General features: G+C 66.6%; 51 protein-coding genes, 1 tRNA gene, 1 pseudogene and 1 riboswitch (1 of these 54 running past the window's edge). Of the genes and pseudogenes, 33 read left to right on the forward strand and 20 right to left on the reverse strand.

Annotated elements, in window-relative coordinates; all coding sequences use genetic code 11:
* The first annotated feature begins 17 nt into the window (after positions 1-17).
* The 8 genes from AB4Z27_RS17725 (at position 18) to AB4Z27_RS17760 (ending at position 11,937) form a co-directional block, all read left to right on the forward strand.
* Positions 18-2,327: a type VI secretion system Vgr family protein gene (locus AB4Z27_RS17725; RefSeq protein WP_441644962.1), complete on the forward strand. Its 2,310-nt coding sequence runs from the start codon at positions 18-20 to the stop codon at positions 2,325-2,327.
* 71 nt (positions 2,328-2,398) lie between these two features.
* Positions 2,399-3,286, forward strand: coding sequence for a DUF4123 domain-containing protein (locus AB4Z27_RS17730; protein WP_441644926.1), 888 nt, complete (start codon positions 2,399-2,401; stop codon positions 3,284-3,286).
* 2 nt (positions 3,287-3,288) lie between these two features.
* Positions 3,289-4,083, forward strand: a complete 795-nt coding sequence (locus tag AB4Z27_RS17735; protein WP_441644927.1) for a hypothetical protein — start codon at positions 3,289-3,291, stop codon at positions 4,081-4,083.
* On the forward strand, positions 4,076-4,891 hold the full coding sequence (locus tag AB4Z27_RS17740; protein ID WP_441644928.1) for a hypothetical protein: 816 nt from the start codon (positions 4,076-4,078) through the stop codon (positions 4,889-4,891). The genes AB4Z27_RS17735 and AB4Z27_RS17740 overlap by 8 nt, the downstream gene beginning before the upstream one ends.
* On the forward strand, positions 4,884-7,091 hold the full coding sequence (locus tag AB4Z27_RS17745) for a hypothetical protein (RefSeq protein ID WP_441644929.1): 2,208 nt from the start codon (positions 4,884-4,886) through the stop codon (positions 7,089-7,091). The genes AB4Z27_RS17740 and AB4Z27_RS17745 overlap by 8 nt, the downstream gene beginning before the upstream one ends.
* 83 nt (positions 7,092-7,174) lie before the next feature.
* Complete coding sequence (locus AB4Z27_RS17750; RefSeq protein WP_441644930.1) at positions 7,175-7,429, forward strand: PAAR domain-containing protein; 255 nt, start codon at positions 7,175-7,177, stop codon at positions 7,427-7,429.
* Positions 7,430-7,438: 9 nt separating this feature from the next.
* Positions 7,439-8,722 carry a hypothetical protein gene (locus AB4Z27_RS17755; protein WP_441644931.1) on the forward strand — a complete coding sequence of 428 codons (1,284 nt, stop codon included), beginning with the start codon at positions 7,439-7,441 and terminating at the stop codon, positions 8,720-8,722.
* Positions 8,723-9,993: 1,271 nt separating this feature from the next.
* Positions 9,994-11,937 (forward strand): ImcF-related family protein, encoded by a 1,944-nt coding sequence (locus tag AB4Z27_RS17760; protein ID WP_441644963.1) that lies wholly within the window; start codon positions 9,994-9,996, stop codon positions 11,935-11,937.
* A 31-nt stretch (positions 11,938-11,968) separates the two neighbouring features.
* Here the strand turns inward: AB4Z27_RS17760 and AB4Z27_RS17765 are convergent, their stop codons facing one another.
* The gene (locus AB4Z27_RS17765; protein ID WP_441591306.1) at positions 11,969-12,190 is read right to left on the reverse strand and encodes a DUF2188 domain-containing protein; all 222 of its coding nucleotides are present in this window, start codon (positions 12,188-12,190) and stop codon (positions 11,969-11,971) included.
* A gap of 224 nt (positions 12,191-12,414) precedes the next feature.
* On the opposite strand from AB4Z27_RS17765, the gene AB4Z27_RS17770 reads away from it, so the two are divergent.
* On the forward strand, positions 12,415-12,726 hold the full coding sequence (locus AB4Z27_RS17770) for a hypothetical protein (protein WP_092293674.1): 312 nt from the start codon (positions 12,415-12,417) through the stop codon (positions 12,724-12,726).
* Positions 12,727-12,784: 58 nt separating this feature from the next.
* Positions 12,785-13,459, forward strand: a complete 675-nt coding sequence (locus tag AB4Z27_RS17775; protein WP_441591307.1) for an alpha/beta hydrolase — start codon at positions 12,785-12,787, stop codon at positions 13,457-13,459.
* Positions 13,460-13,623: 164 nt separating this feature from the next.
* On the opposite strand, the gene AB4Z27_RS17780 is transcribed toward AB4Z27_RS17775, so the two are convergent.
* Together AB4Z27_RS17780 and AB4Z27_RS17785 are read right to left on the reverse strand one after the other, a co-directional pair.
* Complete coding sequence (locus AB4Z27_RS17780; protein ID WP_092293670.1) at positions 13,624-14,544, reverse strand: MipA/OmpV family protein; 921 nt, start codon at positions 14,542-14,544, stop codon at positions 13,624-13,626.
* Positions 14,545-14,658: 114 nt separating this feature from the next.
* A complete protein-coding gene (locus tag AB4Z27_RS17785; protein ID WP_441591373.1) occupies positions 14,659-15,120 on the reverse strand; it encodes an ion channel in 462 nt (153 codons plus the stop codon).
* A 131-nt stretch (positions 15,121-15,251) separates the two neighbouring features.
* Between AB4Z27_RS17785 and AB4Z27_RS17790 the strand changes: the two genes are divergently transcribed.
* Entirely contained in the window at positions 15,252-19,610 is a 4,359-nt protein-coding gene (locus AB4Z27_RS17790) for a response regulator (protein ID WP_441644932.1), read from the forward strand.
* Between the two features lie 251 nt (positions 19,611-19,861).
* Here AB4Z27_RS17790 and AB4Z27_RS17795 read toward each other — a convergent pair whose 3' ends face one another.
* Both AB4Z27_RS17795 and AB4Z27_RS17800 read right to left on the reverse strand, forming a co-directional pair.
* Positions 19,862-20,332, reverse strand: a complete 471-nt coding sequence (locus tag AB4Z27_RS17795; protein WP_441591309.1) for a copper resistance protein CopQ — start codon at positions 20,330-20,332, stop codon at positions 19,862-19,864.
* A 429-nt stretch (positions 20,333-20,761) separates the two neighbouring features.
* Positions 20,762-21,478, reverse strand: coding sequence for a CerR family C-terminal domain-containing protein (locus tag AB4Z27_RS17800; RefSeq protein WP_441591310.1), 717 nt, complete (start codon positions 21,476-21,478; stop codon positions 20,762-20,764).
* 113 nt (positions 21,479-21,591) lie between these two features.
* Between AB4Z27_RS17800 and AB4Z27_RS17805 the strand changes: the two genes are divergently transcribed.
* From AB4Z27_RS17805 to AB4Z27_RS17825, 5 genes are all read left to right on the forward strand, one after another.
* Positions 21,592-22,749, forward strand: a complete 1,158-nt coding sequence (locus tag AB4Z27_RS17805) for an HlyD family secretion protein (protein ID WP_092293662.1) — start codon at positions 21,592-21,594, stop codon at positions 22,747-22,749.
* Entirely contained in the window at positions 22,742-24,349 is a 1,608-nt protein-coding gene (locus AB4Z27_RS17810; protein WP_441644933.1) for an MDR family MFS transporter, read from the forward strand. The genes AB4Z27_RS17805 and AB4Z27_RS17810 overlap by 8 nt, the downstream gene beginning before the upstream one ends.
* A gap of 25 nt (positions 24,350-24,374) precedes the next feature.
* On the forward strand, positions 24,375-25,823 hold the full coding sequence (locus AB4Z27_RS17815) for an efflux transporter outer membrane subunit (protein WP_441644934.1): 1,449 nt from the start codon (positions 24,375-24,377) through the stop codon (positions 25,821-25,823).
* A 181-nt stretch (positions 25,824-26,004) separates the two neighbouring features.
* The gene (locus AB4Z27_RS17820) at positions 26,005-26,835 is read left to right on the forward strand and encodes a mechanosensitive ion channel domain-containing protein (protein ID WP_092293656.1); all 831 of its coding nucleotides are present in this window, start codon (positions 26,005-26,007) and stop codon (positions 26,833-26,835) included.
* A 99-nt stretch (positions 26,836-26,934) separates the two neighbouring features.
* Positions 26,935-28,563 carry a phospholipase D family protein gene (locus tag AB4Z27_RS17825; protein ID WP_441644964.1) on the forward strand — a complete coding sequence of 543 codons (1,629 nt, stop codon included), beginning with the start codon at positions 26,935-26,937 and terminating at the stop codon, positions 28,561-28,563.
* Here the strand turns inward: AB4Z27_RS17825 and AB4Z27_RS17830 are convergent.
* Positions 28,558-28,968 carry a hypothetical protein gene (locus AB4Z27_RS17830; protein WP_092293654.1) on the reverse strand — a complete coding sequence of 137 codons (411 nt, stop codon included), beginning with the start codon at positions 28,966-28,968 and terminating at the stop codon, positions 28,558-28,560. The genes AB4Z27_RS17825 and AB4Z27_RS17830 overlap by 6 nt on opposite strands.
* 186 nt (positions 28,969-29,154) lie before the next feature.
* On the opposite strand from AB4Z27_RS17830, the gene AB4Z27_RS17835 reads away from it, so the two are divergent.
* Entirely contained in the window at positions 29,155-29,445 is a 291-nt protein-coding gene (locus tag AB4Z27_RS17835) for a DUF2917 domain-containing protein (protein ID WP_255370774.1), read from the forward strand.
* On the opposite strand, the gene AB4Z27_RS17840 is transcribed toward AB4Z27_RS17835, so the two are convergent.
* Positions 29,404-30,354: a LysR substrate-binding domain-containing protein gene (locus AB4Z27_RS17840; RefSeq protein ID WP_441644935.1), complete on the reverse strand. Its 951-nt coding sequence runs from the start codon at positions 30,352-30,354 to the stop codon at positions 29,404-29,406. The two genes, AB4Z27_RS17835 and AB4Z27_RS17840, sit on opposite strands and share 42 nt — an antisense overlap.
* Positions 30,355-30,513: 159 nt before the next feature.
* Between AB4Z27_RS17840 and AB4Z27_RS17845 the strand changes: the two genes are divergently transcribed.
* From AB4Z27_RS17845 to AB4Z27_RS17860, 4 genes are all read left to right on the forward strand, one after another.
* The gene (locus tag AB4Z27_RS17845; protein ID WP_441644936.1) at positions 30,514-31,785 is read left to right on the forward strand and encodes an MFS transporter; all 1,272 of its coding nucleotides are present in this window, start codon (positions 30,514-30,516) and stop codon (positions 31,783-31,785) included.
* A 46-nt stretch (positions 31,786-31,831) separates the two neighbouring features.
* Positions 31,832-32,365 carry a hypothetical protein gene (locus AB4Z27_RS17850; protein WP_441644937.1) on the forward strand — a complete coding sequence of 178 codons (534 nt, stop codon included), beginning with the start codon at positions 31,832-31,834 and terminating at the stop codon, positions 32,363-32,365.
* 96 nt (positions 32,366-32,461) lie between these two features.
* Complete coding sequence (locus AB4Z27_RS17855) at positions 32,462-34,054, forward strand: diguanylate cyclase domain-containing protein (RefSeq protein ID WP_441644938.1); 1,593 nt, start codon at positions 32,462-32,464, stop codon at positions 34,052-34,054.
* Between the two features lie 58 nt (positions 34,055-34,112).
* A tRNA-Leu gene (locus AB4Z27_RS17860) sits at positions 34,113-34,199 on the forward strand.
* 102 nt (positions 34,200-34,301) lie between these two features.
* Here AB4Z27_RS17860 and AB4Z27_RS17865 read toward each other — a convergent pair.
* From AB4Z27_RS17865 to AB4Z27_RS17875, 3 genes are all read right to left on the reverse strand, one after another.
* Positions 34,302-35,603, reverse strand: a complete 1,302-nt coding sequence (locus tag AB4Z27_RS17865) for a D-amino acid dehydrogenase (RefSeq protein ID WP_441644939.1) — start codon at positions 35,601-35,603, stop codon at positions 34,302-34,304.
* Between the two features lie 163 nt (positions 35,604-35,766).
* Positions 35,767-35,865: riboswitch (glycine riboswitch) on the reverse strand.
* Positions 35,866-35,940: 75 nt separating this feature from the next.
* Positions 35,941-36,492 carry a cytochrome b/b6 domain-containing protein gene (locus AB4Z27_RS17870; protein WP_441644940.1) on the reverse strand — a complete coding sequence of 184 codons (552 nt, stop codon included), beginning with the start codon at positions 36,490-36,492 and terminating at the stop codon, positions 35,941-35,943.
* A gap of 2 nt (positions 36,493-36,494) precedes the next feature.
* Positions 36,495-36,761 (reverse strand): PepSY domain-containing protein, encoded by a 267-nt coding sequence (locus AB4Z27_RS17875; protein ID WP_092293641.1) that lies wholly within the window; start codon positions 36,759-36,761, stop codon positions 36,495-36,497.
* Positions 36,762-36,980: 219 nt separating this feature from the next.
* Between AB4Z27_RS17875 and AB4Z27_RS17880 the strand changes: the two genes are divergently transcribed.
* The gene (locus tag AB4Z27_RS17880; RefSeq protein WP_092293639.1) at positions 36,981-37,991 is read left to right on the forward strand and encodes a LysR family transcriptional regulator; all 1,011 of its coding nucleotides are present in this window, start codon (positions 36,981-36,983) and stop codon (positions 37,989-37,991) included.
* A gap of 21 nt (positions 37,992-38,012) precedes the next feature.
* Here the strand turns inward: AB4Z27_RS17880 and AB4Z27_RS17885 are convergent, their stop codons facing one another.
* Together AB4Z27_RS17885 and AB4Z27_RS17890 are read right to left on the reverse strand one after the other, a co-directional pair.
* Positions 38,013-38,519, reverse strand: coding sequence for a DUF6630 family protein (locus AB4Z27_RS17885; RefSeq protein WP_092293637.1), 507 nt, complete (start codon positions 38,517-38,519; stop codon positions 38,013-38,015).
* A gap of 33 nt (positions 38,520-38,552) precedes the next feature.
* Positions 38,553-39,242: an ArsR/SmtB family transcription factor gene (locus AB4Z27_RS17890; RefSeq protein WP_092293635.1), complete on the reverse strand. Its 690-nt coding sequence runs from the start codon at positions 39,240-39,242 to the stop codon at positions 38,553-38,555.
* A 125-nt stretch (positions 39,243-39,367) separates the two neighbouring features.
* On the opposite strand from AB4Z27_RS17890, the gene AB4Z27_RS17895 reads away from it, so the two are divergent.
* The 7 genes from AB4Z27_RS17895 to AB4Z27_RS17925 are packed head-to-tail and all read left to right on the forward strand — an operon-like array spanning position 39,368 to position 46,652.
* A complete protein-coding gene (locus AB4Z27_RS17895; RefSeq protein ID WP_092293633.1) occupies positions 39,368-40,336 on the forward strand; it encodes a Bug family tripartite tricarboxylate transporter substrate binding protein in 969 nt (322 codons plus the stop codon).
* Positions 40,337-40,360: 24 nt separating this feature from the next.
* Entirely contained in the window at positions 40,361-41,317 is a 957-nt protein-coding gene (locus tag AB4Z27_RS17900; protein WP_092293630.1) for an NAD(P)H-dependent flavin oxidoreductase, read from the forward strand.
* Between the two features lie 12 nt (positions 41,318-41,329).
* Positions 41,330-42,061: an enoyl-CoA hydratase/isomerase family protein gene (locus AB4Z27_RS17905; RefSeq protein ID WP_092293628.1), complete on the forward strand. Its 732-nt coding sequence runs from the start codon at positions 41,330-41,332 to the stop codon at positions 42,059-42,061.
* A gap of 6 nt (positions 42,062-42,067) precedes the next feature.
* Positions 42,068-43,267: a CaiB/BaiF CoA transferase family protein gene (locus AB4Z27_RS17910; protein ID WP_441644941.1), complete on the forward strand. Its 1,200-nt coding sequence runs from the start codon at positions 42,068-42,070 to the stop codon at positions 43,265-43,267.
* A gap of 33 nt (positions 43,268-43,300) precedes the next feature.
* Positions 43,301-44,071: an enoyl-CoA hydratase/isomerase family protein gene (locus AB4Z27_RS17915; protein WP_441591322.1), complete on the forward strand. Its 771-nt coding sequence runs from the start codon at positions 43,301-43,303 to the stop codon at positions 44,069-44,071.
* Positions 44,068-45,690 (forward strand): AMP-binding protein, encoded by a 1,623-nt coding sequence (locus AB4Z27_RS17920; protein WP_441644942.1) that lies wholly within the window; start codon positions 44,068-44,070, stop codon positions 45,688-45,690. Before AB4Z27_RS17915 ends, AB4Z27_RS17920 begins: the two co-directional genes overlap by 4 nt.
* Positions 45,691-45,710: 20 nt before the next feature.
* A complete protein-coding gene (locus AB4Z27_RS17925; RefSeq protein WP_441644943.1) occupies positions 45,711-46,652 on the forward strand; it encodes a hydroxymethylglutaryl-CoA lyase in 942 nt (313 codons plus the stop codon).
* Here AB4Z27_RS17925 and AB4Z27_RS17930 read toward each other — a convergent pair.
* The gene (locus AB4Z27_RS17930) at positions 46,638-47,273 is read right to left on the reverse strand and encodes a MarR family winged helix-turn-helix transcriptional regulator (protein ID WP_092293617.1); all 636 of its coding nucleotides are present in this window, start codon (positions 47,271-47,273) and stop codon (positions 46,638-46,640) included. The two genes, AB4Z27_RS17925 and AB4Z27_RS17930, sit on opposite strands and share 15 nt — an antisense overlap.
* Before the next feature lie 208 nt (positions 47,274-47,481).
* On the opposite strand from AB4Z27_RS17930, the gene AB4Z27_RS17935 reads away from it, so the two are divergent.
* Complete coding sequence (locus AB4Z27_RS17935) at positions 47,482-48,606, forward strand: porin (protein ID WP_441644944.1); 1,125 nt, start codon at positions 47,482-47,484, stop codon at positions 48,604-48,606.
* Between the two features lie 150 nt (positions 48,607-48,756).
* On the opposite strand, the gene AB4Z27_RS17940 is transcribed toward AB4Z27_RS17935, so the two are convergent.
* Positions 48,757-49,158, reverse strand: a complete 402-nt coding sequence (locus AB4Z27_RS17940) for a hypothetical protein (protein WP_441644945.1) — start codon at positions 49,156-49,158, stop codon at positions 48,757-48,759.
* A gap of 166 nt (positions 49,159-49,324) precedes the next feature.
* On the opposite strand from AB4Z27_RS17940, the gene AB4Z27_RS17945 reads away from it, so the two are divergent.
* Positions 49,325-49,744, forward strand: a complete 420-nt coding sequence (locus tag AB4Z27_RS17945) for a hypothetical protein (RefSeq protein ID WP_255370773.1) — start codon at positions 49,325-49,327, stop codon at positions 49,742-49,744.
* Positions 49,745-49,828: 84 nt separating this feature from the next.
* On the opposite strand, the gene AB4Z27_RS17950 is transcribed toward AB4Z27_RS17945, so the two are convergent.
* The gene (locus tag AB4Z27_RS17950) at positions 49,829-50,803 is read right to left on the reverse strand and encodes a Bug family tripartite tricarboxylate transporter substrate binding protein (RefSeq protein WP_441644946.1); all 975 of its coding nucleotides are present in this window, start codon (positions 50,801-50,803) and stop codon (positions 49,829-49,831) included.
* A gap of 26 nt (positions 50,804-50,829) precedes the next feature.
* Complete coding sequence (locus AB4Z27_RS17955) at positions 50,830-51,708, reverse strand: isocitrate lyase/PEP mutase family protein (protein WP_441591327.1); 879 nt, start codon at positions 51,706-51,708, stop codon at positions 50,830-50,832.
* 184 nt (positions 51,709-51,892) lie between these two features.
* On the opposite strand from AB4Z27_RS17955, the gene AB4Z27_RS17960 reads away from it, so the two are divergent.
* Entirely contained in the window at positions 51,893-52,876 is a 984-nt protein-coding gene (locus AB4Z27_RS17960) for a LacI family DNA-binding transcriptional regulator (protein WP_441644947.1), read from the forward strand.
* A 132-nt stretch (positions 52,877-53,008) separates the two neighbouring features.
* Positions 53,009-53,233 (forward strand): annotated as a pseudogene (locus tag AB4Z27_RS17965) (cupin domain-containing protein); the annotation flags it as partial.
* A gap of 55 nt (positions 53,234-53,288) precedes the next feature.
* Here AB4Z27_RS17965 and AB4Z27_RS17970 read toward each other — a convergent pair.
* The 4 genes in view from AB4Z27_RS17970 to metC are tightly spaced (at most 58 nt apart) and all read right to left on the reverse strand, a layout consistent with a single transcriptional unit that may run on beyond the window.
* Positions 53,289-55,535, reverse strand: a complete 2,247-nt coding sequence (locus AB4Z27_RS17970; RefSeq protein ID WP_441644948.1) for a molybdopterin-dependent oxidoreductase — start codon at positions 55,533-55,535, stop codon at positions 53,289-53,291.
* A 4-nt stretch (positions 55,536-55,539) separates the two neighbouring features.
* Positions 55,540-56,508: a Bug family tripartite tricarboxylate transporter substrate binding protein gene (locus tag AB4Z27_RS17975; protein WP_441591329.1), complete on the reverse strand. Its 969-nt coding sequence runs from the start codon at positions 56,506-56,508 to the stop codon at positions 55,540-55,542.
* A 58-nt stretch (positions 56,509-56,566) separates the two neighbouring features.
* Complete coding sequence (locus AB4Z27_RS17980; RefSeq protein ID WP_441591330.1) at positions 56,567-57,592, reverse strand: M14 family metallopeptidase; 1,026 nt, start codon at positions 57,590-57,592, stop codon at positions 56,567-56,569.
* A protein-coding gene (metC, locus tag AB4Z27_RS17985) for a cystathionine beta-lyase (RefSeq protein ID WP_092293601.1) crosses the window boundary here: on the reverse strand, positions 57,576-57,671 show its final stretch. The gene runs 1,128 nt beyond the window's last position; only the last 96 of its 1,224 coding nucleotides appear in the window; its start codon lies beyond the right edge, outside the window; the stop codon is at positions 57,576-57,578. Before metC ends, AB4Z27_RS17980 begins: the two co-directional genes overlap by 17 nt.

A 57,671-nucleotide genomic window follows, 5' to 3' on the forward strand; every position in this document is an offset into this window, starting at 1 on the left:
AGGCTTACGGCGGCGCGCTGGACGAGGGGCTGACCGGGCGTCAGGCCTATTTCCTGGCGGTGCCCGGCGCGGCAAGCGCGGCGGGGCTGTCCGTGGTCTCCTTCAAGGCCGTGGAACGCCTGGGCGAGCCCTACGCCGTCACCATCCAGCTCACGCACCCGCTCGAACTGAGTCAGGCCGACTACCTGGGCAAAGCGGCAACGTTTTCCATCGCGCCGGCCGACGGCGCGCTGCCACGCCAATTCGCCGGCTGCATCACGCAGTTCAGCAAGACCCGCCAGACGCACGATTTCTGTGGCTACGAGATCGTGGTAGAGCCCCTTGTTGCACGCCTGCGCCTCACGCAGGCCMGCCGCATCTACCAGCGGCAGACCTTCCCGGAGATCATCGAGGCGATCCTGCGCCGGCACGAACTCAAGGGTCACCAGTTCATCTTCCGGCTGCGGCGCAAGTATCCGCAGCTTGCGTTCCGCATGCAGTATCGGATGTCCGACTGGGACTACATCCGGCTGCTGATGGAGCAATCCGGCATCTATTCCTATTTCACCCCGGGCAAGTTTGGCGAGATGATCGTCTTCGGWGACGACATCGACCATTACCTCTACCAGCCGGAACTGCGGGTGCCGTACCGGGAGACGGCGGGGCTGGAGTCCGGGCAGGAAACGGTGTTCGCGCTCMAGACCCATGCGAAGACCATCCCRGCATCGTTCCGGGTGGCGGAYTTCAAYCCCGACAAGGCSTGGGARCGRCCTACCGGCGACGCCAACGTCGCACGCAAGGAGAAGACGACCTACGGCGAGTCCTATGTCTACGGTGCCCATCACCTCGACTTCGACGATGCCAAATGGGAGGCGCAGCTGCGCCATGAGGCAAAGGTCGCCGAACAACTGGTCTATGCCGGCGAGAGCAACGTGCTGGCGCTCTGCCCGGCGCGCATCCTGCGCATGGACATGGCCCTGCCCGACGCGCCCAATGGCCAGGTCATCACCGAGGTCATCCACACCGGCGCCCGCGACGCCGCCTATCGCAATACGTATCGGGCGATTCCTTCCGACCGGCGCTTCCGGCTGCCGATGGACGAGGCGAAATGGCCGCGCATTTCCGGCACGCTGAGCGCGCGTGTCACATCGCCGGGTGAATACAAATACGCCTACCTGACCCAGCACGGCCACTACATCGTGCGCTTCGATTTCGACTTCGACGCATGGCCCAAGGGCGGCGAAAGCGTGCCGCTGGCGCTGGCCAAGCCGTTCGCCGGCGCGCGGCAGACCGGCTTCCATTTCCCGCTGGTGGACGGCACCTACGTGGACGTCGCTTTCCGTGACGGCAATCCCAACAAGCCCTACATCGCACACGTGCAGCACAACAGCCAGCACRSGGACSTGATCACCAACCAGGACCGCTGGCTCTCGCGCAACGTGATTCGTACGCAGAGCAATAACAAGCTGCGCTTCGAGGACTGGGAGGGACAGGAAGGCATCAAGCTGTCGACCGAGTATGCGGGCAAGAGCCAGTTGAACCTTGGGTGTCTGGTGGATGGCAAGAGGAAGACGCGCGGGGAGGGTTTCGAGCTTCGCACGTCGGGTTGGGGCGCGATACGGGGTGGGAAGGGGCTGTTTCTCACCGCCGATGACCAGCCGCGGGCAGGTGGGAAGCAACTCGCGATGGAGGCGGCCAAGGCAGTGCTCGCCGATGCCCTCGCGCAAATGGAGCACCTCAACGCGTCCGCTGCGGCAGCCAAAGTCAGACTGGCCGACGTAGAGCGCCAGCGTGACCTCATGGAGCAGCGACTTGCCGAACTCAGCCAGGCAGTCTTGCTCGCCAGTGCGCCGGCTGGCATCGCGCTCGCTTCGGGCGAGAGTCTCCAGCTTGCGGCAAAGGGCAACATCGTAGCCACGACTCGCACCCATCTGGACATAGGGGCCGGCAAGTACGTCACCATTGCTGCTGGCGAGGGGGCATCCATCTTTGCGCAGAATCAGGGCATCAAACTCGTGGCCGCGAAAGCTGACCTTTCCGCTGCCGCCCACACCGGCCAAATGCGGTTGCTGTCCGCTCAGGACATGACGCTCGCAAGCGTCGACGGTAAATTCGTTGCGATGTCAGGCGGCGCCCTGACCCTCTCAAGCCAGGGCGCCTATATCAAGTTGGACGGCGGCAATATTGAGCTCGGCTGTCCGGGCAGCATCACGCTGAAGACCGCAAACTTCACGTGGCAAGGTCCCGCAAGCCTGAACCCATCCATGCCAGCCCTTCCCGTCGGGGCTTGCAAGGAATGCCTCCTCAGCGCCCATGCGGGTGTCGAGGCCATGACCGACAAGGGCTGAGGACAATGTCAATCCTCCAGACACCCGGCCTTCCCGCCCCTGGCCTTCATCCGAATGAATTCCTGACTCGCTTGAGCCAGAGCTACGAGGCGTATTCCAGCCTGAATCCGGCGACCCGTCTTTATGCAATCGTGGATGCGCGGAGCCTGCCCGATTTGCGCAGCGCGCTCGCACGCCTGGATGCAGTCGCTTTTGAAGCGCTTTGGGACGGCACCGCGCTTGCCGCGCACAAGGATCTATCGCCGCTGCTTGTTGCAGTGGACATGCCTGGGCCAGCTTCGGGAGATGCGCCACACCCGCTGGTGGCGCGCCTGAGACGCCTCTCTGTGGAGGCGTTCGCGGTGACCTGGGTGTGGTCGCCCTATTCACTGGAAGATCTGACGAGTCACTTCCGAAGCTTCTGCGAGTACACGTTACCGGACCGGCGGGCGTTCTACCTGCACTTCTACGACAACCGCATTCTCGAGCGCCTACGACAAGTCTGGACCGAGGGCGCGCAGGAGCGGTTCGCAGGTCTTGCGTTAGATCTCTGGTATCGAAGCCGGGACGGTGCGGATCGCACCTGGCCTCGCGAGGTGCTGGCGCCCTTTCCTATGGAAGAGACAGCGCTGCACATGACAGAAGCGCAGCATCTGAGTTTGCTCGCCTTGGGATACGCCGACAAGCTCGCGCTCCAACTCAGGCGGTTGCTCGGCGGTGACCTTGATCACTTGTCACAAGACGGCTTGTACCGGGCTGTCAGCGTCCAGTTGGAGCGAGCCGCAGCCTATCGAATCCAGAGCGACGACGACATGCTCAAGTACATCGCACGAGCCTTGCTCACTTCGCCGCGCTTCGATGAGCATCCTTCGGTCCAGCCACTTTTGATGGCGGCGACACGCGGCGATATTTCGTTCTCCGGCGCCCTGGTGCAAGCAGATGAGGTACTCCCGGCTCGTACAGATATGGACGCTCAATGAACATGGGACGACTGCTGCTTCTGCGTTGGCTATTACCCCTGCTGGTTGTCACGGGCTGCGACGCGTTTTCTTCGACACCAACCTACGGCGGCTTGAGCGTGGCCGGGTTTAACTACACGCCATACAACCTCACTCGGTTTGTCATTCGGGACGAGTTTGGAAACACGGCCGGTGGCGGGGGCGACCTCCAGCCGGGATCTGGCGAAGGTCGCTTGAGTTGCTGCTACCAACTGAAGGGAACGGAGTTCACGGTGGAGTGGGATCTCGTGGACCAAAATGAATTCTTGAAGGATATCTATGCGCCTATCAAAGAAATTCGTAAGGTCGCCCGGGTGCATCTTGCACCAACTAAGCTTGCCGGCGGCGTCGGCGAACGCGTGCTTGGCCTGCACTTTTACCCGGACGACCATGTCGAGTTCGAGTTCCGGAACGATCTGAGAGGGACCCGGTTCTTTTACGCGAAGATCGATGACTGGCTCTACAAGAAGCAAGGCAAGGTCTACGATCCGGAGTCGTCCGAGGACGCCGCTGCGTTCATTCAAACGGCGCGGATAGCTTCAGAGGGATGGTTGAAGTATCGGCTTACCAATACCGACGATCTAAAACAGTACGTGTACTTCACCTTGCTGATCAATCCGCGATTCGACACACATCCTGCTATTGAGAAGATCCTGGCCGAAACCCGCGGCAAGCCGGGAGCCTTCGGCGCGGCGATGGAGCAATTGCCAAGCGCGGTGCTTCAGGACTTGAAGCGCATGAAGGAACAACACGCCAATAAAGGACCTTCCCATGGCTAGACGAACCCACAACCTGAGACGACTGCTAATTCTGCGTTGGGTCTTGCCTCTGCTTCTTGTCACGGGCTGCGACGCGTTCTCTTCGACACCGACCTACGGCGGCTTGAGCGTGGCCGGGTTTAACTACACGCCATACAACCTCACTCGGTTTGTCATTCGGGACGAGTTTGGAAACACGGCCGGTGGCGGGGGCGACCTCCAGCCGGGGTCCGGAGAGGGCTCTTTGAGTTGCTGCTACCAACTGAAGGGAACGGAGTTCACGGTGGAGTGGGATCTCGTGGACCAAGATGAATTCTTGAAGGACATCTATGCGCCTATCAAAGAAATTCGTAAGGTCGCCCGGGTGCATCTCGCGCCAACTAAGCTTGCCGGCGGCGTCGGCGAACGCGTGCTTGGCCTGCACTTTTACCCGGACGACCATGTCGAGTTCGAGTTCCGGAACGATCTGAGAGGAACCCGGTTCTTTTACGCGGAGATCGATGACTGGCTCTACAAGAAGCAAGGCAAGGTCTACGATCCGGAGTCGTCCGAGGACGCCGCTGCGTTCATTCAAACTGCTCGGATAGCTTCAGAGGGATGGTTGAAGTATCGGCTTACCAATACCGACGATCTAAAACAGTACGTGTACTTCACCTTGCTGATTAATCCGCGATTCGACACACACCCTGCTATTGAGAAAATCCTGACCGAGAGCCGCGGCAAGCCGGGAGCCTTCGCCGCGGCCATGGAGCAACTTCCAAGTGCCGTAATCGAGGACCTGAAACGAACGAAAGCACGAGACTCACGGAAAGGAGCCGCCCATGGCTGACGTGATCGATCCGGTGGACCGCACGCCAATGGCCGTGCTGGATGGCATCATCGATGCTCACAAGGCATACAAGAAGGACGAATGCATACCTTGTGGCGCAGTCATCAAGATGGGCTTCTTCTTCGACGCCTTCGGCCGTCACCGGGACCAGGATGACCCGAAGACATCGCGCTACTCGAATATCTGCCGTCTGTGGGAGGCGCATCGGGAAAACCGTGACCGCCGGCGAGAGGCAATGTCCAATCACTTCTGGTATCGCTTCTACTATTCCGGCCTCGGCACTCCCCTGAACAAAGACGCCGAACACAGCGAGATTGTCTCGGCAGCCGTCAAGGTCGCCTCAGCCGCAGGCTCTTCTGCCGCAGACGCGGCCAAGGCCACCGTGCAGAAAATCACCGGCGTGGACAAGCTGATGGACCTCAAGAAGGCCCCCGCCAAGGCGACGAAGAAAGCGCTGTCCGAGGCGTTCGATGAAATGTCGTTGCGGCCGGTATCGAGAGCGTATGCCGATCTGGTGGTCCAGGCCGGAACAGTAAGAGGCAAGGCGGGGCGCGTGCTGACCATGGCAAGCGACGACCGGTGGGTCAGGCGTGGCAAGGCCGCTGTGCGCGGGACGTTGTATGAGGTCAGGAAGAATCCGCTAAAGGCTGCATGGTCGGTTGCAAAGGCCATTGTTGTCGATGCCGGCATGGATTCAATCCCGATGCTTCGGGACAACGCCGCAATCGCGCTGGTGTTCGGCACAGGCGTCGAGGACCGGCTTCGCGCCGCCCTCAGGCAATTCGAGTTGGCCTACCGCGACGCCACGCAACAGATGGAGAAGGTGCAGCGCATCGAGGTGTCCGTGTTCGGCGCAGACCGGGGCGGGGTCCTCGCGCGCGCATTCGTCAATGAACTCGTGCGCAAATACAAGCGCCGCCACGACGATGATCTGGCCATCGAGGGCAATACCATCGAAATCAGGTTTCTGGGCCTGCTCGATGCGGTGTCCTCGGTGATGGCGGAGAACAAGCTGCTCGATTTTCTTCCGCTGACCAACATGATCAAGCAGAACTACGGTGACCGGCCGCTGGGCGCGCCGCATGCGGTCAAGCGGTGCGTGCATTTCGCCGCTGCGCATGAACTGCGCTACTACCAACGATTGGACAGCCTGGGGAAGACCCGTGGGGATCAGTATCTCTATCCGGGCACTAGTGAGGACATCACGGGTGGCGCGCCGGCGGGATCGCTGGGGTTCCGCGCAGAGCTTCAGCGCGTGGCGCTGCGTGACATGCTGCACGAAGCGTTGATGGCTGGGGCGGCGCTAGACAGGATGGAAGATTTGATGAAACGTAAGGGTCCCACGTTCGAAAAATTCACCCTCGCCCACGCAATTCCAGTCGGCAACACAACCTACAAGATCCCGGACCTCATCAAGGCCTACCGCACCCTTGTGCCGCGCGCCAAGGGCCTGGATTTCAAGTCCCACATGGAGGTCTTCCTGCGTTGGCTGGCCATCCGGTATCAGTCACCGGCATTCCGGGAGTCCGTGACAAGTCACGCCGATGAGCTCAAGCGCGCCCACATCCAGCGAAGCCAGGAGGTGCGGGACGCGGAGGCGGCCTATCAGCAGGAGCGTCGTAAGTCTCCGGTGGATCATGTGGCACTGGCCAAAATCCTGACCCGCATGAATGCAGCGCGGGAAGCGCAGGCATTGAGGCTTCCCGAGCTGACCCAGGCGTTGCGCCACCCGGTCGCCAGCGTCTGGGACCGGCTCTCGGAAGAAGCGGAGAAGCAAACCAGACGCCTGCCACTGCAAGATGGACTACGGCGATCCGCGGAGCGTATCCGTGAAATGCAGCCGGTGTTGGAACGGATCGACGCGATGGACGCCGAAACAAGTGCGACGATGGTAGAGGCCGCGATGATGAGCCCGGAAGCAGAGGCGCTGGCGCGGGCATGGATGGACGGCGCCAGCGGGGCCAAACCGCCGCCGCCCGAGGTCATGGCGCTGTTCGATCTGCTGGTTCACGACACCATGCTGACCAGCTGGCACGACCACATTCTCTCGTCGACGTTGTACTTCCAGACCCGGGCGACCGATGGCTTCGGCAAGTCAGACGTCGAGAAGGAGGCGCGACAGCGCGAGGCGGATGAGCGCGCCGCGCAGCGGGTGGATCGGCTTCCAAAGATGAGCGGCGTGCCGACTGCACGGCCTTGAGCGTTAACCCCAAGCGCCCTCCCCATAGTCGGCGGCGGACTGACTTGTCGACAGTTTCCACCCATTACATGAAAGGAGATGGCATGCCAGGCATCATTCGAGAAGGCGATCGGCTTGTACAGGGCGGCGAGGTGCTACGCGGGGGCTCGCGTATGTTCATGGGCCGCGCGCTGGCGCGCCGCACGGATCCTGTGGAATGCAACGTCCACGGCAGGAATCGCATTGCACAGGGAAATCCGGACGTGCGCGATGGCGACCTGGAAGTCGCCGAGGATGGGCACCTGTGCGAGTGCGGGTGCGCCTTGATCTCGTCACTGCCTAACAGCGGCTCACGCTAGGTCAGTCCGATGGCCGTGGATTTTTCCTTGTTGCCACCGAGACAGCCCGTTCCGGAGAACGGGCCGTCGCCCGTGTTCTGGTCCTTTGTCTTCGTTGCGCTGGCGGTGGCCGGCGCCATGCTCGCGCTTTGGTCTTGGTCCGCGAAAGAACCGGCCCAGACGCTCTGGTTTTGGGCTTGCGTGATCGTAATCCCAGCATGTGGCGCTGGAGCTCTGGTTTTGCAGCGTTTCTCTCATTTCCAACGATGCCGCAACCGGGCAATTGCCGGCAATGTGGTCAGAGAGCGCTATCTCAACAGACTGTTCGATGCGGCCAGCGCGCCGCTCGCGGTGTTGGCAACGGACTATCGTGTGCATGCGGATGATGACGAGCAGACCTTCGAGGCGATGCTTGCCCGGAGCGCGACGCCGCTCACACGGCCCGCCAGGCATTCGCGCGAGCGTATCGTCGCCAGCTGCCTCGAGCCCGGCGTGGCGGCGCTCACGTTCGATGACGTCGAGCGGCATTCGGCGCTGCTCCAATGGATCCTAGAGGGATTTGCGCCGGCGATCATGCAGGCACTGGAGGCGGTTCCCGCGAGAATACCTGTGGCCATGCGTCTTGAGGTCGCGAGCGCCGCGCTCGACCCGGAAGCCATCTGGTCGGTCTGGAACGGCCTTCCAGATGGAACCTTTCCGGCCCGCCTGGGCCAGCCGGTGCTCGGGCCGGAAGGTGACTTGTGGGTAATCGATGCGATGCTGGACCAGACCGATCCGGTCCAGCGGGATGTCATCACCGTAATGGTCAGCGTCAACCTCAACGCAGTGCATGCCGCCGACCCGCCGCAAGGCAGCGCCGAGGCCGCATGTATGTTCGTATTGTGTCCCATCGCGCTCGCACGCCAGGAGCGTCTCGCGGTACGTGGCTGGATGCATCGGCCGCAGTCGCAGTCCAAGACGCCCGAAGGCAACGCCTTGCACTACGCCTTGAAATGGGGCCGCACGAGCGCGCCGGCTATCGGCGGACTGATTCACACGGGATGGGATGAGCAGGCCATCGGGCTGTATGGGGCCGCACTACGCGCAGAAGCACCCGCAGGCGGCGCGCTATCCCGCGTGAACCATGCACTGGAGACCCTCGTCGGGAACGCCGGAACCACCTCGCCATGGCTTGCCGCCGCGTTGGCGCTGCGCCGGGCGATGGAGGCTGGGGTGCCCTATCTGGTTGGCGGCCAGCAGGAGGAGCAAGCGCTGCTGGCTGTTGTGGCACCCGAGCAGCAAGATACCTTGAACAATGAAGAAATTCCGGATTGATCTCCTGTCCTGTGTGCTCGCGTCGATCGTCGCCGGGTGCCTGATCTGGTTCAAGGGTGACCTGTTCTGGCTTGATTCGGCAACCAGCAGGGCCCTCGCGATTGCCGCCCTGTTCGCCCTGCTCGTCCTTCTCATGCTGGTACTCGGCTTTGAACCGAGACGCGACGAGGCTGCTGCCGCGCGCCGCCTGTCGAACCAGCTCGCTCAGGATCCCGCGCGGCTCGCCGGCAGTACGCAGGCTCTGGTGGCGCGCCAGGGCGCAAGCGCGGCAGATTCGGCAACGACATTTGATCTGACTGATCTGCGCGACCGTCTTCGGGCGCAGCACGGTCGAGGTTGGCGCTACCGGCAGCCCTGGCTGCTTCTGACGGGCGACGACACCACCATTGGCAGGCTGCTGCCCCAACTGGGCGAGCGCGGATGGCTGGCTACGCCGGACGCGGTGCTGTTGTGGCGCAAGCCGGCAAGCGAGAACGGCCAGCCTGATACCGCCTGGCTCAGACAAATCCACAAGCTGCGGCGGCAGGTTCCGATTGATGCGGTCATCCTTACCACCGATGGCGAGACGAATCTGCCCGTGCGACGCACAGGCGTTGACGCTTACGTCACCGGCTTGTCCCGCATCGCCGAGGGCCTCTGCTGGTCCGCGCCGATCTATCTTCTCGATGTCGCGGGGACGCACGCAGTGCGCCTTGGCAACACTCCGCCGATCGGCTGCGAACTGGCCGAACCCGCAGACGCCGCCACCATCGACAAGGCGTTGCAATCCCTGCGTAATCAGCTCTCGGATCGCAGTATCGACCAGCTGGTCCGTGACCCCCGTGACCGCTATCTTGGCGAGTTGTCCGCGCGCCTCGACACCCGCGTCCGGATGCTCGCCGACTGGCTGGGCGGATTGGCGAAGAGCCCGCGGCGACGCATCCCGCTGCGGGGCATCATGTTCGCGTCCTATCCGATTGACGATGCAGCCAACGGTCCCGCCATCGACCTGCCGCTCTGGCAGCACCTCGGCCAGGCCGCAAGGCGCCATGCCGGCCGGCGCATCGGCTGGCATCCGGTCACGGTTGGCGCCGTCGCCGCCCTGACGGCCACCGGCCTGTGGAGCGCCGGCATGCTGGTGTCCGGGGTGCAAAACGGGCGGGACATTCACGCCGCACAGCAGGCCATCGACGGCCTCCGGTCGGCGCCTGACTCGGCCGCCCGCCTGCACGCGCTGCTCGCCCTGCAGCAGCAGATCGAGCCGGGCCGAGCCGGAGTTTCTGGCGCCGCAGCTGGCGCGCCACTGGTCTACCGACGCGCGGCTGACGCCCGGCGCGCAGCAGGATCTTGCCGAACGGCTGTTCCGCTTTCACGCGCAGTACCTGCCGGCCCATCCGGGGTGGCGCATCCTCCCGCAGCCCGAGTTGGTGGCGGGCGCGCGCCAGACGCTGCTGGCGGTCATCGGCGAGCGCAATGCCGAAGGCGCGATCTATCAGGGCATGCTCAGAGCCTTCGACGGCAAGTACGCAGACCAGACCCTGGCCTCGCTCACCGCCGGTACCGACGCGCGCGGACTGCTCCGGACAGCGGGCATCGTGCCCGGCGTCTTCACCCGCCAGGCCTACGAGGGCTATGTCGCCGCCGCAATCGAGTCTGCCGCCAGGCGCACGGCGGTCGCCAGCGACTGGGTGTTGACCGACGGCAGGCCGGAGGACGCGCCACAGCCCGCGGGCCGCTCGCCCGAGGCCCTGCAGGCCGCGCTGACCGAACAGTATTTTGCGGACTATGCGGACCACTGGCGCGGCTTCATGAACAGCATGCAGTGGGCGCAGGCGCCGACGCTTCCCGCCGCCATCGACCAACTCAAGCTGATGGCCGATGCACGTCAGTCGCCGGTGATCGCGTTGATGAAATCACTCGCCTACCAGGGTGGTGCTGGCGCGCGCAAGGATTCGCTGTCCGATACGCTCGTGGCCAGGGCTCAGGATCTGCTCGGCAGGAAGGCGGCGGGGGCCGAGGCCGCACAGCCAGATCCGGCAGGGCCGCTTGGCGCCGCCTTCGGCCCGGTGCTGCGGCTGACGGCTCAGGCTCCGGGCACTAACGACGACCTGAGCCTCCAACGTTTCCTCGACCGCGCCACCGCGCTGCGGCTACGGTTGCAACAGATCAGCCACAGCGCCGATGCCGATGCACAGGCGCGGCAGATGGCGCAGGCGCTGTTCCAGGGCAAGGCGTCGGCGCTGGCCGATACCCAGTCCTATGCGCAGTTGGTGGCTGCCAGCCTTGGCAGCGAATGGGCCGGGATGGGCGAGGCGCTGTTCGTACGCCCCATCGCCCAGGCCATGCAAACCGTGCTGCAACCCGCGAAGGCGAGCCTGAACGCTGCCTGGCGGCAGGGCATCGCCACGGCGTGGGGCCGATCGTTCGCTGGGCGCTACCCCTTTGCGGACACGGCCAATGATGCCTCGCTGACGGAGCTGGCGCGCTTCCTGCATCCGGAGACCGGGTTGCTCGCGGCGTTCCTCGGCACCCATCTGGCCGGCGCGCTGGAATTGCAGGGCGACCAATGGGTACCGGTGACGCCCGGCGGGCAGACGGGGGGCGAGGTACTCGCCTTCGACCCGGCCTTCCTCAGGGCAGTGAACGCTCTGCAGCGTGTGGCGGCCCACATGATGGCGCAGAGCGAGCTCCAGTATCGCTTCGAGGTCAAGCCGATCCCGTCTCCGGGTCTGACCGAAACGGTGCTGACCCTGGATGGTCAAAAGCTCCACTACTACAACCAGCGCGAGCGCTGGCAGGCCATGCGCTGGCCGGCCAATACGGTGGAGGAACCGGGTGCTCGCCTGCAATGGCAGAGCGAGGGCGCCGGCACGAACCGACACTACGAGTTTGGCGGCTACTGGGGATGGGTGCGAATGCTGGAGCGGGCAAGTATCGAGCCGCTGGACAGCGCGACCTACCAGTTGACCTGGCRCGGCATGCCGGAGACGCGCGCGGCGGCCACCGGGCCGGATAGCGCCGATGCCGATGCGGAAAGCCTGATGGCACGCGCCGCCAAACGCCCACCGCCGGCGGATATGGTCTACCCGCTGAAGTACCTGATGCGCACAGATGTCGGCCAGGGACCGCTGGAGTTGCTGGCGCTACGCGGGTTCATCCTGCCGTCGCGGATCTTTTTGGGACGGGCCCCGCATGGCTTGGGGCGCAGCGTTCCTGCGACGGTGCCGAAGGGATAGTCGAAGCCTGCGGATGTGGGTCCGACCCCACCTAGCCAGCCACCTCCCTCGGATCATGGCCGTAGCTGTCGCGTTCGCGGATCTTGCCGTCGACGCCATGGATCAGCAACTCCACTTTCTGGCGCCGGGCCAGTCCGGTGCCGGCCTGGATGGCCTCATCCTGCGTGGCATGGTGCGACTCGGCGTAGCGGGCGCCCTCATGGATCACGTCCCAACCGGTGCCGTGCGGCACGACATGGAGGTTGGTCTGCATGATGGTTCTCCTGGATCGTATGATCCTTCCATTATGGATGCCATGGCGCAGGGCACAATCCGGCGCCGTCTGACACGCCACCTGAGAGGCGCCGGGAAGGCGCCGGGCACCCGCCGGGGGGCGGCGTCCGCATCGCTTATGTCCGGCGCGGGACGGTTTACCGTGCCTTTTCGGGACACGCCTATATATTCTTGTAGGGAAAACAACGCGCAGGAGAGACAGCCATGCAAGCGAGGTTTGCGCGCGGCATTGCGCAGATGCCACTGACGGTGGCGGCCCGGGAATCCCTGCTGGCGGAGAAGGCCGCCATGCCCGAGGTCGGCGACCTGGTGACGGTTTGCAGCCAGGATATGGAAACCGAGTTCAGCGTCCGCCTGACGGCGGTGGCCGGACCGGAGCTGTGGTACGGCGTGATTCATGCCATCACGCGCGGTGCCGAAATGCTGGTCGTGGCCGAAGGCCTGGAGCTGGACGACGTGGTCAGCGTGCGGCGCCAGGAGATCGCGTCGGTGGTCAAGGCCAGTCAGCACCATTGATCGTTCCCGGCGGGAMCGGGTATGCTGCGGATGCACATCCATCCGTCGCCCCCGCTTTATGTCTTCCGCCTACACCACGTCCGCTTCCACCTCCCTATTCATTGCCGGCCCCGCCGGCCAGATCGAAACCCTGCTGGACACTCCCGCCGGCCCGCCCGTTGGCATTGCCGTGGTCGCGCACCCCCACCCGGGGCAGGGCGGCACCGCCGAGCACAAGATTCCCCAACTGCTGGCGCGCACGCTCCAGGCCCATGGTTTCGTGACGATGCGGCCGAACTACCGGGGCGTGGGGCGGAGCGAAGGGGCCTACGATGGCGGCCCCGGCGAGTCCACCGATGTGGAAGCCGTGCTGCGCCATCTGCAGGCCGAATATCCGGGCCTGCCAGTGGCGCTGGCCGGGTTCTCGTTCGGCGCTTTCGTGCAGACGCTGATGGTGGCGCGCCTGACCGAGGCGGGAGATTCGGCCGTGGAATCGATCCAGCATCTGATCCTGACCGGCATGCCGGCTGGCGCGCTGTCCGAGACGCTCCGCTACGACACCCCGCCCGTGCCGGCCCACACGCTGGTGGTGCATGGCGAGCGCGACGAGCGCGTGCCGCTGATCAATGTCTTCGACTGGGCCCGGCCGCAGGAACTGCCGGTGGTGGTCCTGCCGGCCGCCGGGCATTTCTTCACCGGCAAGCTGCCGGGCCTGCGCAGTGTGGTGGAGGGCTACCTGCGCCGGGCGGGCTGACTTCGTCTGACGCGCTGCCCCTCTCCCCCGGCCCCTCTCCCGCAGGCGGGAGAGGGGAGCAAACCCACGTATCCAGCAGGCGGGAGTGGGGAGCAAACCGAGGGTGTTCCTCCCCTCTCCCCCCGGGAGAGGGGCCGGGGGAGAGGGCAGGCGCCTCCCCTCGCTCAGAACTGATAAACCACCGAAATATCCCCGGTCAGGTTGGTCGTGCGCTGCACGATCGGGCTGTTCTTCGCATCGCCGACCAGCGCCGATACCCCGAAGTCCGCCGTGGCGAACCAGTGCTTGTTGATGAACCAGATGGCCGAGACGCCGCCGCCATAGGACTTGATCCCGCCGCTGGCACGGTATTCCGGGTGGCCGGAGCGTGCCGCCTGCTCGGGCGTCACGCCGAACCAGCGGCCCATGTAGGCCGARTCGGCCACGGTCATGGTCGGGCCGGCGAACCAGAAGAATTTCTCGGAGCTGCCCGGCAGCGGCATATAGGCGCCCAGGTCGCCAATCCAGCCGTTGGCGCCGCCGAACTGGCGCCGCGCGTTGGCCCGGATCACCAGCGGGAACGACTTCGACACCACGTAGTCGACAAACATCTTGGTCTCCGCCGCCATGCCGATATTGCCCATGCCGGCCAGGTTGTCGTGGTCCTTCTTCTCGCGGCGGCCCAGGTCGTAGGTCAGGGCGATGCCCGCGCGCCAGTGGTCATTGGAGACGATGTTCCAGCCCAGCCCTTCGCCGGTGGAGGCGAAAAACTTGTCGGCGTAGCGGATGTCGATGGTCGGCCCGCCGAAGACGTAGTAGTCGTGCGCGCCGTCGTAGCGCGGCCGCACGGTCATGGCCGCGCCGAGCCGGAATTTCCAGCCCTCGGGCTGGCCCTGGAACATCTCCACCAGCGGCACCCCCACCGAGTACTGCCATTCGGCCAGCGGCGCGGGCGTCTGCGCCCGGGCGGCCGGCGCGTGCAGCAGGGCCAGCGCGAGCAGCAGCGCGGCGAGCCACCCGGCCAGCGGTGGTGTGTGGGCTTCCGGATGTCTGGACACGTCAGGGTCCTCCCGTTGATTGTTGTGGTTCGCATGACGGCAAATCATCTTTTCACCGGCGCGCCGCCCGCGCAACTTCCTCGAATCCCACAAGCGTGTAGGAAGGACGCCGATTTCACCGGCGGCCCCCGTTGCCTACCATCCAGTCACCGTGGCCGCATCTTAGTCGCGGTCAGCCAGTTCGTCCGTACGCCAGTCGCGCCGCATCACCAGGAACGTAAAGGAGGTGGACCAGCCGATCAGCATCAGCCCCACCAGCGGCTGCACCGACGCCAGCAGCCGCAACTGGCCCATCGGGATGACGTCGCCGATACTCTGCGTGGTGAAGGTTTCCAGCGAGAAATAGACATAGGCCGCTGCCCCATGATCGTGCAGGCCCTTGAGTTCGCCGATACCGAACACGTCCGCCCCGAGCCAGTAGCCGGTGCTGAACAGCACGGCTTCCAGCACGTGGGCCAGGATGATGAGCAGGATCATGACGCCGATGTTGACCTTGCCGCTCCAGTGGCGCGGGTGCATGGCCGAGATCAGGCGCAGGGCTTCGTAGTGCACGGCCACGCAGATAATGGTCAGCATGGCGGTGATCAGGATGGCGATCAGGTATGGGGAGGCCGTGGCTTCCATAGTCGGCAAGGGTGGTTTTCTGACGCAGTGTTTCCCGGCAGACTATAGAAGCGCCCGCACGCTGACAATGCACCATGCGGCGCATGCCGAGAAAGTGAAGAAAAAGATACATTCCGGAATCCGGAGGTTCCATGAAGAACACGGTGGGCAATGTGCCGCCGCTGCATGCCGAGGGCATCGCCCCTGCCTTCCTCGCGGGTGGCGGGGAGATGGGCGCACTGATCCGCGACTTCGACTGGTCGCGCACGCCGCTGGGCACGCCCGAGACGTGGCCGCAAAGCCTGAAGACGGCCATCCGCATCATGCTGACGTCCCGCCAGCCGATCTGGGTGGGCTGGGGCGCCGATCTGCGCTTCTTCTATAACGACCCGTACAAGGCGATCATCGGCGGCAAGCATCCGGCGTCGCTGGGCGAGCCGACCGAGCGCGTCTGGAGCGAGATCTGGCACGAGATCGGGCCGATGCTGACCACGGCCATGGAGGGCAGCGAGGGCAGCTTCGTCGAGCAGAAGCTGCTCATCATGGAGCGCAACGGCTACCCGGAGGAGACCTACTACACCTTCTCCTACAGCCCTGTGCCCGACGACCACGGCGGCACGGGCGGCATCATCTGCGCCAACAGCGACGACACCGAGCSCGTGGTGGCCGAGCGCCAGCTGAAGCTGCTGCGCGAACTGGCCTCGTCGGCCACCAATGCCCGTTCCTGGGACGAAGCCTGCGCGCTGAGCCTGCGCGCGCTGGGCGCCAATCCCTATGACATTCCCTTCGCGCTGCTCTATCTGGGCGAGCGCGGCGCCGGCACGGCCACGCTGTGCGGCCACCATGGCATCGAGGTGGGCCATCCGGCCGCGCCGGCCGAGATCCGCACCGGCGGCGGCCCCTGGCCGTTTGCCGAGGTGCTGGCGCAGGGCGAGGTGATGCTGGTGGAAGACCTGTCCACGCGCTTCGGGGGGGCGACGCTGCCCGGCGGCGCCTGGCAGTTCACGCCGCGCCACGCGGCCGTGGTGCCGGTCACGCCTTCGGGCGAGACCACGCGCAGCGGCGTGCTGGTGGTGGGCCTGAACCCGTGCCGGCTGTTTGGCGACCGCTACCGCGCCTTCCTCGACCTCGTGGCGGGCCAGATCGGCCAGGCCATCAGCTACGCGCACGCCTACGAGGAAGAGCGCCGCCGCGCCGAGGCGCTGGCCGAGATCGAYCGCGCCAAGACCACCTTCTTCTCGAATATCAGCCATGAGTTCCGCACGCCGCTGACGCTGATGCTCGGGCCGCTCGAGGAACTGCTGAACCGTGCGGACGAGACCGCCGGCCCTGACGACGCCGATCGCCAGTTGGTGGAGATCACCCACCGCAACGGCCTGCGGCTGCTGAAGCTGGTCAATGCRCTGCTCGATTTCTCGCGGATCGAGGCCGGCCGGGTGCAGAAGCATCCCCAGCCCACCGACCTGCCCGCGTTCACGGCCGAACTGGCCTCGCTGTTCCGCTCGGCCATCGAGGGCGCCGGCCTGCAGCTGGTGGTGGAATGCGCGCCGCTGGGCTTCCCGGTGGCGGTGGACCGCGACATGTGGGAGACCATCGTCCTGAACCTGCTCTCCAACGCGTTCAAGTTCACCTACACCGGGGCGATTGCGGTGGCGGTGCGCGAGGCGGAGGACGGCGGCGTGGAACTGAGCATCCGCGACACCGGCATCGGCATTGCGGGGGATGAACTGCCCCGGCTGTTCGAGCGTTTCCACCGGGTGTCCGGCGCSGTGGGCCGGTCGATCGAGGGCAGCGGCATCGGCCTGGCGCTGGTACTGGAACTGGTGCGCCTGCACGACGGCGTGATCCGCGTGGAAAGCGAGGTGGGCGAAGGCACGCGCTTCGTGGTCACCCTGCCGCGCACGGCCCGGGCGGCCGCGCCGCAGCCCGCCGCGCCCGGGGCTGCGTCAAACCTGTCGACCCACGCCAGCCAGCAGGCGCTGGCCTACGTGGAAGCCGCGCGGCGCTGGACCCCCGAGGCGGAGGTGATGCCGGCTGCGGCGCTCGCCATGCTCACCCCCCCGCAGGAAGCGGTGCCCGGCGCGGTGCGCGGACATGTGATGATCGTCGATGACAACGCCGACCTGCGCGAATACATGCGCCGCATCCTGGSCGGGGCCGGCCACACGGTGGAGGTGGCCGCCGATGGCCAGGAGGCGCTGGACATGGCCCGCACGCGCGCGCCGGACCTGATCGTCTCGGACGTGATGATGCCGCGCCTGGACGGCTTCGGCCTGGTGCAGGCCGTGCGCGCCGACGCGGCGCTGCGCGAGACCCCCGTGGTGCTGCTCTCCGCCCGCGCGGGCGAGGAAGCGCGCGTCAGCGGCCTGGCCACCGGCGCGGACGACTACCTGACCAAGCCGTTCACCTCGCGCGAGTTGCTGGCGCGTGTGGCCAGCAATCTCCAGTTGTCGCACCTGCGCCGCACCACCGAACGCCGCCTGCGCGAGGAAATCGCCATGCGCACCCGGGCGCAGGAGGCGCTGCGCGAGCTGAACGACTCGCTCGAACGCCGCGTAGCGGAGACCGTGGCAGACCGGGACCGCCTCTGGGAACTGAGCGAAGACCTGTTGATGGTGGCCAGCTTCGACGGCGTGCTGGAGCGCTTCAGCCCGTCCTGGCGGCGCACGCTCGGCTATGCGGACAGCGCGCTGCTGGGCCGCTCGTGCATGGCTTTCGTCCACCCGGACGACCTCGTGGCCGTGACCGAGCAGATGATCGCGCTGCGCCACGATGGCACGGCGGTGCGCTACGAATGCCGCATGGCGCGGGCCGATGGCGGGCTGCGCTGGGTGGCGTGGACGCTCACGGTGGACCCCGCCACGGGCCGCATCCACGGCGTGGGCCGCGACGTCACCAGCGACAAGGAAGCGGCCGAGGCGCTGCGCCATGCCGACGAGGCGCTGCGCATGGCGCAGAAGATGGAAGCCATCGGCAAGCTGACCGGCGGYGTGGCGCACGACTTCAACAACCTGCTCCAGGTGATTGGCGGCAACCTGCAACTGCTGGCGCGCGATGTGTCCGGCAACGAGCGCCCCGAGGCACGCGTGCGCAACGCGCTGGCCGGGGTGGCGCGCGGGGCCAAGCTGGCGTCCCAACTGCTGGCCTTCGGCCGGCGCCAGCCGCTGGCGCCGAAGGTGGTGAACCTGGGCCGCTTTATCCGCGGGCTGGACGACATGCTGCGGCGGGCGCTCGGCGATGGCATCGAGATCGAGACCGTGGTGGCGGGCGGCCTGTGGAATACGCTGGTGGACCCGTTCCAGGTGGAAAACGCGCTGCTGAACCTGGCGATCAACGCGCGGGACGCGATGAGCGGCCACGGCCGGCTGACCATCGAGGCCGGCAACGCGGTGCTTGACGATGACTACGCGCGCCGCAATGCCGACGTGGCGCGCGGCCAGTATGTGATGGTGGCGGTGACCGATACCGGCACGGGCATGTCGCCCGAGATCCAGGCGCAGGTGTTCGAGCCGTTCTTCACCACCAAGCCCGAGGGGCAGGGCACCGGGCTGGGCCTGAGCATGGTGTACGGCTTCGTCAGGCAGTCCGGCGGGCATGTGAAGATCTACAGCGAGTCGGGGCAGGGCACCACGGTGCGGCTTTACCTGCCGCGCGTGCGCGAGGAGGAAGACCTCGAGACCGATGTCGAGGCCGGCCCGGCGGGCGGCGGCACGGAGACCGTGCTGGTGGTGGAGGATGACGAGGACGTCCGCGCGACCGTGGTGGAGATGCTGGCCAGCCTGGGCTACCGCGTGCTGAAGGCGCGCGACGCGCTGAGCGCGCTGGCCATCGTCGAAAGCGGCGTGCCGGTGGACCTGCTGTTCAGCGACGTGGTCATGCCCGGCCCGCTGCGCAGCACGGAAATGGCGCGCAAGGTGCGCGARCGGCTGCCCGGCATCGCGGTGCTGTTCACCTCGGGCTATACGGACAACGCCATCGTCCACAGCGGGCGGCTCGACGAGGGCATCGAACTGCTCAGCAAGCCGTACACGCGCGAAGCGCTCGCGCGCAAGGTGCGCCACGTGCTGGTGAGCGGCGGGGCCGAACTGGGGCCGGCGCCGGCGGAGGCACTGGGTTCGCCGGAACTGGCGATGCCGGAGATGCCACCCGTGGTGCAACTGGCACCGCAACGCATCCTCTTCGTCGAGGACGACGCGCTGGTGCGCGCCAGCACCGCGGAGCTGATGCGGACGTTCGGACTAAGTGTGGTRGAAGCGAGCACCGATGCCGAAGCGATGGCCGTGCTGCGCGAAGGGCCGGTCGATGTGCTGCTGACCGATGTGGGCCTGTCCGGCGCCTCGGGCGTGGACCTGGCGATGGATGCCTGCCGGCTGCAACCGGCGCTGCGGGTGATCTTCGTGAGCGGCTACGACGTGGTGCTCACGCCCGTGCAGCGTGCCGCCTTGCCAAACGCGGTCACGCTGCGAAAGCCCTACGCGCTGCCGGCATTTCTCGGCGTCTTGCAGGGCTGATGCCTTTTTCCCCTCTCTCAGAGGGAGAGGGGAGCAAATCACGCTGGCGCTCAGATCAGCGTCTGCGCGACCACGGCGGCGGCGGAACCGCTCGCCACGACGACGGCCACCCAGCCGCCCACGAGTACTGCACTGTTACGGAAAGTCATGATGGACTCCAGGAATGACAACCCGGAGCCCGCCTCGGGGAGCCCCGAGGCTACTGCTCCGTTTGTCTGACGTAMTTCCAATCCGCCGTCATCGGGCGGGACTCAGGCGTTGGCGCCTTCGGTGAACGGGTCGAACTTGCCTTGGCGGGCGCCATCCAGGTACGGATCAGCGGTGCGGGCCGGGCTGGCCGAGACACCGGTACGATCCAGGCCGGCTACCGTGCGGGCGCCTTCGCTGAACGTGTCGAACTTGCCTTGGCGGGCGCCGTCCAGGTACGGGTCGGCGGTGCGGGCCGGGCTGGCCGAGACACCGGTACGATCCAGGCCGGCAACGGTGCGGGCACCGTCGGTGAACGGGTCAGCCTTGCCAACGCGGGCACCATCGACATACGGGTTACGCGGTTCGTTCACGCCGCTGGCGCGGGCGCCATCGGTGAAGGCGTTGCGGGCGTCGTTCACGCGGTAGCTGTAGCCGTAGACTTCRCCRGTCTTGTTGGCGGGAGCGGCTTGCGCAGCGCCAGTSACGAAGGCGGCGGCGAGGGCGGCGGCGGTAAGGATGGTCTTGGCGTTCATGGTGTGGCTCCTTGTCTTCGTTTGGGCCGGGCGATCTCGGTTGGAGGTGGATCGCGGGGCCGTCGGTGCTGCGTTGTTTTGCTGCGTTGTGGCGGGGCTTTTTCTTTGCTGCTATCTACTGGTAGGTAGAGGATCAGGGCTAAAAAAAAGACCGCCTTCCGGTACTGATTGACTACTTGTACTGCGTGGACCGGGACTGCATCGCGGGGCTTGTTTCTGTTTGCCGGGTGATGCAGCGCTGTCCATGGCTCGAATATTATCTACTACTAGATAGACAAGCAAGGACTTTTTGCGCCGCGCCATCGTATTTCCTTCGAAAAGTGGGCGATTTGCCCCGGCAGGCTGGATGGTGTGMCGACCTAAGTCATTGATTTTTATACATAACCATAAAGGTTCCGTCCTGCCACGTCGAGGATTAGAGTAAACGCTCTAGCCTCGTAGATCCTTTGCATTGCGCTGCGCAACGAGCGCTTCGAGCAACGTTTGCGTCTGCTCGCGGATCACTTCCTGCACCCGGGCGGTCTCGGCTTCACCAAAGGACTCCCAGTGCAGCGCCTTGAGCACGTGGCGGCGCATGACCTTGAAGGCCGCTACCTGGCTGTCGATGGCGATGGTGCGGATGCGCGTCGCCTCGTCCGTGGCCGGCTGACCGGTCAGGCGCCCGATCACCTGCGACGTCACCGCGAAAATGCGGCGGTTGATGCCCGCGTCGATGCGCTCGAACGCGGCCGGCGGCCCGAGCCCGGCGCGCTCGCGCGCCATGAACTGGCGCCAGTGGTCGGTGTCCGGGCATTCAAGCAGGAAGGTGGTGAAGCGCAGTTGCAGGCCCAGGTAGGCATCGATCAACTCGGCGTCGGTGGCGTCCGGACGGGCCACGACGGCCTCGGCGGCGATCACCACATCGGCCAGCAGGCCCCAGGCGCGGTCCACGAAGTAGTCGATGCACGCCAGGTACACGCCTTCCTTATTGTCGAAGTAGTACTGGAGCGCGGGCGCGTTGACCCCGGCCTCGCGGGCGATGTCGCGCGTGGAGGCCCCGTCGAAACCGTGCGCGCCAAAGAGCCGCAGCGCGGCGTCGATGATCCGCGCGCGCGTTTCCTCGCCGCGCTGGTAGCCGCCTTCGGTTGCGGGCTTGTGTCGGGCCATGTTGCGTTTTCCTCAGTCCGTGGGCAGGCAGAAATATATCAGTTGACACATTTATTCCAAGTGGAATAATTGCGCGATCGCCCTCAATAGTGCTGTCGAAGCCCCGCGCCCCCATGTCCGCCCCCCAATCTTCTGCCGCCGCCCATCCGGCTGCCGGCCTCCCTGCATCCACTGGATCTTCCACGCGCAAGCCGCGTGCCGTCTCCCGCCGCCGCACCGTGCTGCTCGCCCTGGGCGCGCTCGCGCTGCTGGCCGCCGTGGTGTTCGGTGTGCGCTGGTGGCTGGTAGGCCGCTTTATCGAAAGCACCGACGATGCCTACCTCCAGGCGGACAGCGTGACGGTGGCGCCGAAGGTGAGCGGCTACGTGGCCGAAGTCTTCGTGCGCGACAACCAGCAGGTCATCGCCGGCCAGGCGCTGGTGCGGCTGGACAATCGCCAGTACCAGGCTGCCTTCGATGAGGCGCAGGCCACCGTGGCCTCGCGCCAGGCGGACGTGGCGCGGGCCGAGGCCGACCTCGCCCAGCAGAAGGCCCGCATCGCCCAGGCCGGCGCCGAGGTGGAAGGCGCGCGCGCCAACGCCCGCTACGCCGCCTCGCAGGTGGAGCGCTACGCGCCGYTGGTGAAGTCCGGTGCCGAGACCGAGGAACGCACCGCCGAACTGCGCAACGCCCAGACCCGCGCCGGTACCACGCTGGCTGCCAACGAGGCCGCGCTGCGCGTGGAGCAGAGCCAGGTGGTGACGCTGCAGGCGCGGCTCCAGCAGGCGCAGGCGCAACTGGAGGTGGGACAGGCCAGCGCGCGGCAGGCCCGGCTCGACCTGGACGACACCGTGGTTCGCGCCACCAACGCCGGCCGCGTGGCCGACAAGGGCGTGCGCGTGGGCCAGTTCGCCCAGCCCGGCACCCGCCTGCTGACCGTGGTGCCGGTGCAGGACCTCTACCTGACCGCCAATTTCAAGGAAACGCAGGTCGGGCGCATGCGTCCCGGCCAGCGCGTGACGCTGCATGTGGATGCGCTGCCCGGTGAAGACCTCCACGGCGTGGTGGACAGCCTCTCGCCCGGCACCGGCTCGCAGTTCGCGCTGCTGCCGGCGCAGAACGCCACCGGCAACTTCACCAAGATCGTCCAGCGCGTGCCGGTGCGGATTCATGTCGATGTGACGCCGGAGGCGCGCGCGGTGCTGATGCCGGGCCTCTCCGTGGTGGTGGATGTCGATACGCGCGACATGCATCCGGTGCAAGCCCGCGCCGGCGAGGCCCGCCATGGCTGAAGCGGCGCTCCCCGCCGGGGCTGCCCCCGCCACGCCACCGAACGACAAGCCCGCCAACGCCACCGCCGCCGACTGGATCGCCGTGGCCGCCGGCTCGCTCGGCGCACTGCTGGCCACGCTCGACATCTCCATCACCAACTCGGCGCTGCCMCAGATCCAGGGCCAGATCGGCGCGGCCGGCACCGAGGGCACGTGGGTCTCCACCGGCTACCTGATGGCCGAGATCGTCATCATCCCGCTCACCGCGTGGCTGACGCGGGTGTTCGGGCTGCGCCGCTTCCTGATGTGGAACGCGCTGCTGTTCACGGCGTTCTCGATGATGTGCGGCCTGTCCCATTCGCTGCCGGAGATGGTCATCGGCCGGATCGGGCAGGGCTTTGCCGGCGGGGCGATGATCCCCACCGCGCAGACCATCGTCCGCACCCGGCTGCCGCGCCACCAGATGCCGATCGGCATGTCGATGTTCGGCCTGATCGTGCTGCTTGGGCCGCTGCTGGGCCCCGTGGTGGGCGGCTGGCTGGCCGAGAACGTGAACTGGCGCTGGTGYTTCTTCCTGAACCTGCCGGTGACCGCCGTGCTGGTGCCGCTGCTGTACTTCGGGCTCAAGCAGGARCGCGCGGACCTGTCGGCCTTCATCAAGGCGGACTGGCTCGGSATTATCGGGCTGGCCATCGGCCTCAGTTCGCTGACCGTGGTGCTCGAGGAGGGCCAGCGCGAGCAGTGGTTCGAGTCGGCGACCATCGTCTACCTGTCCGCCCTGTCGGCCATCGGCCTGGGGATGATGTTCGTCGCCCAGTTCACGGCCAAGACACCCATCGTGCGGCTGCGACTGCTGCTGAACAAGAACTACGCGAGCGTGATTTTGATCGTCTCGGTGGTCGGGGCGGGGCTGTACGGGGTGTCCTACCTGCTGCCGCAGTTCCTGGCCACGATTGCCGGCTACAACGCCGAGCAGGCTGGCGGGATCATGCTGCTGTCCGGGCTGCCGGCCTTCCTGATGATGCCGGTGCTGCCGCGCCTGCTCGGCAAGGTGGACAGCCGCTGGCTGGTTATCACCGGGCTGGTGTGCTTCTTCGGCAGCTGCATGCTCGACATCAGCCTGACGACGGACAGCGTGGGGCATGACTTCACGCTGTCGCAGATCCTGCGCGGCTTCGGGCAGATTTTGGCGATGATGCCGCTGAATCAGGCGTCGATGGCGGCCGTGGCCACCCATGAGGCYGGCGATGCCGCCGGGCTCTACAACATGGCCCGCAACCTGGGCGGCTCGATCGGGCTGGCGCTGCTCGGCACGCTGATCGACCGCCGCAACGCCTACCACGACGSGGTGATCCGCGAATCGGTCACGGCCAATAGTTCGATCGGGCAGGAGCATATGTCCKCCAGCATCGCCAGCTTCGTGGCGCAGGGCGGCGACTACGCCCACGCCAGCCTGCAGGCCGTGGCGCAGTTGTCCGGCGAGATCGCCCGGCAGGCTGCGGTGATGACGTTCTCGGAAACCTTCTAYGCCCTCGGGCTGGCGCTGCTGTGCTGCGTGCCGCTGGCGCTGCTGCTGAAGGCGCCTCGTCCGGGCGCAGCCCCGGTCGAAGCCGGTCACTAAATCGATAAATAAAGCGGTACCTAATATGTACGCACCCCTTCGCGCCGCCCGGCCGGCGCTGATTCTCCTTGTTGCCGCCCTGGCCGCCGCCGGCTGCACCGTGGGCCCCGACTACCGCACCGCCCCGGAAGTGGCCGGCAATGCGGTGGCGGCCGGCACCTTCCCGCACGCACCGAAACTGGCCGAGGCTCGCCAGCCTGACGTGGCCGACTGGTGGCGCGCGCTGGGCGACCCGCTGCTGGCCAACCTGATCGAAACCGCGCTGCGTGACAGCCCGGACATCCGCGCCTCGCGCGCCCGCGTGCGGCAAGCCCGCGCCGGGCTGGCCGGCAATCGCGCCAACCTGATGCCGAAGGTGAACGCCAGCGCCGCCATGCTGCGCACGCGCGAGCCGGACCTCGCCTCGTTCGGCGGGGAAGGTGGGGGTGGCGGCGGCCGGGGGCCGCTGTCGCTCTATATTGCCGGGTTCGATGCCAGTTGGGAACTCGACCTGTTCGGCGGCACGCGCCGCGCCATCGAAGCGGCATCCGCCGAGGCCGAGGCCGCCGATGCCGATCTGGCCGACGCCCACGTGCAACTGGCCGCCGAAGTGGCGCAGGCCTACGTCACGCTGCGCGAGCAGCAGGCCAGCCTGGCCCATCTGCGCGCGTCGGAGACGCTGGAAGCCGACATGCTCGACCTGACCCGCCAGCGCCGCGCGCGCGGCGTGGCCTCCGAACTGGAAGTGGAACGGCTGCTGACGCAACTGGAGAACACGCGCGCCCGCATCGCGCCGGTGGAAGCGGGTTTGATCGAATCGTTCGATCAACTTGCACTGCTGACCGGCCGCCCGCCCGGCACGCTCGACACCGCGCTGGGTCCCTCGCGCGACCTGCCGGTGCTGCCSGAGACCGTGGCCGTGGGCGATCCCGCCACGCTGCTCAAGGCCCGGCCGGACATCCGCGTGGCCGAACGCCGGCTGGCCTCGCGYACGGCGCAGATCGGCGAGCGCAAGGCGGACTGGTTCCCGAAGGTATCGCTGCTGGGCTCGCTCGGCTTCAGTGCGATGGACCCCGGCCACCTCGTCCGCAAGGAGAACGGCACGTGGCTGACGCTGCCGCGCCTGCAATGGAACATCCTCGATTTTGGCCGGGTGGCGGCGAGTGTCGATAACGCCGAGGCCGGCCGGGACGAGGCCGAGGCCAGCTACGARAGCGTGGTGCTCAAGGCGCTGCGCGACGCCGACGTGGCGCTCTCCCGCTACGGGCACCAGCGCGACAACGTGGTGGTGCTGCGCCGCGTGGAGGCGTCCGCCGAGCGCGCCTCCACGCTCCAGCAGCAGCGCTACCGGGCGGGCACCGCCAGCATGCTCGAATGGCTGGACGTGGAGCGCACCCGCGTGGTGGCCCAGCAGGACCGGATTTCGGGCGATGCCAACCTGCTCAAGGACTACGTCTCGCTGCAGAAGGCGCTCGGACTGGGCTGGCGCACCTAAGAAAACGCCTACACGCAAACCAGACGCCGACCCCTGTCGGCGCCATCGCGCGCCCGGCACAGTGGCGTGTGGATAGAATCCGGGTGGGCGGCATCGGCATCGGATTAGCTGGCGCCGCCCCCGCGCCGCGGTTTGCAACAATGTGTTACAGACCCCATCGGCGCGTGCCCCGGACGCCCCCATGCACTTCAACGCCAACGACAGTCTCCTGATCAACGTGGTTGCCAGCATGGTGGTGGTCCTGGCCGGCACGCTGGTGGTCAAGCTGATCAACCGCTTCTTCTCGGGGCGGCTGCAGGCGGACAACCGGGGCGCCTATCGCGCCTGGACCGTGGCGTCGCGCAACGTGGTGGCGGCGGTGATGTTCCTGCTGTTGCTCGGCATCTGGGTGTCGGAGCTGAAGAGCGTGGCCATTTCGCTGGCGGCGTTCGCGGCGGCCCTGATCCTGGTCGGCAAGGAACTGGTGATGTGTTTCCTGGGCGCGTTCATGCGAATGATCACGCGCCCCTACCAGCTGGGCGATCTGGTCGAGATCGGGCCGTTCGGCGGGGAGGTCATCGACATGGATGTCATGTCGACCACGCTGGTGGAGGTGGCGCCCACGCGCCAGTACACGGGTTTCACGGTGCAGGTGCCGAACAGCCTGTTGATGACCACGGCCGTGCGCAACCATTCGCAGGCCGGCAAGTACACGCTGGACATGGTGCGCATTCCGCTGGCGGTGGGCATGGACCCGGACGTGGTGGAGGCGCAGCTGCTGGCCGTGGCGCGCCAGGCGTGCGAGCCGTTCATGGAAGAGGCCGGCCGCACGCTGCGCCGCTACGGCGACATGCGCTTCGTGGACCTGTCGCAGTTCGAGCCGCGCGTGCTGTTCGATCCCGTGGACGCGGAGCGGGTGGACGCCATCGTACGGTTCCCGGTGCCCGTGAGCGCGCGCCTGCCGGTGGCCCAGCAGATCGTGCGCGGCTACTACCGCGCGTGCACCCTCCCGCAGGCGGAGGCGGCGGTATAAGGTGGRAGGAAGATGAAAAGGGATCGGACGCAGAGCCGATCCCGCAATGCAGCAAGATGGCCTGACGGGGATCTTCTAGGAGAGCGGACCATGGCGCCGATGCTGAGGCTCTGGATGGACGGGGTGGGCGGGCCGGACTGGACCGGCTGGCGGCGCGGCCGCTCGCTGGYGGCGCTGCTGCTGGCCTCGTTCTGCCTGGCCGTGCTGGCCGGCTGCGCGAGCCTGCCTGCCAATGCCGGCCGCACCCCCAGCTACGCGGCCAAGGACACCAGCGGCACGCTGCTGGCCCGCACCCTGGCGCCCCGGCTGGCGCAGAACCCCGGAAAGTCGGTCTTCTACCCGCTCGGCGCCGGGCCGGACGCGCTGGCCGCCCGCATGGCGCTGGCGCGMGCCGCCCAGAAGACGCTGGACATCCAGTACTACATCTTCGACATCGACCAAACCGGCAGCGTGCTGATGGGCGACCTGATCGACGCGGCCGACCGGGGCGTGCGCGTGCGCATCCTGATGGATGACATCCACACCGAGAAGCAGGACAAGACCTGGGCGGCGGTCGATTCCCATCCCAATATCGAAGTGCGCATCTTCAACCCGTTCGCCAGCCGCCGCGCGCGCTGGTTCGAACTGGCGTTTGATTTCGGCCGGCTTAACCGCCGCATGCACAACAAGCAGATGACGGTGGATAACCTCGTCACCATCGTCGGCGGGCGCAATATCGGCGACGCCTATTTCTCGGCCAAGCCGGACATGGATTTCAGCGATCTGGACGTGATGGTGGCCGGCCCCGCCGTGCCGGCCGCGAGCGCCGTGTTCGACGAATACTGGAACAGCGAGAGCGCCTACCCGGTGGCCACGCTGGTGCCCGAGGGCAAGGAGGCGCCGGACGAGTTGCGGGCCTTCCGCAAGGCCATCGAGGCGCGCGGAGACCAGGTGCGCGCCAGCGAGTTCGTGCAGGAGCTGCTCGACTCGGGGCTGGTGCGCGGCATCGAGCTGGGCCATCTGCCCGGCTACTGGGGCGGRGCGCGCGTCATCTCGGACAAGGCCGARAAGGTGGAGGAAGACCCCGACGACCCCACCTCCCACGCCATTCCGCAGTTGCGCGCGATGATGGAAAAGGCGGAGCGCGAGCTGGTGCTGGTGTCGCCCTATTTCGTGCCCGACGACGAGAACATGGCCTGGCTGGCCGGCATCGCCAAGCGGGGGGTGAAGATCCGCGTGCTGACCAACTCGTTCGCCGCCACGGACGTGGCCGCCGTGCACGCCGGCTACGCGCCGCGGCGCAAGGCGCTGCTGCGGGCCGGCATCGACCTCTATGAACTGAAGCCCACCGCCAACGCCGAACTGGCGCGCAGCCAGGCGCGCAAGAGCCGGATGTTCGCCTCCAGCCGCGCCAGCCTGCACGCCAAGACCTATGTGGTGGACCGGCGGCTGCTGTTCATCGGCTCCCTGAACCTGGATCCGCGCTCGATCAAGCTCAATACGGAGATGGGCGTGGTGCTGGACAGCCCCGCGCTGGCCGAACGGCTGGTCAAGAGCATGGATGACGGGCTRCTCGACATCGCCTACAAGGTGGAACTGCGCAAGAGCGAGGGCGGCGGGGAGTCCATGACCTGGACCACGCGCGAGAAGGGGCAGCTCTCCACCGTGGACAGCGAGCCCGGCATGAGCGTGTGGCAGCACATGGGCATCGGCATCCTGCGCGTGCTGCCGGTGGAGGATCAGCTATAGGGCTAGGGTGGGATCGGCGCCGGGCGGCTCGGCGGACTGGAGCAGGTGCTCCTGCAGCCGCGACAGTTCCGGGGCGATGCCGCCCGGAAAGCCTTGCCGGCCCCCGCGCTTGTCGATCAGCAGGTCGGCCAGGAAGAGCGTGACCGGGGTGGGGTAGCCCTGCTGGCCAGCCAGCGCGGCAAGCTGGTTGGCGATGCGCGGATAGGTGTGGAACAGCTCGAAGGGGCGCACCTCGCGCGGTAGYTGCGCGAGCCACTTCAGCGCGGCGGGCGTCAGCGCCTGCGTGGCCGGGTCCGGCGGCTGGCGGGCGTCGCGCCAGTCCACGGTGCCGGTAGTCGGCACCTCGCCGTCGAGAATCTTCCTGGCTTCCTCGACGGTGACAAATTCGAACGAAATCGGGTCCATGGCAATCGGTGGCAAGACGGCGCGGAATGCGCGCCGACACCGCATTCTATCGGCATCTCCAGCCGGAAGTTGACAGCCGTGCGCGAAAGTCAGCGTAAAAGTCGGCGCGAAAGTCATGCCAGCGCGCCGCAACCCTCATGGCAGGGGCCCGGCCGGTCGRCGACGATAAAAGCGTTGCCGGAGCCCATGATGACCTACACCCTGATGATCGAGAATGACTGCCTGCCCATGGCCTTGCGCGCCGGGGCCGAACTGGCCTGCGCCGGGGGCACGCTGTGGCTGACGCTGGAAGGTGCCCGGCCGCGGCGCTCGCCGGATATCGTGCTGACGGCTGGCCAGCGGCACCGCGTGACCGAGGACGCCACCTATTTCCTGACCGCGCTGGGCCATGGCGCCGTGACCGTGTGCCGGGTCATCGCCCCGCCTGCCCCGCCGCTACGGGCCCGGTGGCGCTGGCACAGCCTGCCGCTGCGCTGAGGCGGGCGCCACCCGGGCCGCCTCGGCGCGAATCCAGGCGGCCACGCGCGCCACGTCTTCGCGTGGGTGGTCGGTGGCGTGGATCAGCCAGAAGGCGTTGGGGCTGGCCAGCGCGGCGCCGGGCATATCGACGACCGCCAGTTGCCCGCCCGCGATCAGCGGCTGGATCAGTTCCAGCCGCCCGAGCGCCACGCCCTGGCCGGCCAGCGCCGCGTGAATCATCTGGTCATATTGGTTGAATCGCAGGATGCCGCGCCGGCTKGCCTGCCGGTAGCCGTGCGCGCCGAGCCAGCTGCGCCAGTGCAGCCACGGGCGCGGGTCATCGAATTCCAGCAGGGGCARCTGGGCGAGGTCTTCCACGGCGGTCAGCCGGTGCGCGCCGAGCGAGGGATGGGCGACCGGGGCGATGGTCTCGTCGAACAGGCGGATCGCGTCCGCCGGGGCGTCGGCCTCGCGGCAATAGCGGATGGCGAGGTCGATGCCRTCCGCGCGCAGGTCGCTGATCTGGTTGCTGGCGGAGAGCCGCACGTCCAACTGCGGATGGGCGCGCTGCAGGCTGCCCAGGCGCGGCAGCAGCCACAGTCCCGCCACGCCGATGCTGGCCGTCACGGTCACCGGCTGGCGGCCATCGCGCTTGCGTAGTTCGCCGGCCACGTCCTGGAGTTGCTGCACCGCGCCATCTGCGCTGCGGAACAGCCGCTCGCCTTCGGGCGTGAAGGCCACGCCGCGATGCTGGCGCACGAACAGCCGAACCTGGAGGTGGTCTTCCAGCGCGCGGATCTGCCGGCTGACGGCGGACTGCGTCAGGCACAGGTCGTCCGCTGCCTGGGTGATGCTCATGCGCCGGCCCACGGCCACGAAGCCCTTGAGCAGATCGAGCGGGAACAGCCGGGCGAGCGGGACGGACATGGCGGGATGGGTGGGGAAGGTGTTGGGATTAAAGCACGGCTCGGCCCCCGCTGCCATGACCACCACGCATGGCAGGAGGGCGAAAATGTCGCTTGAGCCTGCGCCCCCGATCGCCTGAAATAGAGCGATCTCCCAACCCGATCGTCCCATCCTCCCGACATGACCCAACGCCCCGCCTCCCATGCCGCCGGCGCATTGCCGACCGGTTCGCCACCCTGGTGGCGCACCGCCTGGTTCCTGCTGCTGGCCGGCGGGCTGGTGATGGGGCTGGCGCTCGGTGCGCGCCACGTGCAGGGCCTGTTCATGCTGCCGATCATCACGGACCGGGGCTGGACGCGCGAGACCTTCGCCTTCGCCATGGCCGTGCAGAACCTGACCTGGGGGCTGGCCCAGCCCTTCACGGGCATGGTGGCGGACCGCTTCGGCTCCGCCCGGGTGATGCTGGCCGGGCTGTCGCTGTACGCGGTCGGCCTGTTCCTGATGGCACAGGCGGCCACGCCGGCGGCCTTCGTCTGGTCGGCGGGGCTGTGCGTGGGCGGGGCGCTGTCCGGCACCACCTTCGGCGTGGTCTACGGCGCCTTGAGCCGGATGATCGCGCCGGCGCAGCGCAGCCGKGCGCTGGGGCTCGCCGGSGCGATGGGTGGCATCGGCCAGTTCCTGCTGGTGCCGGGCGCGCAGGTGATGATCCTCCAGGCCGGCTGGCGCGGCGCGCTGGTGATCCTGGCCGTGACCGCCGCCGCCATGCTCCCGCTGGCGCTGCCATTCCAGGATCGGACGCACCCCGCCAGCGGTGCCGGTGCCGGGGGCGCCCAGCCGCCGCTGCTCGGGGCGGTGCGCGAGGCCTTCCGCCATTCGGGCTTCTGGCTGCTCAACCTCGGCTTCCTYGCATGTGGCTTTCAGTTGGCTTTTATCGCCAATCACCTGCCGGCCTACCTGCGGGACAAGGGCATGCAGCCGTCCGAAGGCATGGYGGCGCTGGCGATCATCGCGCTGGCCAATATCGCCGGGACGTACTGGTTCGGCGTGCTGGGCGGGCGGCATTCGCGCAAGTATCTGCTGGCCGGTATCTATTTAGTACGAACGGCGGCGATGGCGCTGTTCGTGCTGCTGCCCCTCAGCGCCGCCACGCTTTACGGGTTTGCGGCGGTGATGGGCTTCCTCTGGCTCGGCACCGTGCCGCTGACCAGCGGCATCGTCTCGCAGGTCTTCGGCGTGCGCTACATCACCACGCTGTTCGGCTTCGTGTTCTTCGGCCATCAGCTTGGCTCGTTCCTCGGGGTCTGGCTGGGCGGGGTGGTGTTCGAGGCCACGCGCTCCTACGACCTGGTGTGGATGGGGGCGATGGCGCTCGGGGTGGTAGCCGCCGCGCTGCACTGGCCGATCGACGACCGGGAGATCGTCCGCGCGGGCTGGCCGCAGCCGCAACGCTGAGTTCGGCCGGCTGGGCTATGCTTGGCATGGACTCTGGAGACATGCCATGCCCAACCCGATTTCCGGGCGCGCCGTCCGCGTCGCCCTCCTTGCCGCCCTGGCCGCCGTGGTCCTCGGCGGCTGCGCCACGCTCCAGCCGGTGCAGACCGCCCAGTCGATGCTCGGCAGCCCGCAAAGCTCGGTACGCGAGACATTCGGCAACCCGACCGAGACCTACCAACTGGCCGACGGCACCCAGCGCTGGATCTATTCCAAGCAGCCCTACGGCTTCGAGGTCTACGCGGCCGACTTCGACGCCGCCGGCAAGCTGGCCGGCTTCCGCCAGACCCTGACCGAGAAGGAGATCTACGAGGCGCGCCCCGGGATCTGGACCAAGCGCGACATCGCCGAGCGCTTCGGCCTCCCGCGCGAGCCGGTGCAGTACTTCGCCCTGATGAAGCGCGAGGCATGGAGCTATCGGATGTACATGGCCGGCAACCTGCCGGCGCACTTCAGCGTCTATTTCGATGACGCCGGCGTGCTGGACCGCACCATGATCATCATGGACTCGCGCGGCGGGGACCGCAGCCGCTCCAAGTAAGTGAGGGCGATGGGGTGGCGCCCCGGCTAGCCCCTATAATGGGGCGCCTCCGCCATGTCGGGCGCGGCGGCTATTATCAGGTTCCCCGCCGTTCTCATGCCCTCGTACCCTCTTGTCCTTTGCCTGACCATAGCCGTGGTGTGCAGCGTGGGCATGGTTATCGCCACCTGGCCGCGCCGCGACGATCCCACGATCAAGGCTTTCCTCGTGCTGGCCGGCGGCGTGGCCATCTGGAGCGGCGGCCGGCTGCTCGAAGTCAGCTCGACCGATCTGGACGGGCGCATCTTCTGGGCCAAGGCCCAGTACGCGGGCATCGTGATGGTGCCCATCGGCTGGCTGGTGGCGATGATCCACCTGAGCCGGCCGCGCTACGTGGTGCCGTGGTCGCGCCTGTGGCTGCCGGTGCTGGCCGCCGTGGCGTCGGTGGTGMTGGTGCTGACCAACGAGCGGCATCACCTGATCTGGACGCGCATCGACATGATGCCGGCCGGCGTCTCGCCGGGCGCGATCTTCCACCATGGCCCCGGCTACGTGGTGGTGGCGGCGTGGACCTACTTCATGCTGCTGCTAAGCCTGGTTTTCCTGCTCACGGCCGAGGTGCCCAATGCGGCGCTGACCCGGCGGGGCCGGGCCATCGTGGCCAGCAGCCTCACCTTGCCGCTGCTCACCCACATGGCCTACCTGCAGCGCTGGACCAGCCCGCTCGGCGGCGACCTGACCCCGGCCACGTTTTCCCTGATGACGGTGGTGGTCTGGATCTGTGCGCTGCGTACCCATCTGGACGACATCGGCCACTACGCGCGGCTGCGCGTGTTCGACACGATTGGCGACGGCTGCGTGATCGTCGACGCGAAGGGGCGGCTCGTCGAGTTCAACCCGGCCGCCCTGCGGCTGGTGCCCGACCTGCGCCGGGGGCAGCCGATGCCGGCCGTATGGGACGAGGCGCTGCGCCAGCCGCGCGAGGCGGGGGCCGACGTCGGCGCCATCCCCTACATTCCCCAGGGCGCGCACTACGAGGTGACGGCGGAGCCGGTGATGCGGCTGGACGGCAAGCGCATCGGCACGCTGGTCTTCATGCGCGACATCAGCCGCTACCAGTCGCGCGAACTGGCGCTGACGGCCCAGCTCGGCCAGACCGAGGCGAAGCTCTCGCGCGTGGAGGCGGACCTCGACATCGACGCGCTGACCGGCATCCCCAACCGGCGTTTCTTCCAGCGCGAGTCGCTGCTGGCCGTGACCCGGGCCTWCGAGGCGGGCGAGCCGATCGGGCTGCTGATTCTCGATGTGGACCTCTTCAAGCAATACAACGACCTGTACGGCCACCCCTGCGGCGACGATTGCCTGCGCCGGGTGGCGACCGCGCTGACCAGCGTGCTGGTGGGCGAGCAGTTCTGCGCGCGGCTGGGCGGCGAGGAATTCGCGGTGGTGCTGCCGGACGCCTCGCAGGACGAGACGCGCAACGTGGCGCGCCGCATGGTGGCGGCGGTGCGCGACCTGGAGATCCCGCACAACGGCACGCCAGTGCAGCCCTTCGTCACGATTAGCGTGGGCGCGGCCTGTACGGTGCCGGACGCGCCACGGCTGGAGCCGCTGCTGCACCGCGCGGACAGCGCGATGTACCAGGCCAAGCGCGCCGGGCGCAATCGCTTCGTCCAGGACGGGAAGATCTACATGGGCCTGCAGGCATAGTGGCACGCGCMGGGGCTTGCAAAATCCGCAAGCTCCTGTAGAATGCGCCGCTCACCTTGCCCAGGTGGCGGAATTGGTAGACGCACTAGGTTCAGGTCCTAGCGGTGGCAACACTGTGGAGGTTCGAGTCCTCTCCTGGGCACCAAGATTGAAGAAAAAGGCCCCGCGCAAGCGGGGCCTTTTTCGTTGGCGCGATGGTTGYCGCCCCTCTCCCTCAGGGAGAGGGGCGGGGGAGAGGGCTGGCGGTTCAGGCAGCGATATCGCGTCCGGTCACGCCGGCCCTCTCCCCCAACCCCTCTCCCGCAAGCGGGAGAGGGGAGAAAGCACGCGGTACCGCCGCCWGCCGGATGACATCGCCCACCATCTCGGCCGTCACCGCCGACAACGTCCACCCCAGATGCCCGTGGCCCGTGTTGTAGAACACGTTGGCCTGCCGTCCGCGCCCCACGCGCGGCATCATGTTCGGCATCATCGGCCGCAGCCCTGCCCACGGCACCACGCTGCGCGTGCTCACGCCGGGGAAGCAGGTGTTGACCCAGTCGATCAGGGGCCGGATGCGGTCCGCGCGGATGTCGCGGTCGATGCCGTTGAACTCGGCCGTGCCGGCCACGCGGAAACGGTCCACGCCGAGCCGGCTGGTCACGAGCTTGGTCTCGTCGTCGAGCAGGCTGACCGTGGGCGCCGCAGCCTGGCTGGCGGCGTCGGGCAAGTTCACCGTGATCGAATAGCCCTTCACCGGGTAGATGTTCACGCGGTCRCCCAGTTGCGTGGCGAACTGCCGGCTGGCCACGCCGGCGCAGACCACTACGGCGTCGAAGGTTGTCGAACTTGTCTGATTACCGTCGCGGACGGTGATGGTGGCCGTGCGGCCGTCCGAGTTGACCGACTGCACGTCCTGGCTGTAGCGCGTGACCACGCCCAGCCGCTGGGCCGCCGCGGCCAGGCCGGAGGTGAACTTGTGGATGTCGCCGGTGGCGTCGCTCTCGGTGTAGTAGCCGCCGTAGTACTGGCCGGCCAGCGTCGGCTCGATCGCACGCATTTCCTCGGGYGTGACCGCGCGGCGCGGCAGGCCGCCYTCGGCCARCAGCSTGGAGACCTCGCCGGCATGGTCGAAGCCGGCCTTGTCCCGGTAGATATGGAGGATGCCCTGCCGCTTGAGATCGAAGTCGATGCCTTCCGCCTCGGCCCAGCCGAACAGGTGCGCGCGGGCGGCGATGGCCAGGCGGGCGGTCTCGATCGTGTTGGCCCGGTAGTGCGGCATGGCGGCGATGAACGCGGCGAACCAGCTCAGCTTGTGCCAGGTGGGGCGGGGGTTCACGAGCAGCGGCGCGTCGTTGCGGAGCATCCACTTGATGCCCTTGACCAGCGTGGAGCGGTGGGTCCAGACCTCGGCGTTCGACGCGGAGAGCTGGCCGCCATTGGCGAACGAGGTTTCCATGGCGGCGTAGCGATGGCGCTCGAGCAGTGTGACCGCGAAACCACGTTTGGCGAGGGCGTAAGCGGTCGTCACGCCGGTGATGCCACCGCCGATGACAGCGATTGTCTTCATGTTGTCAGGTCTTCCAGGACGTCGTGGATGGGGGGTACGTGGCGCACCATGCGCGACGCACGCCCCCTCTGTCCTTGACCTGAGAGATTCACGATGCGCGCGGGCGCATCGCTTGCTCCTTCGGTACCGTCGGCTGACGCGAGCCGGGGTTCTTCAGAGTGCAATGGCGTTACCGGTCCTTTGGCCTGAGAGTTTCCGGGGCGGTTGCTCCTTCGGCGCCGGCCTGCCGGGCGGCAGGCACAGTCTCTCCCGATAACGCGGGTAAAACGGGTATGGCGGGTGAWGCGGTATGACGRGGCTACTATGCCACGGGCGGCGCCGGCGCGGCAACCCCAGGTTAGTCGAGGTCGCGCGGCTTGCGGCCGGTGATCATCGCCCCGACCAGGTTTTCCTTGCCGGCCACGCTGGTAACGATGGCCACCAGCGCGTGCACCACCACCAGCCCGAGCAGCGTGTTGGAGAGCCAGCGATGGATGTCGATGGGCCAGTCCTCGCCCCAGAACGCGTCGAGGCGGGAGAGCCAGCCGGTAACGGCGAGCAGCAGGATCAGGGTCCACATCGCCAGCATCATCACCGCGCCGAGCGGGGTGTGGCTGATGAAGCGCGGCGTGCGGCGCCGGGCCATGGCCCGGGCATGGGCCAGCACGCCGGCGGGGCGCGGCAGCCAGGCGCGGAAGCGCGCGTGTTCGCTGCCGATGAAGCCCCAGAGAATGCGAAACAGCACAAGTCCGGCGGCCACGTAGCCCAGCACGCGGTGCATCTGGTCGCCGGAATCGTCGATGAGGTCGTAGCAGACGATGGCCGCCACGCTCCAGTGCGTGAGCCGCACCACCACGTCCCAGACGCGGAGCGTGGTGGTATTGCGCAGCTGGCCGGCCGGCACCGACATGCTTACTTCTCGATCTCGGACTTCACGATGTCGAGCGTCTTCGTGTCGAAGTAGATCTCGGCCTTCTTGCCGTCCTTGGTGGTGCCATAGATCTCGTAGCAGTTGCCGTCCACCTTGAACTTCTTGATGTTGTAGCCCTGGGCCGCGATCTTGGCCTTGGCGTCGGCCTCGGGCATCCATTCGGACTTCGGATGCTTGTCGCACTTGGCGCCCGCGAAGGCCCCCGTGGAAAACGCACCGGCGATGAGAAGTACGGCCACTTTCAGCATTGCAGCTCCCGCAAGAAGCCCCATCCGGGGCGGATGCCGGAATCGTACGCGGTAACAAGAACAATTCCCAATCAATGTTTTCCCGCACGATGACCTGCATCAAATGCCGTGCGCGCCGCCCGGCGCGGCGGCTATCGGCGTGAACGTCGGCAGCGGGATTGTCCGGGCTGTGGGACAATTCCGCCTCGCCCACASGGCGTGGGTGACGAAGGTGTCTGCATGAAATCGATCGACTGGAAAGACTGGGAAATCTTCTGCCGCGTGGTGGAAGGGGGCGGCTTCACGCAGGGCGCCGAACTGGCGGAAGTGCCCAAGTCATCGGCCAGCGCGGCGGTTGCCCGGCTGGAAACCCAGCTTGGTGTGCGCCTGTTCGAGCGGACCACGCGGCGCGTGCGCGTGACCCAGCGCGGCCAGCAGCTCTATGACCGCGTGGCGCCCCTGTTTGGCGAGTTGCGCGAGATCAGCGCCGAGGCCGCCTCGGTGAGTGCCGAGGTCAGCGGCACGCTGCGCATCGCCACGCCTTACGAGGTGGGTTCGCAGCACCTGTCCGCCTCGCTCTCCAGGTTACTTAAGCTGCACCCGTCGCTGCATGTGGAACTGGACATGAGCTGGGACCAGCCCGACCTGATTCGCCACGGCTATGACCTCGCCTTCGTCATGACCGACACCAACCTCCACGACAGCTCGTTCGCGAGCAAGCGCGTGGTGCTGATCGAGCGTGCGTTCTATGCGGCGCCCGCGCTGATCCGCGAGCACGGCCTGCCGCGCGCGCCGCAGGACCTGAAGGGCTGGCCGACGCTCGGCAACCTCGACGATGTGCAATGGGAATTCCTGCGCGATGGGGTGGAAACCTTCGCCATGGACGTCTCGCCGCGCATCTCCACGCATAACGCTGAAGTCCGGCTCAAGGCCGCGCTGGATGGGCTGGGCGTGGCGCGCATGTCGCCCCGCTTCGTGCACGAGCATCTGGTGCACGGCCAACTGGTGCGCGTGCTGCCCGGCTATACGTCGTCGCCGCTGAAGGTGTACGTGCTGATGCCCGCGCGCAAGCTGATGCCGCCGAGCGTGCGGGCCTTCCTCACTGTGCTCGAGGAAACGCTGGGCGTGCCGGAGACCCGGCGCCCGGCACCGCGCGCCAAGGCGCTGGGGGGCACGGATGGATCGGACAGCGCCGACATCGCCGATACCCCGGACGGTGACGGCGGCGCGGTGGTGATCGGGCTCGACTGAGTTTCCAGGCGAGCCGGTCGGTCAGTAGGGCTGGTCGCCGGGACGGATGTCGAAGCCGAGCGTGTCGGCGATCTCGAGTATCTCTTCGTCGTCTTCGCTGCGCGTGATCCAGCCGCCGTAGGCGTCGCCGCCGGTATCCCAGTTCCAGAGCGTGTAGCCGGCCATGCGTAGCTGCGTGGCGACGATCTCCATCAGCTCGGGCACGCTCGTGCCCTCCAGGAAGTCTTCGTCCTCGGTGTCCTCGGTGCCCCAGTCCACCTCGAGGTCGATCCGCTCGCAAAGCTGGTTCAGGCAGCCGATAAAGGACTCGGCGTCTTTCCAGTCGACATAAAAGCCGGATTCCCAATCGATGATGTCCTTGACCTGCCACAGCAGGCCGGCGGCATCGATCTCGTCTTCCTCGGCGTCTTCCAGCGCTTCCTCGAACAGCGAAAACTGCCGGCTGGTCTGGGCGCTGTCGCCGAGGTTAATCAGCGCGAATAGCCGGCTGATGGCGTCTTGCGCGTCGTCGTCCAGTTCAATTGCCATCTGCTCCTCCTCTGGCTTCGGTATTCATATCCGTCAGGCTGCCACGTTCACGATTTCGCGCTGGCCGCGAGGCGTCACGCGCAGGGCGCGCGACGTGTCCGTACGCTCGATCCATCCGCGTGCCAGCAGGCTGTCGAGCAGCGCCGCGCCGAGCGCCCCGCCCAGATGGGGCTTGCGTTCGCTCCAGTCCGGGCAGGTGCAGGCGAACTGCCGGCGCTTGCGGCGGGTGGCGCCCAGGTCGATGCCAAGCTGCCCCATCGCCTCCGCGCCGGGGGCGCTGAGGTCGACGGCGCTGCCCGACACGATCAGCCAGCCCGCTTCGGACATTCGTTCGAAAAGACCCACCGCAAGTTCCCCAGCCAGATGGTCATAACAGGTGCGAGCCTGTCGCAGCGCCGGCGGCGCCGTGCGGGAGACCGGCACGGCACGCACGCGCGGCGGCTGGCTGGCCAGCGACGCCGACGCAAGCGCCTCGATGGCCACACCAATTTCCGGCGTGGCCAGCCGGTAATAGCGATTGCGCCCACGCGTCTCCACGGCGAGCAGGCCGCCTTCGGACATGCGGGCGAGATGGCCGCTGGTGGACGAGGCCGACAGCCCGGCAATCATCGCCAGTTCGCCGGCCGGCCGCGCGCTGCCATCCATCAACGCCCACAACATGGCCGCACGGCCGGGGTCGGCCAGCAGCCCAGCAAGCTGGCTGATGCCAGGAGCGTATTCCATAGTTCAGTGCGGAGTGAAACGACGGATGAAGTATAGAGCGAGATGCGTACAACCATATAGTGGACAAACGCAACGATATAAAATACTATGTCCACAAATATCCAGGCAGTTCTAATAAAGGAGACATGATGTTGCGCCTGATGATGTACTCGCTGTGGACGGCTGCCCTGTTGACGGTCAGCCCTGCGCAGGCGGCCTATCCGGACCGGCCGATCGTTCTGGTGGTGCCGTTCGCGGCCGGCGGGCCGGCTGACGTGATGGCGCGCACGCTCGCCAAGTCMATGACCACGCGGATCGGGCAGACGATCGTCGTGGAGAACCGGCCCGGCGCCGGGGGGCTCGTGGGTATCTCGGGCGTGACGCGTGCCACGGCAGACGGCTATACGCTGGGCATGGCCGGTACGGGCGCGATGGTCTACGCACCGTTCATTTCTCCCAAGATGCCATTCGACCCGCTCAAGGACGTGGCCTACCTGAGCACGATGGTCTCCACCCCGAACCTGCTGGTGGTCAATGCCAGCTCTCCCTTCAAATCGGTCGCGGATCTGCAGGCAGCGGCCAAGCGCGAGCCGGAGAAGTTCACCGTTGCGTCTGCGGGCGTGGGTAGCAGCACGCACGTGGTTGGCGCGCTATTCCAGCGCGAAGCGGGCATCCGCCTGCGCCACGTGCCATACAAGGGCGGCGCGCCCGCCGTGCAGGACCTGATGGGCGGACAGGTGGACATGTTCATCGCCGAAGTCCCGGCGGTCGCGCACCTGATCAAGGGCGGCAAGCTTCGCGCGCTGATGGTGACGGACACCAAGCGGCTCGCGGCGCTTCCCGATGTGCCCACGGCGGCCGAAGCCGGCTTGCCGAAGGTGCTTGCCGCAGGGGCGTACGGCATCGTCGCGCCACGTGGCCTGCCCGACGATGTGTCCCGCAAGATCGTCGATGCCGTCACCGCCGCATTGCGTACCCCCGACCTCATCGAGAAGTTTGCCGAGCAGGGCGGTATCGCACAGTCCAGCACCCCCGACGCCTACCGCGCGCTGATCAAGTCCGAGCAGGGGCGATGGGGGCCGGTGATCAAGGCAGCAGGCATCACCGCGGAGTAACCGCTTTTGCAGAGGAATCAACAGATGAGCATCAAGACGCGAATCACCGAATTGCTTGGGATCCGCTACCCCATCATCCAGGCGGGCATGAGCTGGGCGTCGTCGAGTTCTCCGCTCGTCGGGGCGGTGTCGAAGGCCGGCGGCCTGGGCGTGATCGCGGCTGGCCCGATGCGGCCCGACGACCTGCGCCGTGCGATTCGCGAAGTGCGCGAGATCACCGATGCGCCGTTCGCGGTCAACGTCGCCCTGTACAACAAACGGGCGGCCGAGCATCTGCAGATCGTGCTGGACGAAGGCGTGCCGATCCTCATCGCGTCACAAGGCAGTCCGCGCGAACACATCGACCGCTTCAAGGCCGCCGGGGTCAAGTGGCTACACGTGGTGGCGCATCCCGACCATGCGCGCAAGGCGGCGTCCGCCGGCGTCGATGGGCTGGTCGTGGTGGGCGGCGAGGCGGGTGGACATCCGCCGCCCAGCGGTACGAGCACGCTGGTGCTGGTGCGATTGATTGCGCGTGCCGTTGACTTGCCGATCGTGGCCGGCGGCGGGATTGCCGATGGCGCGGGCGTTGCGGCCATGCTTTGCCTCGGCGCGGATGCCGTGCAGATGGGCACCCGCTTCCTCCTGACCCCCGAGGCCTCGCTGCACGACGCCTACAAGGAGAAGGTGCTGGCGGCCGGGGTGGGCGATACCACGCTCGTGGGCTGGCGTGGCCTGCCGATTCGTGCGGTGCGCAATGCGTTCACCGACGAGTACGAGGCGGCGGAACGGGCAGGTCAGCCGCGCGAGGCGCTCGAGGCGCTGTTCGGCAGCCGGTCGCTCAAGATGGCCGCCCTGGATGGCGATGTCGAGCAGGGCAAGGTCGAGGCGGGCCAGAGCGCCGCGCTGATCGATGGGCTAGTGCCCGCCGGCGTGTTGGTCGAACGCATTGCGGCAGAGACGCGCGAAGCGATGGCGCGTATGGCAAATCAATGGAAGTAGAGAGGTGGGGACATGAGCGAACTGCAGATTGAGGATGTCGGCCAGGTGCGCGTGCTGCGCATGAACCGCCCGGAAAAGCGCAACGCGCTGAACAATGCCCTGACGCGTGGGCTGGTGGAGGCGTTGGCGGCGGCCGAAGCCGATGATGCCGTGCACGTCGTCGTGCTCACGGGCAATGGCTCGGCCTTCTGCGCCGGTGCCGACATCGGCGAGTTCAAGGACCTGACCTCGGACCAGATGTCGCGCGTGGAAGAGCGCGCCGCGCTGACGATGCAGTTGCATCTCAGCGTCTCGCGGATGAGCAAGCCGGTGATTGCCGCCATCAACGGCTTCGCGATGGGCGGTGGTGCAGGGCTGGCCATTGCATGCGATCTGGCCCTCGCCGCGCGCTCGGCCCGCATCGGCTATCCGGAAGTGAAGCATGGCATCGTGGCCGCGATCGTCCTGCCCAATCTGACGCGGCAGATTGGCCGCAAGGCGGCATTTCACCTCGTGGCCACCGGCGAATCGATCGATGCGGAGCGCGCTGTCGCGCTGGGCATGGTCAACGCCGTGCATGACGACCACCTGCTGATGGAGGAGACCATGGCGCTGGCCAGTCGTCTGGCAGAGGTCAGTCGTGCGGCCATGGCCACCACCAAGCAGACGTTCCACCGCGTGGTGGACCTGCCGCTGGAAGCGGGTCTGGAGGTCGGGCGCGAAGCCAACAAGCGCATGCGCAGCTTTGTGCGGACGGAGCGGTAGCGCGCCATGAACAAGCCACTCGAACACATCACGATTCTCGACCTCTCGCGGGTGCTGGCCTGCCCGTTCGCCTCGATGATCCTTGCGGAACTCGGTGCCACGGTGATCAAGGTCGAGCAGCCCGGCGCCGGTGACGAGACCCGCAGTTTCGAACCGCAGGTGGAGGCCGAGGGGGGGAGCGAAAGCGCCTACTTCATGGCGTTCAATCGGAGCAAGCAGTCGATCACGRTCAACCTGCGCAATGAGGCGGGGCAACAGATCGTGCGGGATCTGGCGGCCAAGGTCGATGTGGTGATCGAGAACTTCCCGGTCGGCACGCTCAAGCGCTATGGACTCGGCCCCGAGACGCTGCGCGAGATCAATCCGAAGCTGGTCTATCTTTCCTGTACCGGGTTCGGGCAGACCGGCCCCTACGCCGCGCGCAAGGGCTACGACACCGTGTTCCAGGCGATGGGCGGGCTGATGAGCCTGACCGGCGAGCGCGGCGGTGGGCCCGTGAAGCCCGGCTTGCCGATGGCAGACCTGACGTCCGGCCTGTGGGCCGCCATCGCCGTGCTCTCGGCGCTGCAAGGCCGCAGTGCGTCAGGGCAGGGCTGTCACATCGATCTTTCGATGTTCGACGCACAGGTCAGCCTGCTCACGCTGGCGGCGGCGCGTTGGTTCACGCTGCACGAAGTGCCGCCGCGCATGGGCACGGAGCACCCCGGCCGCGTGCCATCGGCGAGTTTCCAGGCTGCGTGCGGCCGCTGGCTCCATATTACGGCGAGCGACCAGCACTGGGTGCCGCTCTGCCAGGTGCTGAAACTCGAGACATGGGGCGCCGATCCGGAACTCCAGACGAACGCCGGCCGCGTGCGCCGGCGCGATGAAGTGATGCAGCGGCTGACCGAGGCCATCGCGGCGTGTGAGGGTGCCGCGCTGTGCGAGGCCATGGACAACGCGGGTGTGCCCGCCGGCCCGATCAAGTCGGTGGATGAAGTCCTGTCCGATCCCCATGTGCAAGCGCGGGGCATGGTGGCGGAATTCGATCATCCTGTCATCGGCACGTTTCAGGCGCTGCCAGTGCCGCTGCGCTTCGACGGCTGGGACAACCCCGAGGTGGGACGGCCCCCGCTGCTTGGCGAGCATACGGGCGACGTGCTGCGCGACTGGCTGGGCATGGACGCCGAACGCGTGAAGGCCCTGCGCGAAGCCAAGGCCATCTAAGGTGTAGCCARACCGAGGCGTATCGAGATAACCATGACTGAATCGAACGAAACGGGCACAGCCCCCGCCGTGCTCTACGCGGTGGAAGGCGGCGTTGCCACCATCACGCTGAACCGGCCGGATAGCCGCAATGCGCTGAACCTGGCCATGTGCGAGGGGTTGCAGGCYGCCGCCACGGCGGCTGCCGCCGATCCGGACGTGCGCGTGGTGCTGGTGCGCGCTGCCGGTCCGGCGTTCTGCGCCGGCGCCGACCTCAAGGAGCGCAAGACGATGGATGAAGCGCAGGTGCTGGCCCGCCGCATGCGTGGATTCTTTGCCTACGACGCGCTGGAACGCCTGCCGATGCCAGTGATCGCGGTGGTAGCCGGYTCGGCGGCCGGTTCTGGCGTGGAGATTGCTGCSGCCTGCGACCTTGCAGTTGCCACGCCCGACGCTACGTTCTGGACGCCTGAGGCGCAGTGGGGCACCGTGGGTGCAACCCAGCGACTGGCGCGSATCGTCGGCAAGCGGCTGGCCAAGGACATGATGTTCACCGGACGACGCCTGACGGCGGCGGAAGCGCAGGACGTCGGCCTCGTCACGCGCGTTGTCGCGCCTGAGAGCCTGGACGCCGAAGTGGCCGCCATGGCGGCAAGCATCGCCAAGGCACCGCCGCTGGGCATGCGCCTGGCCAAACGCTGCATCGATCGCGGCATCGAGCTGGGCCCGCGCGGTGCGCTGGCGGAAGAACTTCTGGCAATCGAAGAGAACCTGGCCCGCTCCGACTGGCGGGCGGGAATTGGTGGATTTGGAGGTAGAGCATGACGTGGGAACCTCGCACATTGGCAGCAGTGCTGGCGCAGCAGGCCAGCCTGGGTGGGGCGCGGCGCGCGTTGGTCACGCCTGACGGGGCCGCCACGTGGCGCGACCTCGAAGCGCAATCGCGCCGCGTTGCCAAGGCGCTGCTGGCGCGCGGCGTGAAGCGCGGAGAATTCGTCGGCCTGCTGTGCGGTAACGATGTGAATTGGGTGGCGAGCTTCTACGGCGCTGCGCTGATCGGTGCCGTGACCGTGCCGGTCAACACCCGCTTCAAGGCTGCGGAAATCGAGTACTGCCTGCGCCAGTCCGATGTGCGGCTGCTGATCCTGGCGGACCGCTTCCTGAAGATCGATTTCATGGGTTTCCTCCGCGAGGTGGAACCCGCTGTCGACCATGAACTGCCGGGGCAGGCGCTGCCACTGCTCGGCGACGTGGTGGTGGTCGGCAACGATGTGCCGCACGCTGGGATCGGCTGGGAGGCATTTCTCGCCGCCGGCGATGCCCTGAGCGATGAAGCGCTCGCGRAWGCCATGCGCGCCGTGACGCCGGATGACCTGCTGCTGATCCAGTTCACGTCGGGCACCACGGCGTACCCGAAGGGCGTGATGCTCACGCACGACAATATGCTGCGCAACGCCTCGGCTGTCGGGCAGCGGCTTGGCATCGAAGCATCGGATTGCTATTTCAACTGTCGGCCGTTCTTTCATGTGGCCGGCTCCACGCTGTCCCTCCTTTGCGCGCTGTGCGCGGGCGCGAGCATCGCCACCCTGCCGACGTTCGATGCCGGCGCCGCGCTGGCGATGATGGAGCGGGAGCGCTGCACGTTCRTCTCGGGCAATGAGACGTTGTTCCAGATGCTGATCTCCCACCCGTCGTTCGACCGCTCGCGTTTGCATCTGCGCGGTGGATGGGCCGCGGCAGGCGCCGACACGATGCAGCGCATCATCGACGAGATGGGCATCGAGACGATTTGCTGGGCGTATGGGCTGTCGGAGGCGTCGCCCAACGTCGTGATCAATGACTGGCGCGACGATGCAGCGCTGCGCGTGGGTGGGTTCGCGCTCCCGCATGAAGGCGTGGCGGTGCGGATCATCGATGAGGCGTCGGGCGTCGTCTGTGGCGTCGACGAGGTGGGCGAGATCCAGGTCAAGGGCTGGGGCGTCATGCGGGGCTACTACAAGCAGCCCGAGGCGAACGCCAAGGTATTCACCGCGGACGGCTGGCTGCGCACCGGCGATCTTGGGGCGTTGCGCACCGATGGACGCCTGCGGCTGGTCGGCCGGCTCAAGGACGTGTTCCGCGTCGGCGGTGAGAACGTGGCGCCTGCCGAAGTGGAACAGGCCCTGCTGTCCCATCCCGCCGTGGCTTCAGCCCAGGTGGTGGGGGTGCCCGACGCGAGGCTGGGCGAAGTGCCGGCCGCGTTCGTCACGCTCAAGGCCGGCGCGACGCTGGATGCCGAGACGTTGCTCGCATGGGCCAGGCCGCGCATGGCAAATTTCCGTACCCCGCGCTACGCCGCCATCGTGACGGACTTCGAGCGCATCGGCATGACCGCCAGCGGCAAGGTGCAGAAGAACAAGCTGCGCGAGCACGCCATCGCGTTGTTTCACCCGTCGAACCCATGAATCCCGCGTCGGAGACATCCATGACTGCCGAAGTCGTCCTCTGTGAGTGCTTTGCCCGCGAYGGGTTGCAGCATGAGCCCGATTTTGTGYCCACCGAAACCAAGGTGGCCCTCGTCGATCGATTTGCGGCCATCGGCTTTCCCCGCGTGGAGGCCACGTCGTACTCGAATCCGAAGGTCGTGCCGCAGTTTGCGGATGCTACCGAGCTACTGCGTACGCTGCCACGCCGAGAAGGCGTGATGTACAAGGCGACATGCGCTAACGGCCACGCGGTGCAACGCGCGCTCGCGGACCTGGAGGCCGGTTTCGGGGCCACCGAGGTGAGCCTGCTGGTGTCGGCCTCGTCGTCGCACTCGGAGCGCAACCTCAAGCGCAGCCGGGACGATCAGTGGTTGAACATTCGCGCGATGGCAGATGCGGCGCGCGGGCGCTTCCGCATGATCGGCACAATCTCGGTCGCGTTCGGCTGCCCGTTCGAGGGCCATGTCGATCCGCAGGAAGTCCTGCGCGATGTGGGGCGGTTTCGCGATGCCGGTGTCAGGTTCGTGACGCTCGGCGACACGACCGGCATGGCGACGCCCCTAACCGTGCGTGCGTTGTTCCGCGCCATGCGGAAGGCCTTCCCGGACGTTACCCCGATTGCGCATTTCCATGACACACGTGGCACTGGCCTGGTCAACTATGTTGCCGCGCTGGAAGCCGGGGTGACTCACTTCGATTGCGCGATGGGCGGCGTGGGCGGTCATCCCGCCAAGGTACAGTACGGGGGCGGACATACCGGAAACGTGTGCACCGAGGACTGGGTGGCGCTGCTTGACGCGATGGGCGTCCGAACCGGCATCGATCTGGACGGCATGCTGGCGGTTGCGAAGCAATGCGAAGCCGTGCTCGGTCGACCGTTGCACAGCCGGGTGTTGCGTAGCGGCCTGAACCCGCTACGCGCCGTATTACACGCCGCCTGAGCCACCCACGAGCCGGTTGAGGCGCGATACCAGCGAGCGGATTTCGGCGAGATCGAGGTCGGCGCCGCCACCCTGTTCCGTGGCGGCGTCAGCCGCCGGCGCCGGGGTCTCCGCTTCGTCGATGGTCTCTCCCGCAGCGGCCCGCCGCTCTTCGTCCAGCACGTCGCGCGCGCTGGTGGTGAGCATCGACAGCATTTCCATCAACTGTTTGCGCTGCTCGGCGCTGAGCGGACTCAGCAGCCGCTCGTTACGCGCGTTGGCGTCAACGATCACCTTTCGGTAGAGCGCATCGCCGGCCTTGGTCAGGCTCAGCAGCACCGCGCGGGCATCGGTATCGCTACGCTCGCTGACGATCAGTCCGCGCTCGATTAGACCCGATACGGTGCGGCTGGCATAGCTCTTGTCCAATGCGGCGCGTCGTGCGAGCTCCTTCAAGGAAAGCGGTGCGTGCGCGCCGAGCATGCCAATCGATCGCCATTCCAGCAGTGTCAGCCCGAACTTGCGCTGCACGCGCAACGATGCGCTCGCGGCGGAGAGGCCTGCCAGGTTGTGCAGACGTGAGGAAAGCAGGTCGGTAATGATCCGCGGCGCGGCACCGGCGTTGCGTTTCGTTGCGCTCATTGGCGAAGGCTCCCGTTAGTTGAATCTGTCAACGATTCTAACTGCATTGTCCACGGCAAGCGACAGATTGCCACGCCCATATAGTTGACGATGTCCATCATGTAATTTACATTGGAAACCAATTCAAGGGCGGTAAAACAAGAGGAGGAGACGGAATGGACGGCAAGGGAGCCATGACAAAGGCCAGCACGACGGGTGGGCTGACGTCATGAAGAAGATTTCCACATTTGGCATCATGCTGACGGTTGCGGGCGCCGCGCATGCTCAGACATCGGTCACGCTATACGGACTGATCGATACGGCGATTGCCTATCAATCGCATCAGGTGGCTGCGACGAACGCGGCGGGGCGCGCCACGGGCAGTGGCGGCGCTGTGGGCGTCGTGCCGGGCTTCTTCAACGGATCGCGTTGGGGGATTCTGGGCAGCGAGGACCTTGGGGGCGGTACTTCTGCGGTCTTCAGGCTGGAGTCGGGGTTTAGCCCGGATGCCGGGGTGTCGCTGCAGGGCGGGCGGTTGTTCGGCCGTCAGGCCTGGGTCGGGCTCAATGCAGACTACGGGCAGATCACGCTCGGCCGCCAGTACAGCGTGCCGTTCGATATCCTGCTCCCGTTCGACACCATTGGCTGGGGCAATACCGGCGCGAGCGACGTCTGGGTGCAGTTGCTGGAAGGCTCGCGGCTCGACAACTCGCTCAAATATCAGCAGGTCGTGGGACCGCTGAAGGTGGAGGCGGCCTACTCGGCTGGCGAACTTGCAGGCGGTGCATCGGCGGGTTCGACCTATGCGGCGGGCGTGGGCTATACCCGCGGGCCGCTCGGTCTGGGTCTGGTGGGCCAGCAGGCGCGAGATCCCGCCAGGAACAAGCAGACCAACGCCGGCGTTGGCGCGTCATACGTGATGGGTCCCGTTACGCTCCACAGCTACTACCTTTACACGCGGCGGGATGCAGCGTTCGCCCCATCCGCCAGCCAGGACTTCGCGCCGACCTACGGCACCAATGCGCAGTTCTACGCCAACCCGGGTATCACCAACATCGGCACTGGCACGGCCGCAAGAACGGACCACGTGTTCCAGTTCGGCACCACGTACCAGGTCACGCAAGCCGTGGTCGTGAAGGCGGCCGCAATCTACGATRCCGCCAACAACGTCAACGCGGCGGGAGGGAGCGGCCACAAGCTGTCCGCATTCCTCGTTGGCGACTACTTCTTCTCCAAACGGACCGACACCTACCTCGCGGCGACCTACAACAAGGTCAGCGCGAGCATGAACGGCCCGTACGGCGGACATGACGACAGCGTTGGGGTGTTTCTCGGCATGCGTCATCGGTTCTGATCCGATAATCGCAGAACCATGCAGTACTCACGGCGCCATCGATTGGCGCCGTTTTTTATCCCGTCAAGCCGRGAAGAGCAGGAGGCATGCAGGCGTAAGAACTGGGATCGAAGCAGCAGGGAACAGGCATCCTGCATYGCCSGGCAACTGTCAGGACATTGCTTCGGTTTCCTCGGTCACCGTGCTTTCGGCGATCGCGTTATCGGCTTCGGCGCCCATGTCGCCCAGGCCGAYGACGATCGTGATATTGGGCATCCAGTCCTTGCGGTCGGTGCTGGCGTCCGCAAACGTGGTAACCATTGCGGTGTAGCCCTGTGCCCGGAGGTCGTCGGCCAGCCGTTGCGCGCGTGGTTCCACCACTGCCTGCGGATTGTCTTCGTTGATATCGAGTACCAGAGTGGTCTCGAATTCTTCCTTGCCCTTCTGGATCGCTGCCTGCATAGCCTTGAGTTGCTTGTTCGCGAGCGCGACGAGCTTGCTGTACCTGGATTCTTCCTGGCTGGCGCGCAGTGTCTTGGCGGCGTTGATGATTTCGGTGCGGTCCACGAACATGATTGCCTTTCGATGTGGGGGGAAAGCGGAGACGACGCTCGGGCTGGGCTTGGGCGGCCAGTTTTCCGGGATGTCGTGACTACTGTATAAATATACAGTGCCAGATGGCTCGCCCGCAAGTGGTAGACGCGCATCATCTCGTTTTCAGCCGTGCGAGAATTCGCGCATGCATTCCCACGTCAATCGACTGATGAAGACAACCCATCTATCCCTCGCCGCATTGCTGATCGCCATCGTGTCCGTGGCAGGATGCTCGGACCGCAACGCGTCTTCACAGAAGACGGCAGACACGCCAGCTACGGCCAGCGCACCGCGCACCGATGAATGGCTCGGCAAGTGGACSGGCCCCGAAGGCACGTTACTCGAGCTTGCCGGCGGCCATGGCAAGTACGACGTCACCGTGCAGAACCTCGATGGCCCGCGCCAGTTCGAGGGCCGGTATGCCGACGGCGCGATCGAATTCGAGCGCGACGGGACCAAGGAGGTCATTCGCGCCACCAACGGCGCCGAGACCGGTATGAAATGGCTCGCCGGGAAGAAGAACTGTCTGACGGTTCGCCAGGGCGAAGGCTACTGCAGGGATTGACCGGACGGCCGCTCGTAGTGTTACCTGCGCCGTTCATCACGATGAACGGATCCAAGCCCGGGCGCGGCCACGGCAGTGCCGTGTTCATTCGAGTTTGATGCCGGCTTGCGAGACGATCTCCTTCGCTTTCGTACTGTCGTTCCGCACCAACGCGCCGAATGCCGCGCGGGTTTCCGTTCGCGGTTCCTGGCCCTGGACCACAATGGTGTTGCGCACGTCCGGGTCCTGCAGCACCCTGTTGATCTCCTTGTTGAGGCGTTCCGCAATCGCCGGCGGCAGGTTTGGTGGCGCGAACACGCCGTACCACTCGACCTGATGGAAATTCGGGTAGCCGAGTTCGGCCAGCGCCGGCACGTTTGGCAGGACCTGGCTGCGTTTCTGCGATGTCACGGCGAGCGCGCGCACCTTGCCGGACTGGACAAGGCTGATGGCCGATGCCACCGACGTTCCCGCGAGGTCGACATGCCCGCCCATCAGGTCGGCAATGGCGGGTGACGAGCCCTTGTACGGCACGTGCTGAAGCTTGATGCCCGCCGTGTTCTGCAACATCACCCCGGCCACGTGCGCTACGCTGCCGGTGCCGGATGTCGCGAAGGAAACTGGCTTGCCGCTTGCTTTCGCGGCAGTCGCAAGCTCGGCCCAGGTCTTGTACGGCGACGAAGCGTTGACGAGCAGCACCATCGGCGCTTCCACGGCAAAGGCGATCGGCGTCAGGTCTTTTACCGGGTCGAACGTCAGCTTCATCAACCAGGGCGCCAGCGCGACGTTGGCGGTCTGGCCAATGACCAGCTCATATCCGTCCGGCTGCGCGCGCGCGGCCTCGGCCAACCCAAGGGTGCCGGCCGCGCCCGGGCGGTTTTCGGGCACCACCCGCCACCCAGGGACTTCGGATAGCCTGGCGCTGAGGGTGCGTCCGATAAAGTCTGTGCCACCGCCGGGGGTGGACGGAATCACCATCCGGATGGGCTTCGTGGGTTGCCACTCCTGGGCCGCAACGCCGGGAGCAAAGTTGACGAGCATCGCGCCCGCGAGCACGGCTGGCATCAGGGCATTCTTCATACATTGTCTCCTCGGTCGATGGGGCTTTAGCCCTCGGTGTAGCGAGCTTCTTGCGCGATTGCCTCGTGCAAGCCAACAAAATCGTTGTATTCCTCGAATGGCGTGAGCATGTGGGCGATGGCGCTCACGTCGCCGCCGCTGCGCAGGAACGTTTCCATCATGTCCTTCACGGCCTTGTGCATCGCCAGCAGCGGCTCGACGGGACACAGTGCGAACCCGAAGCCGAGTTCCCCAATCTGTTTCAGCGTGAGACGAGGGCTCTTGCCCGACGTGACCATGTTGAACAACAGCGGCTTGCCAAGCGGCTTGAGCTGGCGGCTGATCTCCCGCATCTGCTCCGTGCTTTCGACCGCATCGGCATAGAGTCCGTCTGCCCCGGCCTCCGCATAGGCGATCAGGCGCGCGATGGCGTCATCCAGGCCATTGACCGCAATGGCGTCGGTCCGCCCGACGATGAAGAAATCGGGATCCTGCCGTGCATCGACCATGGCGCGCAGCTTCTGCACCATCTCGTGACGGCTGATGAGCTGTTTGCCCGCGAAGTGGCCACATTTCTTCGGGAGCGACTGGTCTTCCAGGTGCAGGCAAGAGGCGCCGGCCTCCTCCCAGAGCCGGATGGTGCGCTGCACATCGAGCATGCCGCCATAACCGGTGTCGGCGTCGGCAAAGACGGGGAGGGTGGTGGCACGGCAAACACGGCGGATGTGCTCGAACATGTCGCGCTGGGACAGCGCCCCCATATCCGGTTCGCCAGCCTCGACGCCACACGCGACGAAGCCGCTGACAAACAAYGCYTTGGCGCCGGCCGCTTCGGCCAGTTTCGCGGTAACCGCGTCGTAGGCACCCATGCAGACAAAGGGGTCGCCGGCCTGRAACAAGGCTCGGAAGCGCTGGTTGCGACTCATGGAAAGCTCCGGTGTATAGGGAATGGTAGCGCTATCATAGGAAGAGTTGGTAGCGCTACCATATAAGTGATTTCCCGATAAACCTTGCTGCTACACTGCGAAAGCCGCAAGCGGTCTAACGTCCACTATCTCAATGTCTGCCCCAGTTGACCCAAMGCAGCCCCAGCCRACGGGGCAACTCTCCATGAAGGAGGTGGCACGCCTGGCCGGCGTCTCGCCGATGACCGTCTCGCGTGTCCTCAGCGCGCCGCACCTCGTGAAGCCCGAGACCCTCGAGCAGGTGCAGTCCGTCATCCGCGCGGTGCGTTATGTACCCAATCGCGTGGCCGGCAGCCTGGCTTCGCGGCGCACCAGCCTGGTCGGGTTGATCGTTCCCAGCCTCAGGAACGCGCTGTATGCGGAGACGATCCAGGGCATCTCCGATGTCCTGCAGCGCCACGGCCTGCACCTGATGATTTCGGACAGCGGGTATTCGCTGGAGCGCGAGGAAACGTTGATCTCGGCCTACCTGTCCCAGCGGCCATGTGGCCTCATCCTGCACAACACCACGCATACGGAAGCGGCCCGCCACCTGCTCCAGGATGCCGGCGTGCCCTGCGTGGAAACCGGCAACCTGACGACGCAGCCGATCGATATGGCCGTCAGTTACTCGAATCGGGAAGCGGGGCGGGCCATGGCGAACCATCTGCTATCGCGGGGATATCGCAGGTTTGGATTTGCCAGTCTTCCCATCAGCGATAACGAGCGCTTGCGCGAGCGGCGCGACGGCTTTTTCGACGGACTGCGCGCGGCGGGCATCGAGGTCGATCCGGCGATGGTGCTGGAAGTGGGCGAGGGCCTGGAAAACGGCAGCCATGCACTAGCGGAACTTATGCGCCGGGACACCTCGGTACAGGCCCTGTTCCTGGCCGGTGACGTGCTTGCGGCCGGCGCCATCCTCGAGTGCACGCGCCGAGGTTTGCGCGTGCCGGGGGATATTGCCATCGCGGGGTCGGACGACAACGACCTCATGCAACATATGGTGCCGCCCATCACAACGGTGCGTTTTCCTCGTTATCGCATCGGCGTCCGKAGYGCGGAGCTGATCGTGTCCCGGCAGGAGGACGAGCGCGCGCAACCGATGACGGAAGACCTGGGCTTCGAGGTCGTGCCGCGCGGCAGCACATGATGCGAAATGCATCCCGCAACAGTGCGCCGATGCTAGCCCCACACCCTGGTCAGCGCGTCCAGCGCCGCCACGATCAAGGGCTCGTCCAGGCCGTCTCGACCGAACGCGCCTGTGCGGCGACCGGCCTTGCGCCACGCCAAGTCGTCGTTCATCTATGCATATGTCGTCTCGGGCAGCATTGCGAGCAAGGTGAATGACGAGCCGGAACGTGTGTACAAGGCGGGGGAGAGCTTCTTCGAGACGCCGGGTTCACGTCATCCGGTAAGCCGCAATGCAAGCAAGACAAAGCCCGCGAAGCTGCTGGCTGTGTTCGTCGTCGACTCGGCCGACAAGGAACTGACAGTCAACGACAACTAGGGGCCTGGAATGCCGACGGCAACGAAGTATCCAGGACTGACGAGGCGCCGCAGCTTCAGCTATCCCGCGACACCTCCACCAGGCAGCTCATGGCATTCGGTCCCTGCGTCAGGTCTGATGTGCCGATGTCCAGCGTGAGGGTATTTGCGGCGCCGGCGCGGTCCACGCCATCCGGATCGGGGTCGTACCAGGCGCCGGTGGCCATCACGGCCACGCCGCGCGTGACGCCGTCGCTGATCGCCAGTCCGGCGGAAAGCGCGCCCCGCGCGTTGTGCACGCGCACCCGCATGCCGGGATGCAATCCGCGCGCCGCCGCATCCCCGGGATGGAGCGTAATCCGCTCCGCCCCCGCAATCTTCCCGGCTTGCGCCAGCGGCGCAGGATCGAGCTGGCTGTGCAGCCGATCGGCGGGCTGGACGGAAACGAGATGCAGCGGATACGTGTCGGCCGCCGGGGCGCCAAGCCATTCCACGGGCGGTTGCCAGTTCGGATGYGTGCCGCAATCGTCCGACAGGGTCCCGAGGGTCGGGCTGGCGAGTTCGATGCGGCCGCTCGGCGTGCGCAAGGGATGCGCGGCGGGGTCGTGACGGAAATCGTCGAACAGCACGAAGTCCTCCGTCGGCGGCGGCAGCGCGACGTAGCCGGTGCGCCAGAACTGCTCGAATGCCGGGAGTTCGATGCCGGCCTGCGCTTGGGCGTCCCGGCATCGCGCGTAGATGGCGGCGAGCCAACCCTTCTCGTCGCGGTTCTCGGTGAAGGCTTCGCGGTACCCCAGCCGGTCCGACAGATCGGTAAAGATGTCGAGATCGCTGCGCGCCTGATGCAGCGGCGCAATGGCCTGATGCATCGCCAGCACGTATCGATCGCGCGACGATCCGCCAATGTCCTTGCGCTCGAGCGCCGTGGTGACGGGCAGCACGATGTCCGCATGGCGCGCCGTGGCAGTCCAGCAGATGTCCTGGACGATGACGGTCTGTGGCCGCGCCCACGCCTCRCGCAGCCGCGACAGCTGCTGGTGATGATGAAACGGATTGCCGCCGGCCCAGTGAATCAGCTTCACRTCGGGATAGTGGCGGGTGTCGCCGCGGAAGCGATAGGGGGTGCCCGGATGGAGCAGCATGTCCGAGAGCCGCGCGCAGGGAATGTCCAGCTGGGCCGGGTTGCGCCCGACCGGCATCTCCGGCCCCGGTGTGGCCACGCGCGGATTGCCGACGCCGTTCATSGACCCATGGCCRAAGCCGAAGCCGCCGCCGGGCAGGCCGATCTGGCCGAGCATGGCCGCCAGCGCAATRGCCATCCAGTACGGCTGCTCGCCGCGGTGCTGGCGTTGCACGGCAAAGCTGCAGGTGATGTAGCTACGCTTGCCCGCGAGCTGCGTCGCCAGTTGTTCGATGCGCTCCGCGCGAATGCCAGTGATGGCAGCGGCCCAGGCCGGTGTCTTTGGCGAGCCGTCGCTGTGTCCGAGCAGATAGCCTTCGAGTTCAGCCCAGCCGCTGCAGTGCGTCTGCAGGAACGCCGTGTCGTGCGCATCGGCGCGGCGCAACTCGTAGGCCAGCGCGAGCATCAGCGCAACATCGGTGTTCGGGCGAATCGGAATCCATTCGGCGCCAAGAAAGTCGGGGCAGTCGTCGCGGGTGGGGCTGATGTTGATGACCGTGGCGCCACTGGCAGCCAGCTTGCGCAGCCAGCCTTCCTGCGTGTGCTCGGCCGCGCCGCCGGATGAGACCTGGCCATTCTTGAGCGCCAACCCGCCAAAGGCGATGAAGATCTCGGTGTTCGCGATCAGGCTGGGCCATGCGGTCACGCGGCCGGTCAGCGGGCGGTCAGTGCCAATCACATGCGGCAACAGGAACTGCGCCGTGCCCCAGCTGTAGTTGCCGACCTGATCGACACAGCCGCCGCCGCTGAAATGAAACCGGCGGATCAGTGAACGCGCATGGTGCAGCCGGCCTGCCGACGACCAGCCGTACGATCCACCGAACACGCCGGACGGACCATGGGCGTCGCGGACCCGCGTAATCTCGCTGGCGACGAGATCGAGCGCCACATCCCACGACACTTCGACGAAATCATCGCGTCCGCGTGCGTGGCCATCGGCAGCCTCGCGCTTGTCGAGCCAGCCGCGCCGCACCATCGGCGTGCGAATGCGGGTGGGCGAGTAGACCATCGGCGCGATCGATTCGAGCAACGGCGAGGGGTTGGGATCCGCCGCGAATGGCTCGCAGCGGATCAACCGGCCGTCTTCCACGACTGCCGTGAAGGCGCCCCAATGCGCCAGTTGCGGGTAGCGGCGAATCGTCACGGTCTCAATCGCCCTGGATGCCAGCCTTGCGGATCAGGTCGCCCCATTTGGCGCGCTCCGTATTCAGCAGCTTGGCGAACTGCTGCGGCGTGTCCGACGTGGCGTCCATGCCGGAAACCGCCAGACGCTGTCGGATGTCCGGATCGGCCATCACTTTCACGAGTGCCTTGTTCAACTGCGCGATGACCTCGGCCGGCGTGCCGGCGGGCGCCACCAGCCCGTACCAGTTGGTGACGTCATAACCGGGAACGCCCGATTCCGCGACGGTCGGCACGCCGGGGAACTGCGGCGAGCGCGTGGCGGTGGTCACGGCCAGCGCACGCAGCTTTCCCGAGGCGATCAGCGGCTTTGCCGAGGGATCCGAGAACGTGATCGGCACGATGCCACCCATCACATCGGTCAGCGCGGGCGTGGTGCCCTTGTACGGCACATGCTGCATCTGCAGCCCCGTCAGCATCTTGAACTGCTCGGCCGCGATCTGGCCGATGGTGCCGTTGCCACCCGACGCGTACGAGAACTTGCCATTGGCGCTGCGCAGGGCCGCGAGCATGCCGTGTACGTCCTTGTAGGGCGCATCGGCGCCTGTGACCAGCACATTGGGCATCGTGACCAGCACGCTGATCGGTGCGAAGTCCTTCTGCGGGTCGTAGTTCAGCTTGCGCAGGTTCGGCCAGATCGTGAACGAGCCCGGCGTGGCGACGTACAGCGTATAGCCGTCCGGCGCGGACTTCGCGACCAGATCCGTGGCGATCAGTCCGCCCGCGCCGGGACGGTTGTCGATGATGACATTGGCTTTGAGGTGCTCCGACAGCGCGGGCGCAATGGCGCGCGCGAGCGCATCGGCGCCGCCGCCSGGCGGGAAGCCCACCACTACGCGGATTGGCTTCGATGCATCGGGCCAGGCCGCATGGGCGGCGAGCGGCGCGGTGACGGCAAGGAAGGGAACGAGAAGGCGCAACGCGCGTGCAAACATGATCAAACTCCGGTCAACCAGTAAAACTTCACTTCGCCGCATGGCGGGACGCTGCAAGTCAGGAAATCGACACCGTGTCCCATTCCCAGGCCACGAACGCCAGGCGCTCGCCGGTATGGACGACGGGATCGCTACGCAGGCCGATCAGCACGCCATCGCGTGATAGCGGCTTCACGGGTGTGAGCGACGCGTCGAGCTTCAGCGTGTCGCCAATCGATGCGCCTTCCGGCACCAGATCGCCCGCGCGCGCCGCCGGGAGGAACAGGCCCCCTTCGTCGGCCGTGATCCAGCCGCGCCGCTTGACGCGTCGCAGGCTGGTGGCAGCCGGCTTGGCCGGTCTGTCCGGCGTGGCATCGAGGATGCCCATCTGCACGGCCAGTGTGTGGAAGCCGGTTTCCGCCACTGCGATGTTGTCGGCCTCGAAGCGGCTCCCGCTGCCCAGTTCGAGCATGAACGCGCAGACGCCGGCGGCCAGGCACTGATAGTCGAGCGCGCCAGCGATATTGCCGGGAAGTTCGCCCTTGCCGCCGACGTCCTGCTGGCAGGCAACATGCGGATGAAACGGCGCCATTGCGGCCAGTACATCGGCCTCGGTGACGCGGCTGTCCGGGTGCACCTTGTAGACCGTGTAGGGCCGCGCGTCGAACAGCGGGTTCATCGTATGGAGGTTGATCAGCACGTCCGCCACGCCACGGATTTCGCTCATCAGGGCATGGGCGAGACGTTCCGAGACGAGTCCACCGGCGTTACCCGGATATGTCTGGTCGAGATCGAGTTCGTCGTAGGGATTGCGCTTGCGGCGCGCGTCCAGCGCTTGCGGATTGCCCGTGGGCGTCACCACGACATTGCCGCGCAGGGTGGCGGGATCGAGGCTGCGCGCGAAGCGCAGTGCGGCCACCATGCCGTTGATTTCGTCGCCATGCACCTGGCCGTGCAGCCATAGCGTGCGGCCCGGTTGTGCGCCGCGCACCGCGACATAGGGCAGCGTGACGGACATCCCCGAAGCCATCGAGCCAACGGGAAGTTGCCCGCTGGTGCGGGCCGGGCCGGATTGCTGGCGCAGCCAGTCACCGATGATGGGCATGGGAAGACTCCTGATGTGTGAGGGGTAGATCGGCTATATCGGCAATCGCGGCGAAGGCCTGGTCGAGGTCGGCCAGCAG

The sequence above is a fragment of the Cupriavidus sp. KB_39 genome, from assembly GCF_052114485.1.
Lineage (GTDB): Bacteria > Pseudomonadota > Gammaproteobacteria > Burkholderiales > Burkholderiaceae > Cupriavidus.

Coding starts and splice junctions, on each gene's coding strand:
- AB4Z27_RS17735 (WP_441644927.1), top strand. CDS start 3,289: ATGGGACGACTGCTGCTTCTGCGTTGGCTATTACCCCTGCTGGTTGTC.
- AB4Z27_RS17740 (WP_441644928.1), top strand. CDS start 4,076: ATGGCTAGACGAACCCACAACCTGAGACGACTGCTAATTCTGCGTTGG.
- AB4Z27_RS17745 (WP_441644929.1), top strand. CDS start 4,884: ATGGCTGACGTGATCGATCCGGTGGACCGCACGCCAATGGCCGTGCTG.
- AB4Z27_RS17750 (WP_441644930.1), top strand. CDS start 7,175: ATGCCAGGCATCATTCGAGAAGGCGATCGGCTTGTACAGGGCGGCGAG.
- AB4Z27_RS17755 (WP_441644931.1), top strand. CDS start 7,439: ATGGCCGTGGATTTTTCCTTGTTGCCACCGAGACAGCCCGTTCCGGAG.
- AB4Z27_RS17765 (WP_441591306.1), bottom strand. CDS start 12,190: ATGCAGACCAACCTCCATGTCGTGCCGCACGGCACCGGTTGGGACGTG.
- AB4Z27_RS17770 (WP_092293674.1), top strand. CDS start 12,415: ATGCAAGCGAGGTTTGCGCGCGGCATTGCGCAGATGCCACTGACGGTG.
- AB4Z27_RS17775 (WP_441591307.1), top strand. CDS start 12,785: ATGTCTTCCGCCTACACCACGTCCGCTTCCACCTCCCTATTCATTGCC.
- AB4Z27_RS17785 (WP_441591373.1), bottom strand. CDS start 15,120: ATGGAAGCCACGGCCTCCCCATACCTGATCGCCATCCTGATCACCGCC.
- AB4Z27_RS17800 (WP_441591310.1), bottom strand. CDS start 21,478: ATGGCCCGACACAAGCCCGCAACCGAAGGCGGCTACCAGCGCGGCGAG.
- AB4Z27_RS17820 (WP_092293656.1), top strand. CDS start 26,005: ATGCACTTCAACGCCAACGACAGTCTCCTGATCAACGTGGTTGCCAGC.
- AB4Z27_RS17835 (WP_255370774.1), top strand. CDS start 29,155: ATGATGACCTACACCCTGATGATCGAGAATGACTGCCTGCCCATGGCC.
- AB4Z27_RS17850 (WP_441644937.1), top strand. CDS start 31,832: ATGCCCAACCCGATTTCCGGGCGCGCCGTCCGCGTCGCCCTCCTTGCC.
- AB4Z27_RS17870 (WP_441644940.1), bottom strand. CDS start 36,492: ATGTCGGTGCCGGCCGGCCAGCTGCGCAATACCACCACGCTCCGCGTC.
- AB4Z27_RS17875 (WP_092293641.1), bottom strand. CDS start 36,761: ATGCTGAAAGTGGCCGTACTTCTCATCGCCGGTGCGTTTTCCACGGGG.
- AB4Z27_RS17880 (WP_092293639.1), top strand. CDS start 36,981: ATGAAATCGATCGACTGGAAAGACTGGGAAATCTTCTGCCGCGTGGTG.
- AB4Z27_RS17885 (WP_092293637.1), bottom strand. CDS start 38,519: ATGGCAATTGAACTGGACGACGACGCGCAAGACGCCATCAGCCGGCTA.
- AB4Z27_RS17890 (WP_092293635.1), bottom strand. CDS start 39,242: ATGGAATACGCTCCTGGCATCAGCCAGCTTGCTGGGCTGCTGGCCGAC.
- AB4Z27_RS17900 (WP_092293630.1), top strand. CDS start 40,361: ATGAGCATCAAGACGCGAATCACCGAATTGCTTGGGATCCGCTACCCC.
- AB4Z27_RS17905 (WP_092293628.1), top strand. CDS start 41,330: ATGAGCGAACTGCAGATTGAGGATGTCGGCCAGGTGCGCGTGCTGCGC.
- AB4Z27_RS17930 (WP_092293617.1), bottom strand. CDS start 47,273: ATGAGCGCAACGAAACGCAACGCCGGTGCCGCGCCGCGGATCATTACC.
- AB4Z27_RS17950 (WP_441644946.1), bottom strand. CDS start 50,803: ATGAAGAATGCCCTGATGCCAGCCGTGCTCGCGGGCGCGATGCTCGTC.
- AB4Z27_RS17980 (WP_441591330.1), bottom strand. CDS start 57,592: ATGCCCATCATCGGTGACTGGCTGCGCCAGCAATCCGGCCCGGCCCGC.